Here is a 57,671-nt window from a genome sequence, read left to right as displayed (position 1 = left end):
TAAACCTGTTCAAGCGCTTATCTTTATTGCGATGTTGGCTTGTGGTTTCTACTTCTTTACCACTGGCAATATGACTGCATTTTGGGCAATGACAGCACTTGCACTTGCATTTGGCTGGGTATGGATTGCACCAGTTGGTGGTGGTGATATGCCTGTAGTGGTATCGCTTCTTAACTCATTCTCGGGTTGGGCTGCGGCAGGTATTGGTTTTACACTTGAAAACAACATGTTGATCGTTGCGGGTTCTCTCGTAGGTTCATCTGGTGCGATTCTCTCGTATATCATGTGTAAAGCAATGAATCGTTCAATCATCAATGTATTGTTTGGTGGTGCAATGGGTGGCGCGGCAGTTGCTACAGCTGCCAAGGGTGAGCAAGTTCAGCGTAACCATCGTTCTGGTTCTGCTGATGATGCTGGTTTCTTGATGTCAAATGCAGACAGCGTTGTGATTGTACCGGGTTATGGTATGGCGCAAGGTCGTGCACAAAATGCTGTAAAAGAATTGTGTGAAATTCTAAAAGAGCAAGGTGTTCGCGTTCGTTTTGCGATCCATCCAGTTGCTGGTCGTATGCCTGGTCATATGAACGTATTGCTTGCTGAAGCAGACGTAGCATATGAAGACATCTTGGAAATGGATGAGATTAACTCAGACTTCCCTGCAACTGATGTGGTGCTTGTAATTGGTGCAAACGACGTAGTAAACCCTGCTGCGAAAGATGATCCAACTTCACCAATTTATGGTATGCCGATCCTTGAAGCACATAAAGCGCGTACAATCATGGTGATTAAGCGTTCTATGGCAACAGGTTATGCTGGTCTAGACAACGATTTGTTCTATAACGAAAAAACAATGATGATCTTTGGTGATGCCAAGAAAGTTGTTGAAGATATGACAAAAGCAATCAATGGTGGCGGTCACTAATCTGCCCTCAATCAGGATTGTAAAAGCCACCCTCGGGTGGCTTTTTTATTTGGTCTATTTGTTTAAAGAAATTTTTCTACAAGGTCCATTGACTGTTGATAGAGGTCGCGTGCCAGTTGCTGGTTTTTTGCGTGTGAAGATTTCCAGTCTGGCATATGTGCGCTGACATACTCTCCATTACGATTCTGCCATGCATCTCCAGTTGCCATTTCTGTAATGAGATTTGCTGGAACTGAGGTTGGAACTAAGCCTAATTTCATCGCTGCATAAACTGGTTTTGGTAAGTCACGATAAATATCAGAAGCGACACCACCCGGATGCAATGCATTATTGGTAATGGAACTACCTGCTAGTTGTTCTGCTAAAGCATTGCTGAATAGTAAATTCGCAAGCTTTGATTGCCCATAATAGAACAGGGGGTTGTAAAAACCTTCGGCACGAAACTTGTTGGGTTTAATGGATCCCACCCAATGAGCAATAGATGCGAGATGAATAATCCGTGCTTGCGGAGATTGTTGTAAAACTGGAAGTAATTTTTGAGTTAGTAAAAAATGGCCTAAATAATTAACACCAAATTGCTGCTCGAAACCATCGACAGTTAGTTGTTTGGTTTTGGCAAATAACCCTGCATTGTTAATGAGTACATCAAGGCTACCATAGCGATCTGCAATCTCATCGGCTGCCTTTCTAGTTAATTCAAGACTGTTTAGATCGAGAGAAACAAAATCGACTTGTCCTTGGTTAAGGGCGCGTAATTTGTTTTTCGCATCTTGTGCTTTTTCTGGATTTCGACACGCTAAAATAACATGTTGCCCTTGTTTAACGAGTTGTTCTGCTGTGGCAAAGCCAATCCCTGTGTTGGCGCCCGTAATTAATATTCTCACTTTCTGTGCTCCGGTTATGCTATTTATTGGTGGGGACTTCAAGAGTTTGTATATTGCTGTAAATTTGACAATTTGTCATGTCAAATTTAAAAGTGCGCGATGATTGGCTTTTAATGGCTAATAAAGCATTCGATGAAATTTAAAGATTTTGTTATTTAAAAAATATAAATATCACTTTATGAAGGGGCATACTTTTTATAAAAAATTAAAAAAGCGGCTCAAAAGAGCCGCTTTTTTTAAAAGCAAAATTTTAAGCAACCGACTCTGGAGCGGTACGCCATAAGCTTTCTAAATCGTAGAATTTACGAGCTGTTGGTAGCATCACATGTACTACAACAAAGCCGAGATCAATCAAGATCCATTCTGCATCTCGTTCACCTTCAACGCCAATCGGGCGGAAACCGGCTTTTCGAGCTTCTTCTGCAACATTGTCAGCGAGTGCTTTGACATGGCGAGTAGAAGTACCACTTGCAATTACAATAGCATCAGAGACATTGCTAATTGAGCTAACATCTAACTGGAGAATATCTTTTGCTTTTACATCAACTAAAGCGTCATGAACAACTTTGAGACAAGTCTGTACGTCTTTATTTGAGGTGTTCATTGCGAAATCGTGAGAATTAGACACGCTGGGCGATGGTTCTAAATTCATATAGGGTATATTTTCCTGACAATTACTCACTATCTAATATAGTGGTTTTCGCGCTAAATTTCAATCAGAAGTCGTAACAGTTTATATATTTACATCATCCGAAAAATACTTTTTCTTCCAAGTAAATGACTGATTTGAAGTATTTTCAGGCTTATATTCTGCTGCAATATAGTTTTGATAAGAGCTTTGCTTTAACCAAGAAAATATTTGTTCATAAGGGATTTGGGCTGTATCTGGTTCATGACGGCCCGGACAGTCAGCAAATTGAATATGTCCAATTAAGTTAATATTTTCTTGCAAACCCTCAAGTACGTCTTCACCCATCATCGCCATGTGATAGCAGTCATATTGCATTTTTAGGGCAGGGTGATTGACCGCTTCTAGCATTTCTTGTCCCTGCGCAATGTTCTGCACCAAAAAGCGTGGCATATCTGTACCGTTAATCATTTCAAAAACGGGTTCTATACCGTGTTCACTAAGTAAGTTACAGGCAAGTTTTAAATTAGCTGCTAATGTTTTCAAACAAGGGAGTAGGTCGGCATCTAGAGGCTGTTTCCCTGCCAAAATGTTAACACGGGGAACTTTTAAAGCAGTGGCATAGCTAATTGCTAATTCTAATGCTTCACGAAAAGCTGTTTCTTGACCGGGTACACCAGCTAAACCATTTCCGCCTTGCATCAGATCACCCGCAGGCACATTGATTAGACAGAGGCTAAGGTTGTAGCGTTCGAGTTGAGTTTGAATATCGGAAATAGCCAATTCATAAGGAAATTGAATTTCTACATATTCAAAGCCCTGTGCATGCGCCAGAGCAAAGCGTTCAATTAAAGGAACTTCGGTAAAAATCATGGATAAATTGACTGCAAGACGACCCATACTCAAACTCCGTTTATTTTTGCTCTATTAATTGAATCATAGTAGCTAAATCTTTCTCAGCAAAGCCATTTTTTTGGTGAGTTTGTAGCTGTAGTAGAGCTTTTTGTGCAACTGGGATGTCTAAATTAACATTGTTAGCCAATGTTACTGCGTTGTTAAGATCTTTAGATAATGTTTGAACTTTCCACTGAACTGGTTCAAAGGTATGAGTTGCCATGCGTGGAGTTAGAATTTGAAAGGGTTTGGAGTCAGCAAATCCACCAGCTAAGGCTGGGGCAAGCAAAGTTGTATCTACACCAGCTCGATCTGCAAGTGCGACAGCCTCTGCAATAAGAGCGCTGTTGGCTGCAACAATAAGTTGATTACAAATTTTGGTGGCTTGGCCGGTTCCTGTATCTCCCATGCGAGTCACGCGTTGAGACAAAACATTATAAATAGGAGTTAATTCTGTAATGGTTTGAGCATCACCGCCTGCAAAAATGACAAGTGTGCCTTGCTCTGCACCTGCTGTTCCACCTGATACAGGTGAGTCAATCCATGTGACGTCATGGGTGGTAGCTGCTTGAGCAAGCGTTTTCGTTGCGGCAACAGATAAACTCGAGAAATCAACAATAACCTGTTTGGCTTTTAAGTTAGGCTGAATTTGCTCAAATACAGCTTGTACTGCTTTGTCATCTGCCAGACAGATTAAAATAACTGGATATTCACCAATATCTGAAAGTTCTAAAGCTTGTGCACCGATATCAATAAGTTCGTCACATGCAGAGGTGGTTCGATTCCAAACAGCAACTTGAAAGCCAGCTTGAATAAGGCGGGTTGCCATCCGACTTCCCATAAGCCCTATGCCTAAAAAAGCAATAGGGGTGTTGCGATCAAAATTCATAATCTAAGCTCTTATTTATATTGGCGTGGTAAAAAATTAACTTCCGGATGTTTGTCTTTTTTACGAGCAAGTTTGCTATTTTTACCAAGTAATAATTTAAGTTGCCAGATTTTTTCTAGACGTAATGATTTTTCTGGTTGATGTTCCATTGCGTCAAGTACACGTTTTGCCGCAGTGAGGGCATCAGGTGAGCGCTGCAACATTTCAGATGCAATCTCATTTGCTCTCTCTAAAGGAGAATCACTTAAATGAGTTACAAGACCAATTTCTTTTGCATAATTCCCATCAAAAACACGAGCAGTTAAGGTGAGTTCTTTTGCAAGGTCAACGCTAATTAAACCTTTTAATGAGCGAGTAAGTCCCATATCAGGAACTAAACCCCAGCGGCTTTCCATAATCGACATTTTTGTTTCTGGATGAGAAATTCGGATGTCAGCAGCCAAGGCGAGTTGCATACCCGCGCCGAAACAATATCCTTCTAATGCCGCAATAACAGGTACAGGTAAATTCTGCCAAGTTAGAAATGCTTTTTGAAAAAGGCTTTGTCCTGGTTTTACAAGTTCCCAAATGGCAAAAGCAGAGTTTTTGGGATTGTTGAGGTCAGATAAGTCAATGCCAGCACTAAACACATTTCCTTCGCCTGTCAAAATAACACAGCGAATATCTCTATCCTTTTTAATTGCTTTTGCAGTTGAAACTAACTCTTTTAATAAGGCAAAACTCATCGCATTGCGTTTGTCTGGACGGTTTAAATATACCGTTGCAATGCCATTATTTTTTTCAATACGTAAGAGTGCCATGAGATTCCCGCTTCTTTTTTTATAGATGAACGGAGCATAACATGGCTGTAATCTGGAAACATGACAGCTCAGTCATGCCTATTTGGTAGATATGTTAGTCAGGTATCACCAAGATCTGGTGAGCAGCACTTTCTACCTCTTTAACCACAAGACCTAATTCATCAAAGCGCTGTATAACTTCTTCAATGAAGCCTTCATCTGCTATACGGCGTTCTTTACGTAGCGTTGAAATAAATTGTTCAAAGTCACCTGTAACTTGCTGTAGTTTCGGTGCGCCTACATAGCGAGTAGCACCATACAGGCGATGTAAAACATGCTCAAGTTGAGGGAAGTCTTCAAGCTCAATGAGCTGCTGCATTTCGTCTAGCTCAGTTGGAAAACTATCAACTAACATTTTGAGTAGATCTTGTGCTAAGTCTTCTTTATTTGCTGCAAGTTGCAAACTTTGTTGCCAGTTTAAAATTTGTGGGTCTAAAGCTTCTGCAACTACATGGTGATCTTTATCTATGGCTTTTGCTGTAAAGTTGTTTTTAGTCCATTGCGTTAAGATCTGGATGATTTGCTCCATTTGAATTGGCTTGGTGACATAGTCATTCATGCCTACTTTAAGAAGCTTTTGCTTTTCATCGGCAAGGGCATGGGCCGTTAACGCAATAATTGGAAGCTGCATTTCTCCATCGAGCGTTGACTCTAAAGAACGGATAGCACGTGTGGTATCAATGCCCGACATAACCGGCATTTGAATATCCATAAATACCAAATCAAATGGTTTAAGTTTTTGGTCAATTCGTTCTTGAATAAGGTTAAGCGCTTCTTGACCACTTAACGCTTTAGTTGTTTTAACGTTTAATTCACCCAACAAAGCTTCTAAAACAATTAAGTTTGGTAAATGGTCATCTACTGCCAGAATGTGTAAACCCTGACCATTAAAATCTTGCTGTTCTTCTTCAAAAATAGGTTGGTTACTTAATAGTTGAATGAGTCCACTACGGCTTAATGGTTGATATAGAGGACGAGCGCGATATTCACTGAGCATGTTTGGCTCAAGCGTCATTTGATAGCCATAGACGGCTAAATTGCCTTGATAACGGCTACGGATTTCTTTTAATAACGCTTCGGTATCACCGCTATGATCAACGATAAGCCATGTATTATCTTTCTGATCAAGATGTTTTAAGCGACTAAACAAGTCCAGAATCGATTGTGTTTCGATATGAGGAACATGGTAGTTTTCAAGGTAATAACGTAAAACACTTGCTGTAGCAGGGTGAGCAAGATAAGACACCACTTGTAAATGCTCAAAGTGCGGATGTTCGATTTCGTAATCTTCATCTACCACAAATTGTGCGGTAAACCAGAACGTAGAGCCTTTTTCTGTCGGTGCACGTTCTTGATTGTCCTCAAAGCCAATTTGACCATGCATGAGATGAACAAGCTGTTTAGAGATAGCAAGGCCTAAACCAGTACCTCCAAATTGACGTGTAACCGATGCATCACCTTGCGAGAATGATTCAAATAATTTTTTACGGTCTGTACCGCTTAAGCCAATACCACTATCTTGAACACTAAAATGAAGCAGACATTGTCCAATATCATCATGTTCCATACGAACACGAACAATAATCTCACCATCTGGAGTGAACTTGATTGCATTAGAAATCAAGTTGGTCAGAATTTGCTTGAAGCGTAAAGCATCACCAATAACTTGTTGTGGAATGTTGTCCGCATAGTAAAAAGCCATGGCGATATGTTTTTGAGCGGCCAAAGGAGACAGCATATCCATAACATCAAAAATGGCTTCTTCTAAGTCAAATGGCGCTGTTTCAAGCTCTAACTTACCCGCATCAATTTTTGAGAAATCTAATACATCGTTAATTAATGCCAATAAATGGGCAGATGACTTGCGAATGGTTTGTAAATAAAGATTTTGTTCGTTATTTAAGTTTTGCTGACGAAGCAATAAATGAATAAAGCCATCAATACTGTTAAGAGGCGTTCGAAGCTCATGGCTAATATTGGCAAGGAAAACTGACTTTGCCTGGTTTGATGAAATCGCTTGGTCACGTGCTTGACGATAGGTAATGTTTTGGACTTCTAAGGTATCTAATGTTCTGCGTAAGTCTTCTTCTGTTTGTTCAGTGTGTTCTTTTAATTCCAAAAAGCTAAAGTGCAATCGCTTGACAACGTTTGCGATGTCTCTCTGTAGTAAGCGTAGCTCCCCAGTACTATTAATGACTAGGTGCTGGTCTAGAGTATCTGCATTTAGACGTTGTAACTGCATGCGAATTTCATACATCGGCGCAATCCAGCGACGAGAATAAAAATTCAAGCATAGTAAAAGTAGCAGTAAGGTCATTAATCCAGTAATGACGAGAGCAATCATAATGCGATAACGTGCCAACTCTAGAGGCTGGTTATCCATTTCAATCACTAACCAGACTGGCGCTTTTCCAGCTTTATTACTAATCTGTAGTCCATAAATATTGTTGTGGTTATAAGAGATTGGACCAAAAAAATTATTACTACTGGGAAAGCTAGGCCAATAACGATTATCACGATAACCAATACTTAAATAAGTCTGTCCGTTGTTATCGATGAGTACCGCGCGTTTAAGATTTTTTTCGCTAAACATGCTTTGCATGATGTGCTGAGCATGATCGTATTCATCGGGCTGTAGTTCGACCAACGTATACAAATCTTTCGCAATTTGATTATAGCGAGCTAAAATTGCTGAGGCGTGATGTAGCTGTTGTTTTTTTACCGAATGTGACGTTTCAGTTAAAACCAGAAAAGCACCGACCCCTGTTAAAATCATAATCGGCACAAAAATTAGAGCAATCAATTGCCCATATGCATGATTCAGACGTAAGCGTTTCGATATGGTTTTATTGAAATTAGACATGGCTACATCAGATTTATCTCTCTGTACGGCATCTTATCACGCTTTATTTTAAAACAGACGGCATTTTATAAATGACCGAGCTTTAATCGCTTTCATGAAAAAGCATATTGAAATGGGTGCAGTACCGAGCATTTTTTCATACAATAGGCCCACCTCGATATAGGTGTTGATCATGAGTAATACACAACCTGACTTTTTAGCCGACGAATTTTTGTTAGATCACTATGTAGGTAAGACACCTCTAGTTCGTTTGCAGCGATTGGCTTCTCATACGCAAGCGACGGTTTTAGCAAAATTGGAAGGTAATAATCCGGCAGGTTCTGTAAAAGACCGTCCTGCATATAACATGATTATGCAGGCAGAAAAACGTGGTCAAATTAAGCCAGGTGACACTTTGATTGAGGCAACCAGTGGGAACACGGGTATTGCTTTGGCAATGGTTGCTGCAATGCGCGGCTATAAAATGAAACTTATTATGCCGAATAATATGAGCCAGGAGCGTAAAGATGCAATGCTGGCTTATGGTGCAGAGCTAATTGAAGTAACGCCACAGCAAGGCATGGAAGGTGCACGTGATTTAGCCTTGCAAATGGAAAAAGAAGGTAAAGGTCACGTTTTAAATCAGTTTGGTAATCCTGATAATGTTGAAGCTCATTACTTAACGACAGGTCCTGAAATTTGGAAACAAACAGGTGGGAAAATTACCCATTTTGTAAGCTCAATGGGTACAACTGGTACCATCATGGGTGTTTCTAAATATTTAAAAGAACAAAACCCTGATATTCAGATTGTCGGTTTACAACCAGCAGATGGATCAAGTATTGCTGGTATTCGCCGTTGGCCAAAAGAATATTTACCTACTATTTTTGATAGTAGCCGTGTGGATCGTACTATTGATATCCCACAAATTGATGCTGAAAAAACTATGCGTAAATTAGCACGTATGGAAGGCATCAGTGCGGGTACATCTTCAGGTGGTGCAGTATGGGCATCCATCAAGATTGCAGAAGAAAATCCAGATGCTGTTATTGTTTGCATTATCTGTGACCGTGGCGATCGCTACTTGTCTACAGGACTGTTTTCAGTACAGGACGATAACTCATAGTTGAGAGAAATAATGCGTTTCCCAACCTTAGTTTTTGATATTGAAACTTTAACTGATTTAAAAGCGGGAGCGCATTTATATCATCTTGATTTGCCAGAGGCTGATGTAGAGCAAGCGTTGACTAAACTGCGCCGTCAAGAATCAGGCATGGATTTTCAGCGCTTACCTTTGCACGAAATTGTTTGTATTTCTGGTCTGTGGATTGATGAGTCTGGTTTTAGATTGTTTTCTTTTAGTCGGGAAAACTATTCTGAAGCCGAAATTTTACAGAAATTCTTGTCAATTTTTGATAAACGTCATCCGACTTTAGTGAGTTGGAACGGCTCGCAATTTGATTTACCAGTCATTCTATTCCGTGCCATGTATCATGGGCTTTCTGCACCGGGCTTGTTTGATCAAGGTGAGATTGATAGCCAAAAGCGTTTTAATAATTACCAAAACCGTTATCACCACCGTCATATTGATTTAATGGATGTGATGGCAATGTTTAACGGGCGTAATTTTCAAAAGCTTGATGATATTGCCTGCATTTTAGGTTTGCCGGGTAAGCGCGGCGAGTCGGGTTATCATGTGCCGGAATATGTCCGTACGCAGCAGTGGTTAAAACTGACCAGCTATTGTGAAGGAGATGTACTTAATACATGGTTCGTCTATGTACGTTGGTTGTTATTAAAAGGACAATTAACTGTAGATGAGCATAATGATTGGGTAAACTCTAGTATTGATTATTTAAAAAATATTCCTCAGCAAGCAGATTTTCTTGAAGTATGGGAACGTACCTCAAAACATACTGAATTTACTTCACACTATTTTAATCCTTTAGATTTTTAGGTTCATCCTTTGAAACAACAAGCCAAATCTCGCAAGCCCCAACAACCTGAATATATTTTTCAGGTTGAAACACTTTCTCATGAGGGGCGGGGAATTGCGCATTATGGTTCTCATCCTGATCATCCCGCAGATAAGCATGGCAAGAAAGTTTTTATTCGTTATGCATTGCCCGGAGAAACTGTAAAGGCCAAGATTACCCATCAAGCAAAGCGTCTTGAAGAAGCTGAGATGGTGCAGTTGTTAGGAGAACCGTCAACTCATCGTATAGATGCAGTTTGTCCTCATTATGGTATTTGCGGCGGCTGTAGCATGCAGCATATCCATCCTGATGAACAAATCCGTTTAAAGCAAAGTGTGCTCCAATCACATTTACAGCATTTTGCAGGTATTCAACCTGAACAGTGGCTAGAGCCGATTCGATCTTTACAAAGTGATTATCGCCGTCGAGCACGAATTGGTGTGCGCTATTTGCCGAAGCCAGATCGCTTAATTATGGGGTTTCGTGAACATCATAGTAATCGCTTAACTTCTATCCATAGCTGTAGCGTTTTGGATAAAAATTTATCAAATAGTTTGCCTGAGTTGCGTATTTTACTCCAAAGTCTAAAAGGCAAAGCGCATATTGGTCATGTAGAATTAGCAAAAGGTGATCATGAAATTTCTTTATTGGTTCGTCATGTAGAAAAATTAAACAATTCTGATGTCAACCAATTAAAGCAATTTGCGTTAGACAAAGGGTGGCAGTTGTATTTGCAACCTAAGGGTCCTGAAAGTATTCATCGTATTGATGATGAAAAAGGTGCTTTACGTTTACATTATGCTTTAGAGAGGTTTAATGTAAATTTTGCTTTTTCGCCATTGGATTTTACGCAGGTCAATGCCACAGTAAATGAACAAATGGTTCAATTGGCATGTGAATTGCTTCAATTGCAACAAGGTGAAAAAGTACTTGATCTATTTTGTGGTTTAGGCAATTTCTCGCTTCCGTTAGCACGATGTGTTGGTGAGAGTGGACAGGTTGTTGGTGTGGAAGGGAGCGAAGAAATGGTGAAGCGAGCAACAGCTAATGCAAAATGCAATAGTTTGGTGCAGGCAACCTTCTTTTCACAAGATTTAACAAAAGATTTTTCGCATCATTCTTGGGCAAATCAAGGATTTGATGCATTATTGATTGATCCTCCTCGTGCTGGTGCATATGAAATTATGCAGTATGTATCAAATTTTGGAGCAAAAAGAATCGTTTATGTATCATGTAATCCAGCTACACTGGCAAGGGATGCAGGTGTTTTGGTCCAATATGGTTACCAGTTAAAAAAAGCAGCGGTGATGGACATGTTTACGCACACAGAACATGTTGAATCCATTGCACTATTTGAAAAAATTCAAGAGATAAACGATTAAAAACATGAGTTACATATTGAGGAGAATGGTATGGTCACAGTACGTGAACAGTTACCTGAACAACTAACTGAGTTGTCCGAGGAAACGACTGTAGAGCATGCCGCCGAAACGCAAATCGGTTTAGCCTCATGGTTGGATCGAGTGCGTGAAATATTAGATGGGGCGAAGCTTGAACAGCTTGAAAAGGTTGCGAATGAAACCCTGCAAAAAGAGTTAGAATCAACGGTTAATCATCGGTCCAATACTTTCGCTACTGGCGTTGGAATGGCCGACATTTTGGCACATCTCCATGTAGATGAAGATACTCTATCGGCAGCTATGCTCTATCGTAGTGTGCGTGAAGACATTACTGATATAGAAGAAGTAAAAAAGAAATTTGGAGATCAGGTCTATAACCTTGTCAAAGGCGCTTTGGCAATGGGTAAACTATCTGAACTCATTGAAAAAAATAAGCGGTTAGAAGATCACTTCAATAACAATCAACGAGAACATTTAAGTGGCATTTATAAAATGCTGATTTCGGTCACCGAAGATGTTCGTGTTGTTTTGATTAAACTTGCTGAACGTACCTATTCTTTACGAGAGCTGGCAAATTCCTCTCGTGAACGTCAAGAACGTGTAGCACGTGAAATTCTTACTATTTATTCGCCATTGGCACATCGACTCGGTATTGCTCAGCTTAAATGGGAACTCGAAGATCTCGCTTTTCGTTATTTAGCTCCAGATCGTTATAAAGAAATTGCGTCATTACTGAATGAAAAACGTTTAGAGCGTGAACATTATATTCAGTTCGTGATTGATCGTTTAAAAAATGAGTTGGCGTCTTACGGAATCGAGTCAGAAATCACAGGTCGGGCAAAGCACATTTATTCGATTTATCGAAAAATGAAAAGCAAAAACCTGAGTTTTGATCAGCTCTATGATATTCGTGCTCTACGTGTATTAGTCAATAGTGTCCCTGAGTGTTACCACTCATTGGGTATTGTTCATCAAATCTGGCGTCATATTCCGCATCAGTTTGATGACTATATTACCAATCCGAAAGCAAATGGTTATCGCTCTTTGCATACTGCTGTAATTGCTGAAAATAAATCGCTTGAAGTGCAAATTCGTACTCATGAGATGCACGACGAAGCAGAGTTAGGCGTATGTTCGCACTTTAACTATAAAGAAGGTTCAAAGAATACAGACCATTCCTTTAACCATCGTTTGCATTCATTGCGTGCCGTTCTAGAACACTACCAAGAACGCAATGAAACGACAGTACATCAAAACGAAGATGAAACAGAAGGCTTTGATCAACTACAAGATTTTGAAGGTTTTGAGAAGATTTATGTTTTCAGTCGTGATGGTGACATTAAGGAATTGCCACGTGGCTCGACAGTTTTAGATTTTGCTTATCATGTGCATACAGAAGTAGGGAACAAGTGTTACGCAGCGCGAGTTAACCAGCGTTATGTGCCATTAACCTATACTTTAAAAACTGGCGAACAGGTTGAGATTTTAACTAAAAAAGATCGTGATCCAAACCGAGATTGGTTGGTGAATTCTTTAGGTTATATTAAAACCTCTCGTGCTCGTGACAAGCTGCGTCATTGGTTTAGACAGCAAGATCGTAGTAAAAATCTTGAAGTAGGCCGTGAACTTCTCAATAAAGAACTAGCTCGTCTAGCGATTCATCCAAAAAGTATCGACTTAAATGATTATTCATCACATTTTAACGTGAAAACGGGTGATGACATTTTGGTGAGTCTAGTAAGCGGTGATATTAGCTTACATGCCTTGATTAATCAGGTGAACCGTCAAATGCATCTAGATCAGGATGAACCTGAACTAGTGCTTAAACCAGCATTAAATCCACGCGCTAGCCATACATTGTCGGCTCATGGAATTTTAATTGATGGTTTAGACAATGTAGAGCTGCACATCGCGCAGTGCTGTCAGCCCGTGCATGGTGAATCAATCGCTGGATATATTACTTTGAACCGCGGGGTCAGTATCCACAAAGTCATTTGTTCAGATTATCAGCGTATGATTAAGCAGGAACCAGAGCGTGCTGTTGAAGCCGATTGGGAAATGCAGCCAACGCGTGGTCAAAGTGTTCAAATTGTAGTTGAAGCTTATGATCGTCGTGGTCTGCTTAAAGACTTAACTCAAGTGATTTTCTCTGACCAAATAAATATTCGTCAGGTCAATACAATTTCTGAAGCAGATGGTATTGCCAATATGAAATTGTTAATTGAGGTTAAGGGTTTAGCACAGCTTTCTCGTTTGTTGGCTCGCTTAGAGCAGCAACCTGGAATCATTAGTGCGCGACGTATGATTCAAGGTGTTTAACTAAATTGAGTAAAAAAGGGCTGTCAAATGACAGCCCTTTTTATTATGGATTACTTTCTTGATAAGTAAATGTTAGTGAGTCGATTTAGAAATTGGGGACTTAAGGTTGAGAGTTGATAAAGCAGCTTGGTTTTTATGCCAACTGGTGTATGAGTCGGAGTCCAGAAATGAGCCTTTTTCTCTACGAGCGTAAGAACCTTTTGAGCAATATCATTCGGTGTTAGGTCAATTCCCATATTGTGAATAGTACCAGCATCCATATTGTTGACCATTGCTGTTTGTACAAATAGTGGCATCACATCTAAAACACGAATACCGTATTTCTTCCATTCCACATCTAAGCCTTCAGTAATCCCTCGAACAGCAAATTTACTGGCTGAATAAGAAATCAAATCTGCTTGCCCATAAATTGCAGAAGCTGACGAAAGATTGATGACACGTGCAAAAGAAGCTTGCTTTAAATAGGGGAGTGCAGCATGACAGCCATTGATGACACCGTTTACATTAATATTTATTGTTCTTTGGTGGGATTTAATATCAGTCGTTTCAAATGCACCAGAATATAAAATACCGGCGTTATTTACCAAGATGTTAAGTTCGCCAGCCCAGTCGGTAAATTCTTTTAATATGTGTTGCCATTGGTTGTAATCACTTACATCTAGATAGCCAGCACATGCATTTGGCCCTAAGTCACTTGCCAGTTTTTGAGCAAGCGACTCATTAATATCATAAATGCCTACTTTATATCCCTGTTGGTAAAATACACGTGCAATTTCTGCTCCAATACCTTGAGCGGCACCACTAATCAGAATACTGTGTCTCATCTTTTTTCTCTTTGTCAGTACAATAGTGCGACTGATTTAATCGCTTTGATTTTGATCATAACAAATTAAGATCTTAGTTTTACTGACCGACTTTTTGAACTTGAGGGTTACCATGGATAAGTTGCTTAAAATTATGCAAGAGTTACGTGAAAAATGTCCGTGGGATCAAGCACAAACACCCATGACTCTTACGAAATATGCCATTGAAGAAGCCTATGAAGTCGAGGCTGCCATTCGTCAGGGCGATATTAATGAAATTCGAAATGAGCTGGGTGATTTGTTATTACAAGTCGTGTTTCAATCACAAATGTTTAGTGAGCAAGGCGCTTTTAACTTTCAAGATGTGGTTGAGGCAATAAGTGAAAAGTTAATTCGTCGTCATCCACATGTTTTTCAGGCAGATCAATTTAATAACTTAACGCCAGAGCAAGTAAGTGAGCTTTGGAAACAAATTAAACGGCAAGAAAAACAAGGCAAGCCGCAATCAAGATTAGATGAAATAAAGCATGGACCAGCCCTATTGCAGGCACAAGAAATTCAAGAAAATGTAGCAAAAGTTGGGTTCGACTTTGAAACCGTAGAAGATGCTTATGGAAAACTAGAAGAAGAGCTAGACGAGTTCAAACAGGCACTAAGAAATCAAAATATTGATGAAATTCAAGATGAATTTGGAGATTGCCTGTTTTCATTAGTCAATGTAGGACGTAAACTTGCGATTTCAAGTGAAACATCACTTTTATCAACAATACATAAATTTAGAAGCCGTTTTGCTTTTATTGAAGATCAAGCGAAAAAACAGCAAAGAACATTAGAAGACATGACCTTGTCTGAAATGGATGAATTGTGGAATCAGGCAAAGCGGCAGTTAAAGTTAGGGGAAAAAACACATGCAGCTCAGCATGAATCTTTGGAAGAGTAAGTATTATATTTTTATTGTTTTATTTTGGAGCCTGATTTCTTCAAGCTTTGTTCAGGCTCAATCTTTTGATCAAAATTTTAAGGAGTGGAAAGCTAAACAGCAGATGTATGATCAGAAGTTAAGCACACAGCATTCCTCTCACTCTAATGCCCCAAAAAGTTCAACAATGACTGATTCTTCAGGACAAGTTCACTTGAATCAAGCCAATATTGATGAGCTTCAAAAGCTAAAAGGGATTGGTGAGAAAAAGGCTCAGGCGATTGTAGAATACCGTCAAAAGAATGGTGGTTTTAAAAATATTGATGAATTTAAAAACGTAAAGGGCATTGGTCCAGCCATTTTTGAAAAGAATAAAACGCGGTTGAGTTTATAAATCATGTGTTTGTCAATTGTCATTTCATGCGCAAACTACAGAGAATCAAATTGCCCTTTGTGTGCGTTAGAGCTATGATTAGCGACAACTTGTTATTTACGTCCTGACGTAGGAGACAGCGTCTTTTGCAAACCTTGCGAGCGTCAAAATGTGGTTTGTCCACAGCCCAACTTCCTTCTTCGATTTTAGATGTGATCGATAGCCTGACTAAAGCTGGCTATGAAGCTTATATTGTTGGGGGTGGTGTCCGTGATTTAATGCTAGGGTTTAATCCTAAAGATTTCGATGCAGTCACCAATGCGACACCTTCTCAAATTAAAGAAGTTTTTGGCCGACGTTGCCGAATCATTGGTCGTCGATTTGAATTGGCACATGTCTATTCAGGACGTGAGCTGATTGAAGTTGCAACATTCCGTGCCCCTCCTAAAAAAGCAGTTACGAGTGCCTCAGGCATGATTTTACGTGACAATAACTGGGGTACCATCGAACAAGACTTTGCTCGACGTGACTTTTCTATCAATACCTTATATTACCAACCGCGTAAGGCTATTGTGCTCGATTTTTGCAAAGCAATTGACGATGTTAAAAACAAAACTTTGCGTCTATTGGGTGATCCAACACAGCGTTTTGAAGAAGACCCTGTGCGTATGCTGCGAACTCTACGCTTTGCAGCCAAGTTAAATTTCAAAATTGATTCAAATATTCTCGATATATTTGATGCTGAAATGACGCAATTATTGCGTGATGTCTCGCCGCATCGTTTATATGATGAATCTCAGAAGCTCTTCACAATGGGACATTTGGCGCGTGTTTTGCCAATGTTGATTGAGTTTGGTGTCTGGAAGCAACTTTTTGCCGATATTCAGCCTAATCTCACTGCATTTATTTTAAGAGCAGCAAAGAATACAGATCAACGTATACAAGTGGGTAAGACAATTAATCCTGCGTTTTTCTATGCAGTTTTATTGTGGCAGCCGTTTTTAGAGCGTTGTGAATTTTATTTATCTAAAGGTATTGTACCGGCCGAAGCGCGTGCACAGGCCGGTTTAGACGTCTTAAAACGCCAAGCGACACGTACAGTGATTCCACGTTTTGCAGAAACTTTTATTCGTGAAGTTTGGGAAATGCAGACTCGTTTGCTCAACCCAAAACCACAGCAAATAGAAGCATTGGCAGGGCATGCTCGCTTCCGCGCTGGTTTTGACTTCTTATTACTCCGTGAAAAGTCAGGTGATGACACAACACAAGGAATGGGAAGCTGGTGGGAATCCTACCAAGAAATGTCAAATGACGAAAAAGAAGCTGCTATTAGCCAATATAATCGTCAGAAAGCTAGAAACCGTCGTAAAGCTGCTGCTGAGCCTATTGAAAATAATAAAGTTGAGACGGAAATTGAACCTTTGGTTGATATTCCGGAACCACGCACTCGCCGTGGGAAAAAAGAACGTACTAGACAAGATCAGGCAGTAAGCCGATTTGTTGAAAAAGCGACTGCTTTGGACGCAGGCGTAATGGGCGATCATCCAATTTTAAAACGTAAGCGGGTACAACGCGATTTAAGCCAAGTTGTTTTTGGGCCAACGCAATGACAATAACCACTTATATTGGTTTAGGAAGTAATTTAGGCGATTCACGTCAAATTTTATCTGAAGCCATTGCCAAGCTTAAAACCTTAGGAATGGTTAAAGTTTCTAGACTTTATCAAAGTCCACCTATGGGGCCTCAAGACCAGCCAAATTATTTAAATGCAGTTGCAGAACTAAATACGGATCTTGCGCCTTTAGATTTGCTCGATCATTTACAACGTTTTGAGCAAGAAGCTGGTCGTGTACGACTTCGTCGTTGGGGTGAGCGAACCTTAGATCTAGATTTGCTTATATATGGCAATGAAAAAATTCAAAATGAGCGCTTAACTGTGCCGCACATAGGAATTCTACAACGAGATTTTGTTGTAATTCCTTTATTAGATTTAGATGCTGATTTACAGATTAATGATCAGCCACTTAAAAATTTAGAACTGATACAGCAGCCAACGCTGACTGTACTTGCGGATGAGTCTTGGGCTTAAGCTCTCGATTCATTATGTTCTGCAAACTCCTGTAGAGGATATCATCATGATTAGTCTAAGTGACTTAAGAAAATTTAAAGCCGAAGGACGTAAGTTCTCTTGTCTAACTTGTTACGATGCAAGCATGGCAAAAGCAATGGAACTTGCTGAAATTGATACAATCTTAATTGGTGATTCTCTTGGAATGGCAATTCAAGGGCGAGATTCAACTTTGCCAGTAACCGTTGAAGATATGGCTTATCATACGGCAGCGGTGCGCCGTGGTAATCAACATGCCTTGATTATGACAGACTTGCCATTTATGAGTTATGCAACCTTGAATGATGCTTTGCAAAATGCAAGAACAGTCATGCAAGCTGGCGCTCAAATGGTGAAAATCGAAGGCGGCGCATGGTTAAGTGAAATCGTGCAGGTTTTAACCCGTAATGGTGTACCTGTTTGTGTACATTTAGGCTTAACGCCTCAATCTGTACATGTATTCGGTGGCTATAAATTACAAGCGAGAACACGTGAAGCAGCAGATCAGCTTATTGCTGATTGTACAGCAGTGGTTGAGGCGGGCGCAGCGGTATTATTACTTGAATGTGTTCCTGCTCAGTTGGGTCAAGAAATTGCTGAATTATTCCCAAATACACCTGTAATTGGTATTGGTGCAGGTAGTGCAACCGATGGTCAAGTATTAGTTGTACAAGATATGTTGGGTTTAACTTTTGGTCGAGTTGCGCGTTTTGTGCGTAACTTTATGAAAGAGCAATCAGGTGAAACTGCCATTTTAGATGCTTTTAAAGCTTTTCATGCTGCTGTGCAGGATCAGTCATTCCCTGCCAAAGAACATACTTTTCACGTTGAGCTGTAATTCATGAAAACAGAAACCACCATACAAGGTCTTGCAGCTTCTTTAAATCCTGCTAGAGCTGCACGTAAAATTATTGGTTTTGTCCCAACAATGGGAAATCTACATGAAGGACATCTCACACTTGTTCGTGAAGCGAAAAAGTTATGTGATGTTGTGGTTGTAAGCATTTTCGTAAATCCGACTCAATTTGGGCCGGGTGAAGATTTTGATAACTATCCTCGTACTTTAGAGCAAGATAGTCGTCTATTGGCTGATGTAGGCTGTGATATTATTTTTGCGCCATCAGTTGAGCAAATGTACGGTACACAACCGCGTTTAACGAACATCAGTGTAAACCAGATTACAGATGCTTTATGTGGTAGTTCACGTCCAGGACACTTTGATGGTGTGGCTTTGGTGGTAACTAAGCTCTTTAATATTGTGCAACCTAACTACGCTTTCTTTGGACAAAAAGATTACCAGCAGTTAGCAGTTATTCGCCAGTTTGTACAAGATTTAAATATTCCTTTAGAAGTGATTGGTGTGCCAATTGTTCGTGCAGCAGATGGCTTGGCACTTAGCTCAAGAAATGGTTATTTAAGCGATGAGCACCGTCAGGTGGCTCCGGTTATTTATCAAAGTTTGAAGCAGGCTGAGCAACAGTTACATCAAGGCAAAGATTTGCAACAAGTTGTAGAAGATATCAAAACTCAGTTGACAGATAATGGTTTTGTTGTTGATTATGTCGAAGCTCGTCAGACAAATCTGTTACCTGCTACTCAATTTGATCGTGATATTGTGTTATTTGTCGCGGCAAAACTGGGTGCAACCCGTTTGATTGACAATTTAGAAGTTGCCTTTACACCCCAATAAATAGATCAAAGGACAGCCATGCCATGAAGCGTATACTTATCGTGACAGGACAGTCTGGTTCAGGAAAATCTTCAGCCCTTCAAGTATTAGAAGATTTGGGCTATTACTGTATTGATAATTTGCCTTTGGCATTGCTGCCTGAAATTGTGGCAAAGCTAGATCATGAAAATAACCTAGAGCAATTAGCTTTAGGTGTGGATGTAAGAAGTACTCGGGCAGATATGCAAGAGTTCGATCATGTTTTTGAGCAATTACAAAAACATGGGACGGTTGATGTTATTTACCTTACTACGCAAGATCAGGATCTGATTGCACGTTTTAGTGCATCGCGTCGCCCACATCCATTAGCCAACCGTTTTAAAAGTCTGTTGCAATGTATTCATGAAGAAAAGCAGTTGCTGCTTCCAATTCAGTTCCGCGCTACGGTTCATATTGATACAACAGATAAAAGCGTTCATGATTTAAAGCATATTTTACTGTCTAAATTGGGGCAGTCAGATAAGCTTATTGTCATATTGCAGTCCTTTGGATATAAACATGGCATTCCTTTAGATGCCGATTATGTTTTTGATGTACGGCATTTACCAAATCCGCATTGGGATTTAGAATTAAGACGTTTTTCTGGTTTGGATGAGCCAGTAAGACAATTTTTAGAAGCAAGTCCACAAGCAAACGAAATGTTTGATGATATTCTTCACTTCTTAAAAAAATGGCTTCCAGCATTTGCTGAAGGACATCGTCACTATATGACGATTTCTATTGGTTGCACTGGAGGTCAACATCGTTCGGTTTATATCGTAGATAGACTAAAACAAGCACTTGAGGCAGAATGGTCTGTTCAGGTCTTACACAGAGAAATGAAGCACTGGTCATGATAGACACAACTGTTGATGTAATTAATAAACTCGGTTTACATGCTCGTGCATCAGGAAAACTGATAGAGGTCACTACAAAGTTTCGTTCGTCGATCCAGATTGGGAAAGGCGACCATTTGGTAGATGCAAAAAATATTATGTCTTTGCTGATGTTAGGTGCAGGTAAAGGGACCACTTTGCGATTGGTCATTGATGGTACCGACGAAGAACAGGCATTAAATGAAGTACTGGCGTTATTCGCAGCAAAATTTTATGAGGCAGATTAATCGTGGCACGTGGTTCCCAACGTTATACTGAAGAAGATTTCGGTTCTTTAGAAGGACGTGCAAGCAAAACCGAACAGAAAAAAGCAGTGCAACGCATGGCTGCTTTAGGTGAGCAACTCGCACAACTTTCTATTAAACAAATTCAGAAACTTCCAGTTGATGAGCGTTTAATTGATGCTTTAATGGAAGTGCAGAACATTAGTTCTTTTGAAGCACGTCGTCGCCAATTTCAACGTATTGGTAAGTTATTGCGCAATGAAGATGAGACCGTTATTTTGTCTTATTTAACCCCGCAGCAAGGCGCAAAAAGACAGGCTCAATTAATGCGTTGGGTTGACCGCATGATTGAACAGGGTGATCCTGCAATTACTGAATTTAGTAAAATTTATAATGCATCGGAACGTCACACCTTGCGTCAGCATGTGTTGAGAATCAACCGTGATAAAACTCAACAGGCGAGTGAAGCAGATATTGAGGCATCAAAAGTTAAATTTGTTAACTATGTGCAGCAAATTGCATTATTGTCTGATCAAGGCTAAATGCACTTAAATAAAAAAAGCGACGCTCAAGGCGTCGCTTTTTTTATTTATATATTTTCAGCACGTTCTTTTGCCCATTCACGCAAAATGAATTTCTGTAATTTGCCGGTCGATGTTTTTGGAATTTCAGTAATAATCACATCTTTAGGAACTTTAAAACGTGCTAATTCTTTTTGGCAATGTGCAATAATTTCTTCAGGTGTTGCTGTAGCACCCATTTTTAATTCAATAAATGCGCAGGGTACTTCTTGCCAACGAGCATCGGGTTTAGCAACCACCGCAGCAGTTAAAACAGCTGGATGTCTGTACAACACATCCTCTATTTCTAGAGAGGAAATATTTTCTCCACCTGAAATAATAATGTCTTTCGAGCGATCAGTAATTTTTGCATAACCATCGGGATGGCAAACTGCTAAGTCTCCCGTATGGAACCATCCACCAGCAAAAGCTTCTTGAGTCGCTTTGGGATTCTTTAAATAACCTTTCATGACAATATTGCCACGGAACATGATTTCTCCCATGGTTTGTCCATCGTTTGGTACGGGTTGCATGGTTTCTGGGTCTAATACACGCATACTATCTTGTAATGGATAGGGCACGCCTTGACGCGAATGAAGTTGGGCTTGTTCGGCAATTGAAAGCTCATTCCATCCTGATTGCGAAGCGCACAAGGCAGAAGGCCCGTAAGTTTCAGTTAAACCATAAACATGATTTACATTAATTCCCATATTGCGCATACCTTCAATAATAGCAACTGGAGGAGCGGCTCCGGCAACCATTACTTCCACATGGTGATCAAAGTCAGTTTGTTTTTCTTTAGGTAAGTTAATAATCATTGAAAGAACAATAGGTGCACCACAGAAATAATCAACTTTATGTTCTGCAATGAGTTGCATGACTAATTCTGGGTCGACCTTGCGCAAACAAATATTGGTTCCACCACTAGCTGCAATACTCCATGCAAAACACCAGCCATTACAATGGAAAAGCGGTAATGTCCATAAATACACAGCGCGAGGTTTCATTCCGCAGGCCAATATGTTGCTTGCAGCGTTTAAATAAGCTCCCCGATGATGGTAAACGACGCCTTTAGGATTACCTGTTGTGCCTGAAGTGTAGCTTAAGCTAATTGCATCCCACTCATCATCTGGTAAATGCCATACAAAATTAATGTCGCCTTGAGCTATCCATTCTTCATATTCAAAAGAGCCAATAAACTGATTCTCGCCCTCATATTCAACATCAGCTACATCAATCACAATAATGTGTTGGTCGGGAATAAGAGAGAGGGCTTCTCTTGCCAGATTAACAAATTCAGGGTCAACCAAAAGCACTTTGCTTTCAGCATGTTCTAACATGAAAGCTATTGTTTTTGCATCTAAGCGTGTATTGAGCGTATTGAGCACAGCTCCGGTCATCGGTACTGCAAAATGTGCTTCGATCATGGCTGGCACATTAGGCAATAAAACTGATACCGTATCATTTTTACCCATTCCCAGTTGTTTGAGCTGAGAAGCAAACTGGCAACAACGTTGGTAAGTTTCTTTCCATGAAATTTGGCGTTTACCATGAATAATCGAGGCTTGATTTGGATAAATATAAGCTGCACGCTCTAGGTAGCGTAGAGGCGATAACGCAACAAAGTTTGCGGGTGTGCGTGGCAATTCATCATAAGCACTAACCATGTGAAACAACTCCGTGTTCTATTTTTAATTCATTCTTTGAAAATATGACTTAATACTCATCAAAGCATCTATGCTTTAGTCTTAAAGGGAAATACCCTCCAGTCAGAAAATGAGCAGAAATGCTATTTTCTTCATCTTAAACCACTTGTGTTGAACATGTTTAAAAAATCATCTCAATATGTTTTTTAAGTCATTTAATGCTGTTTACCTGATAAGCAAAATGTATTTATGATTTTATGGGCTCAAAGGTTTTCACTTTGCTTGAACAAGTGTAAAATCTTTCAGGTTTTTAAACTTTGATTTACACCGTTTTTATATTTTGAGGTTCGCCTCGATCATAATCTCGCGGTGAAATGCTCCTTCGTATAGGGCATCACTCCTTAAGGATTTTTTTATGCCAATTATCACATTGCCAAATGGCGATCAAAAGAATTTTGATCACGCTGTATCTGTTATGGAAGTTGCCCAAAGTATCGGGCCTGGTCTAGCAAAGAATACTGTTGCTGGACGTGTGAATGATCGCTTAGTTGATGCATGTGACTTAATTACCGAAGATTCGACCTTACAAATTATCACTCCAAAAGATGAAGAAGGTCTTGAAATTATTCGCCATTCTTGTGCACACCTTGTCGGACATGCTGTTAAACAGCTATTCCCTGAAGCCAAGATGGTGATTGGTCCAGTCATTGAAGAAGGTTTTTACTACGACATCTGGATGCCTCGTCCTTTTACATTAGACGATATGGCAGCTGTCGAAGAGCGCATGAAAAAGCTCATCGATCAAGATTACGATGTTGTTAAAAAGATGACACCACGTGATGAAGTCATTGCTGAATTTACTGCACGTGGTGAAGAATACAAATTACGCTTGATTGCAGACATGCCTGAAGAAACACAAATGGGCTTGTACTACCATCAAGATTATTTAGATATGTGTCGTGGTCCACACGTACCGAACACTAAATTTTTAAAATCGTTTAAGCTGACAAAAATCTCTGGCGCTTACTGGCGTGGTGATGCGAAGAACGAACAGCTTCAACGTATTTATGGTACTGCATGGGCTGATAAGAAACAGCTTGCTGCATACATCAAACGTATTGAAGAAGCTGAAAAGCGCGACCACCGTAAAATTGGTAAAGCTCTAGACTTGTTCCATATGCAAGAAGAAGCACCAGGTATGGTGTTCTGGCATCCAAACGGTTGGACGATTTACCAAGTTCTTGAACAATACATGCGTAAAGTTCAGCAAGACAATGGTTACCTTGAGATTAAAACACCACAAATCGTAGACTTTACGCTTTGGGAAAAATCAGGCCATGCAGCGAACTATGCAGACAACATGTTTACGACTCATTCAGAAAGTCGTAACTATGCTGTAAAACCAATGAACTGCCCATGTCACGTGCAAGTTTTCAACCAAGGTTTGAAGTCTTACCGTGATTTGCCAATTCGTTTAGCAGAGTTCGGTTCTTGTCATCGTAATGAACCATCTGGTTCTTTACACGGCATTATGCGTGTACGTGGATTCACACAAGATGACGCACATATCTTCTGTACTAAAGAACAAATCGGTCAAGAAGTTGCAGATTTTATTAAACTGACGCTTGATGTTTATAAAGATTTTGGCTTTGAAGAAGTGCAAATGAAACTTTCTACACGTCCAGAAAAACGTGTGGGTGATGATGCACTTTGGGATATGGCTGAGAAATCTTTAGCAGATGCTTTAGATGCAGCAGGGTTAGAATGGGAATTACAACCTGGTGAAGGTGCGTTCTACGGTCCAAAAATTGAATTCTCATTGAAAGACTGTCTCGGACGTGTATGGCAATGTGGTACTATTCAGTGTGACTTCAACTTACCAGAGCGTTTAGATGCGTCTTATGTGACTGAAGACAATGATCGTGATCAGCCTGTTATGTTGCATCGTGCAATTCTTGGCAGTTTTGAGCGTTTTATTGGTATACTAATTGAACACTACGCTGGTTTCATGCCACCTTGGTTGTCACCGTTACAAGCATGTGTCATGAATATCACGGACTCTCAAGCTGAAGCTTGTGAGAAAGTCGTAGCAAAACTCAAAGAAAATGGTCTTCGTGCCATTTCCGACTTGAGAAATGAAAAAATCGGATTTAAGATTCGTGAGCGTACTCTAGAGCGTATTCCTTACTTGTTAGTTCTTGGTGATCGAGAAGTTGAAGAAGGTACAGTGAATGTACGTACCCGCTCAGGAAAAAATTTAGGTACTATGTCAGTAGATGCATTCATTGACTTAGTGAAGTCTGCCGTCGCCGAACGTGGCCGGTATATTGTGGAGTAAGAAAGATTAAACAGCCTGACCGTAACCAACAACAAGGTGCAAAAAGCAACCGTCCAGCAATTAATGATGAGATCCGTGCAAAAGAAGTACGCCTCGTCGGTGCTGAAGGTGAGCAAAAAGGAATTGTTTCATTAAGTGAAGCACTGCGTGCTGCTGAAGAGGTTGAACTTGATCTTGTTGAGATCGTTGCAAACGCCGAGCCGCCTGTTTGTAAAATTATGGATTACAACAAGCACTTGTTTGACCTGAAGCAGAAGCAAAAAGATGCGAAGAAAAAACAGCATCAAGTGCAAGTGAAGGAAATCAAACTGCGCCCTGCAACTGATGTTGGTGATTATCAAGTTAAGCTTCGTGCTATTTTGAAATTCCTTGAAGAAGGAAACAAAGTAAAGATTACTTTACGTTTCCGTGGTCGTGAAATGGCTCACCAACAGCTTGGCTTAGCTCAATTGCAAAAAATTGAAGTAGATGTAGCTGAGTTTGGGGTTGTGGAACAAGCACCAAAAATGGAAGGCCGTCAAATGGGTATGTTACTTGGACCGAAAAAGAAAAAGTAATACTCAAAAAAAGCACTGCAAAAGCAGTGCTTTTTTATAACTAAATCCAAATAAAAAAGATGATTTAATTTTTCTCTATTCAGTTTCATTTAAGACAATTAATATATTTTTCTATGAAATTCAATTCTCGAATTTTATGTGTTTTTTGGTGTTGGAAATCTCATAGTCTTTCTTAAAACATGATATAAACCAAGACGCAGTCATGATAATGATGAATAGGAAAATAGAATGATTGATCTATATTATTGGGGAACTCCCAATGGACATAAAATCACAATTGCCTTAGAAGAAATGGGATTGGATTACACTCTTTACCCAATCAATATTTTAGAAAATGATCAATTTCAACCAGACTTCTTGAGAATTTCTCCGAATAATAAAATTCCTGCGATTGTTGATCAAGATGGACCCCGTGGTGAGCCAATTTCTATATTTGAGTCAGGCGCTATCTTGCAATATTTAGGTAGAAAAACTGGATTGTTTTATCCAACAGATGAGCAAGAGCGAGTTGAGGTTGAGCAATGGCTCATGTGGCAAATGGGTGGTTTAGGGCCTATGCTTGGGCAAAATCATCATTTCAATCGTTTCGCCCCAGAAAAAATCCCCTATGCGATAGACCGCTATATTAATGAAACTAAACGTTTATATAGTGTACTTAACAAACAACTCATTGGTCAGAAGTTTGTCGCTGGTGAATACTCTATTGCTGACATGGCAATTTTGCCTTGGATTTTACGTTATGAATGGCAAGGTATTCAGATTGAAGACTATCCATACGTACAAGAATATATTGTACGTTTAACAGCACGCCCCGCAGTTCAGAAAGCACTATCAATTAAAGTGGCCTAATTTCTTGCTTGGATTTAGTGAATACTTAAAGCAAAAAGTCGTTTGGTGTGATTGATTATGCTGAGCTACTTTTTACTTTTTATGAGTGCTTTTGGCGCGGCGACATTATTACCTCTACAGTCTGAAGCGGTATTGGCGACCTTGTTATTAAAGGGGCAATATTCAGCTTTGCTTTTAATTGGTATTGCTACTTTTGGGAATGTATTAGGTTCTTGCGTTAATTGGTGGCTAGGCCTAAAGATAGAACAATTTAAACATCGTAAATGGTTTCCAGTTTCTGAAAAGCGTTTACAACAAGCGCAGAGCTTTTACCATAAATATGGGTTTTACTCCTTACTTTTGAGTTGGGCGCCTATTATTGGCGATCCTATTACTTTGGTTGCTGGGCTATTCAAAGAAAATTTTTGGCGCTTCCTTGGTATAGTCATTATTGCTAAAGCCGGGCGTTATTTGTTTATTTACTGGGTAGTAATGGGTTTTATTTAAAATAAAAAGCATCCGAAGATGCTCTAATTTATACCTATTTAAATTAATCTTCTGAGCTTTTGGTAATGTCCACTTTAAATAGATCATTAGTTTTGAGCCAACAGAAGGTGACGACAACAAGCGTCATACAACCACCAAAAATTGTAGCGGTAATTGTGCCTAAATATTTAGCCGCTAAACCAGATTCAAAGGCACCGAGTTCATTACTCGAAGACACAAACATGCCATTTACAGCGGCTACGCGTCCCCGCATATTTTCTGGTGGGAAAATTTGCAAAATAGTTTGTCTTACAACAACAGAAATACTGTCACATGCACCTGTCATAGCAAGAGCGAAGAGAGATAACCACATATTGTTTGAGAAGGCGAATAGAATAGTGAATATTCCAAAACCTGCTACAGCAAGTAACATGTTACGCCATGCATGTTGAGTTGGCGGAAAGCGAGTCAAAGCAATCATAGTGATAAGTGCGCCAATAGATGGAGCCGCACGTAAATATCCAAGCCCTTCAGGACCGACTTTTAATATATCTTCTGCAAAAATGGGTAATAACGCGATGACACCCCCAAATAAAACAGAAGCTAGATCAAGAGAAATGGCCCAAAGAACAATTTTGGTTTTCCAAATAAAACGGAAACCATCTCCTAGACTTTCTAAAATATTGTCAGTTTCAATTTTAGGGAAACTACGTTTGTGCAATAAGTTAATTAAAATAAAGCAAATGCTGAGTAAAGCAGCCACACTAAATAGGCTAGTTTCCCGTCCTAAATAAGCAAGCATAAAACCACCAAGCATTGGGCCGATAATTACGCCACTTTGCCAGCCTATCGTTGTCCATGTCGCACCATTTGCATAGAGTTCGCGTGGAATTAAAAATGGTTTTAATGATGTTGCAGAAGGATTGTAGAAACCGCGGATTGTTCCTAAGCCAAAAATGACTGTATAAATGCCCCAAGAAAGGAAGTTAACACTGATGTGGCCTAAACCATGTAAATGGAAAAGTAACCATAAAACCAAGGGCAGAGGAACCGAGAAAAATAAACAGATTTTCATAATAAGCTGTTTATTAAACCTATCTGCGAAATAACCTCCCCAAAGAGAAAGGGCAATAAATGGAATTGCTTCTGCAAGTCCGATTAAACCTAAGGTCAGTGGATCTTTGGTGATTTGATATAAAGAGTAGGCAACAATAATTTCTTGAATCAAAATTGCGAGCGTTAAGCAAAATTGATTGATCGTAACGATAGAGAAATCTCGATACCGTAATGCAGCGAAAGCATCATTTTGTATATTCATATTCTTTTGAATTTAAGCGATTGTACTTATTATAGGGGATGATTTTATGGATTTTCTCGTAATTTGATAATTGATTATAGAAAATAACGTTTATATAAAATAGACAATTTAATATCAAAAAATGAGCATTTTACTTTTGTTTTAAGTTGGGATGCTTTAGAATATCGGCTCCCTTACCTGCAGGTCGTTTTTGCAATGGTGCAAACGTTCCGAACAGGTGTTCAAAAGAGGTTGTTATGCCTAAGATGAAAACTCGCCGTGGTGCTGCTAAACGCTTTAAAGCGACTGCACACGGCTTTAAGCGCAAACAAGCATTTAAGCGCCACATTTTGACCAAAAAATCTGCTAAACGTATCCGTCAATTACGCGGCTGTGTAATGGTTCATGTTTCTGACGTGAACTCAGTTCGTCGTATGTGCCCATACATCTAAGGAGATTATAAATGGCTCGTGTAAAACGTGGTGTAGTGGCTCATCGTCGTCACAAAAAAATTCTTGCTCGCGCTAAAGGTTACTATGGTGCTCGTTCACGCGTTTACCGCGTAGCGTTCCAAGCGGTAATCAAAGCTGGTCAATACGCTTATCGTGACCGCCGTCAAAAGAAACGTCAATTCCGTGCTCTATGGATTGCGCGTATCAATGCTGGTGCTCGTCAAAACGGTTTGTCTTACAGCCGTATGATCGATGGCTTGAAAAAAGCTCAAGTAATCATCGACCGTCGCGTATTAGCTGACATCGCTATGCATGATGCAGTAGCATTTGCTGCTTTAGCTGAAAAAGCTAAAGGCGCATTAGCTGCATAAGCTTAGAGATTCAAAAAAGGCCGCTTTTTAGCGGTCTTTTTTATTTTTAGTGGTTCTGTTTTAAAAAAGATAATAACCAGAGATAAATTATGAAAGATGAAAAATTTTTAGATGACTTAATTCAAAAAGTGCAAAAAGGTGATCAGTTTAAATATTTATATTTTTGGGGACATACTCCTAAGCAAGTTGATCTTGTTGATAAGAGTTGTTTTAGTCAGTGGCATCCAGTGCAATTTAAAGATGAAGGTATTGAATACTTTACTGCTGAGCACTATATGATGGCGCAAAAAGCAAAATTATTTAATGATGAAGAAATCTTTGCACAGATCTTGCAAGTTAAACATCCGAATGAAGCAAAACAACTAGGTCGTAAAGTGCGCAATTATGATGAAAAGATATGGCAAGAAAAACGTTTTGATATCGTGGTGCAGGCGAACTTTGCTAAATTCTCTCAGCATCCTGAACTGAAAGAATTCTTATTAGCTACGAAAGATCGTATTTTGGTTGAAGCATCTCCAGTAGATAAAATTTGGGGAATTGGTATGGCGCAAGATCATTTACATATTCAAGACCCATCTCAATGGCAAGGTTTAAATTTATTGGGCTTTGCTTTAATGCATGTTCGGGAGCAGCTTTTAGCTCAATAAATTTGTATTAAAAAATGATACTTAACTTTAAAAAGTAATGATGTGCGGGGAACGAATTGAAATCATTAAATGAAAGAGAAATTCGTATAGCCACTTTTAAGGATGCATTATCTATTGCAGAAGTGCATGTACAGTGCTGGAAAGAAACTTACACCGGTATGCTTAAGCAAGAAATATTGGATGAGCTTAAAGTACTAGATAAGGAGCTACTGTGGAAAGAAATAACCCAAAGCCCTGATCATAAGTTATTTATCTATACTGAAAATGGAATGGTAAAAGGCTTTCTCGATGGTTATCTGAGCCCTGAGAATAATACTGCTGAAATTCTTGCCTTTTATCTTTTGAAAGAAATTCAAAGGCAAGGTATAGGCCGTGAGTTATTTCAAAAGTTCTATCAATGTGCATTAAATCAAGGTTACGCTTTTATTCGTTTAGATGTTTTTAATAAAAATCCAAGCCGTTTCTTCTATGAAAAAATGGGAGCCAAAATAATTGGCGAAACCGAGCTGCCTGAGTTCGGTTTCGAAATAACAGAATTACTTTATCAATGGGAACTGTAATCTTGATTAAAGGCCAAAATAATAAGCCAAAGCACAAATAATAATCGTTAAAACAATCAGCTTAATAACGCCTGAACCAGTGCCTTTATGGTGGTGAGATTTCAAATGTTGTGGATTTTCATTTGATTGCTCGAATGGAGAAGCCTTAATGACTGGAATTATTTGAGCTGTTTGGTAGTGATTAGCAGTCTTAACAATAAGCTTGGCAAACAAATCATCAGTTTTTTGCATGAAATTTCTTAAATTAATGAGTTGTTCTTGGTCTAGCTCTTCTCCTAACGGATCATTTGCAAGTCGCTTCTTTTGTTCTAAATAGTTGGTTAATGCTTGAGTACGAGATAAAAGCTGGTGAGCATAATCTGCAGGATAATTCTCTGGAATTAAAGCAAGTCTTGGTTCTTGGCTTGTAATGTTTGTACCATCAAAATGAGCTTTTTGAAATTCTGGTTCCTCAAAACCTGCTGCATATTTACTACGAAATAATTCACTATCCATAAAGTCCGCTATTTCTTGCCATGGCGGATTTTTTAAATCTGCTTCAATTTTTTTTGATAATTTTTCAGTTAGTTCAAAACGCCAGAAAGTTTCTAAACGAAGTTCGCAGGTTTGTGAAGGAGGGGCTTCAAACTCATTATCATTGTTATACCATTCAGCAAGTTCATGGCCGAAAATCCATGCAAATTTCTTATTATTTTCATGGCTCACAATAAAATGAGTATAAGGTAAAAGCTCAACATTGCTGTTTGGATTTTGCTCTTCATTTAGAAGGCTTGATAAATGTAAGCTAAGCTGAGTGGTACCTTGTTTTTTTAAAGCTTCTAACCAAACTTGAAAGTGTTGAGCAAGTAAATGCTGAGAAGTTAAGTCACGAAACTGAAAACTATGGTGGTCAAAAATATGATGTTGTCGCCATTGGGTAAAGCTTAAATTTTGGCGGAGGTATTCATTACCATACGTCACAAGCGTAAGTTGTTGTTTCCAAATCTGATTGAGCGCCATAATAGTTGATCTCATTGACGATGCTATTATCTTATACGTTTTATCTTTTTGTTGCCTAATACATTTTTCATGATGGATAAACTTCATCAATTCGATGAAAAACTGTTAGAATGCAGTGTTTTATTATATTTTTTTAATTTGTTGCTTTGAGAGTTAATATGTCACTGGAAGCCCTGACCACAGAAGCGCTTGCTGCCATTGCAGCAGCTCAAGACCTTGTTGCACTTGATCAGGTACGTGTGCAATTTACAGGGAAAAAAAGCCAGCTTGCAGAACAATCGAAAGCATTAGGGAAAATGGACCCTGAAGAACGCAAAGTACAAGGTGCTGCGATTCATGCTGTTCGAGAAACAATTAATACTGCTTTAACAGAACGTCAAGCAGCATTACAGCAGGCAGCACTTGAGCAAAAGCTAGCAAGTGAAACGATTGATATTACTTTGCCGGGCCGCGGTCAGCGTGTTGGTACAGTCCATCCTGTTACCCAAGTACAAGAAAGAATTTGTCAGTTCTTCACTAAAGCTGGTTTTACAGTCGCGACTGGTCCAGAAGTTGAAGATGACTATCACAATTTTGAAGCATTAAATATTCCTGGTCACCATCCAGCGCGTGCTATGCACGATACTTTCTATTTTGATGCCACTCATTTACTGCGTACGCATACTTCTGGTGTACAGATTCGTACAATGGAAACAAGTGAGCCACCAATTCGTATTGTATGTCCTGGGCGTGTTTATCGTTGTGACTCAGACCAAACGCATTCACCTATGTTCCATCAGATCGAAGGTCTATACGTTGCAGAGAACACCAGCTTTGCTGAGTTAAAAGGTTTATTGATTAATCTGCTTAATGAATTTTTTGAAAAAGATTTAAAGGTACGTTTCCGTCCATCATATTTCCCGTTTACTGAACCAAGTGCGGAAGTAGATATTATGGATGAACGTGGCCGTTGGTTAGAAGTTTTAGGCTGTGGCATGGTACATCCAAATGTATTACGTGCTGCTGGTATTGATCCTGATAAATACAAAGGCTTTGCTTTTGGTTTAGGGGTAGAGCGTTTTGCAATGTTGCGTTATGGCATTAATGACTTGCGTATGTTCTATCAAAATGATGTGCGTTTCTTACGCCAATTTGCCTAACAGTTTTTCAGGATTAAAAAAGGTTTATAAAGATGAAGATTAGCGAAAATTGGCTACGCACATGGGTTAACCCAGCAATTGATAGCGATACATTGTCTGATCAGTTGACGATGCTTGGTCTTGAAGTTGATGAATTAGCACCTGTGGCTAAACCATTTACAGGCGTTGTAATCGGTGAAGTATTAACTGTTGAGCAGCATCCCGATGCAGACCGCCTGCGTGTAACAACTATTAATATTGGTTCAGGTGAGCCCCTGCAAATTGTATGTGGTGCACCTAATGTTCGCGTTGGAATGAAAGCTCCAGTTGCAACCATTGGGGCTGTATTACCTGGCGATTTTAAAATCAAAAAAGGTAAGCTTCGTGGAGTTGAGTCACAAGGGATGCTTTGTGGTGCTTCTGAGATTGATCTTGAAGATAAAATCGATGGTTTGCTCGAGCTGCCAGCGGATGCTCCAGTAGGAGTAAATATCCGTGAATACCTCAAACTTGATGACAATGTCATTGATATCAGTATTACGCCAAACCGTGGTGACTGTTTTAGTATTCGTGGTATTGCCCGTGAAATCTCAGTTATTAATAAGCTACAAATGAATGAACCCGTAATTAATACGATTGCCGCCACCATTTCTGATGAGAAAAAAGTAGTTATCAGTACTGAAGGCGCTCCGCGTTATTTAGGGCGTGTAGTTAAAAACGTTAATGTAAAAGCTGCTACTCCTGAGTGGATGCAACAGGCTTTATCACGTTCAGGAATCCGTACTCATAGTATTTTGGTTGATGTGACCAACTATGTCTTAATGGAATTGGGTCAACCAATGCATGCATTCGATTTGTCTAAAATCGAAGGGACTGTACATGTTCGTCAAGCAACACAACAAGAAAAGTTACAACTTCTGAATGATCAAGAAGTTGAGTTGCAAGAAGATATTATGGTGATTGCTGATGACCAAAAAGCTTTAGCAGTTGCTGGAATTATGGGCGGTTTAGCATCAAGTGTAACCGATGACACTACCGATATCTTCCTAGAAAGTGCATTCTTCGCGCCACTCGCGATTGCTGGTCGTGCTCGTCGTTTTGGTTTACATACAGACTCTTCACAGCGTTATGAACGTGGTGTAGATTTTGAATTGCCGTTAATAGCGATGAACCGTGCTTCGCAGCTTATTCAAGAGTTAGCGGGCGGTGAATTTGGCCCAATTACTGTAGCTGAAAAAACTGACTTACTCCCAAAACGTGAAGCCATTGAACTGAAACAAGCTCAGGTAGATCAATTATTGGGATATCAAGTGGCGGGTGAGTTCATTGCAGATGCTTTAACCCGACTAGGGTGTAAGGTAACAGTTAAAGCTGAAGGTGAATGGAGTGTAGTTCCACCATCACATCGCTATGATATGGCAATTTATCAAGACTTAATTGAAGAAGTTGCACGTATTGATGGCTATGACAATATCCAGATTAGCTTACCAAGCATGGATGTTAAATTTGCTAAATACCAAGATCGCTTTGAGCTCGCTGAGCTGCGTCAAACGATCGTGACATTAGGTTATCAAGAAGCAATTAGCTTTAGCTTTGCTGATGCCAAACTTGAAAAGCAATTAAATCCGGAAGTTAAACCGTTGATGCTCGCAAATCCAATTTCAAGTGATTTGGCCGCAATGCGTAGTACTTTACTTTCTAGTTTAATTCCTTGCGTACAATATAATCTCAACCGTCAGCAAAGCCGTGTTCGCTTCTTCGAATTCGGACTGCGTTTTGATTATCAAAATGCTAAGAGTATTGAAGACTTGCAACAGACTCCTACCTTGGCTCTTGTTGCAGTCGGCTCGCAAGCACCAGAATCATGGCATGCTAAGCCTCAACCAATGGATTTCTTTGATTTCAAAGGTGAAGTAGAAGAAATTTTAGCTGCTGGGCGTGTAAGTGTTGAATACGTTCGTTCAGAACGTGCGTGGTTGCACCCAGGGCAATCGGCTGACATTTTAGTAGATGGTAAGTCAATTGGTTATTTGGGCCGTTTGCATCCATCTCTAGAAAATGAGCTTGATTTAAGCACTACTTGGGTTGCTGAACTCGATCAAACAGCTGTTTTGCAATCTTATGTATCTAATTTTACAGAATTATCACGTTTTCCTTCGGTTAGACGTGATATTGCGCTTTTAATCTCTGATAATATAAATGTTAGAGATATTCAGCAGTTAATCGAACAAACTGGTGGAGAGCTTTTAGACTCTACATGGTTATTCGATGTGTATACGGGGCAGGGTGTCGAAGATGGTAAGCGCTCATTAGCGTTCGCACTATTGTGGCAACATCCTTCACGTACGCTTGAAGATGCTGAAATTAAATCTGGTATGGACAATATTATCCAAGTGTTAGAAAACACTTATCAAGCGACATTGAGGGCCTCATGACAGCATTAACTAAAGCAGACATGGCTGATCATTTAAGTGAGTTAACCAGCTTAAATCGCCGTGAAGCAAAACAAATGGTCGAGTTGTTCTTCGACGAAATTAGCCAAGCACTTATTGCAGGGGAGCAGGTTAAGCTCTCTGGTTTCGGTAATTTTGAATTAAGAGATAAACGCGAACGTCCAGGACGTAATCCGAAGACAGGCGAAGAAATTCCAATTTCTGCTCGCCGTGTAGTTACCTTCAGAGCGGGTCAGAAATTTAGACAACGCGTTGGAAATGAGCAGATCGATTGATCTGCTTTTTTTTATTTATATTTTAAATGGCTTTATATAATCTTATTTAACTTTAAGGATGTCCCGCTTTAGGTTGGTATTGTAAGCGAAGGGATTGTTAGAACTTAAAATTTAGGCATAAAAAAAGAGGACAAAATGTCCTCTTTTTATCTAATCTTATAGATTAGTGTGCAGCAGAAGCAGCAACGTCAGAAGCAGCAGCAGCAACGTCAGAAGCAGCAGCAACGTCAGAAGCAGCAGCGTCAACAGCTACAGCAGCTTCAGAAGCAGCAGCAGTAGCTTCAGAAGCAGCAGCTACAGCTTCAGAAGCAGCAGCAGGAGCTTCTTCTTTCTTAGAACAACCAACGAAAGCTAAAGTAGCAGCAACAGCAGCAGCAACAGCAAATTTTTTGAATAACATGGCATCACTCTCACAAAAAAGATTTGAGATTAAAAAAACCTAAGTTGGACTGTTTTGCTTTTATTATTCCTAAAACGTAGCTAGGTAACAACGCATGGAGCAGTCTAACTGGTCTGCCGCTATGCTATCACTGCAAATGCTGAAATACTACTGCCGTCTGTCAAAAAAACGTATGAAAAAGAGAAAAATAGTCTGTTTTTTAACAGAAAAAAACAATCAATCAGCCCGAGTACATTGGAAAAGGTAGAGGTAAGCCACTAAAAAACTTAATTTTTTTAATTCAAAAATATTTATTATCAAAATCTTATAAATAATTTTACATAAAAAACTGCAAAATGTATTTTTGTGTAAAGCTTGTCAACCAAATAAAAAGCCACTCAAAAGAGTGGCTTTTTATTGAAGATTAATTGATTAAGTTGAAGCTTTACGTTTCATTTGATCGAAGAAATCATCATTTGTTTTAGTTTCTTTCATGCGATCAAGTAAGAATTCCATTGCCGCCAACTCATCCATAGGATGAAGAAGCTTACGGAGGATCCATACTTTACGTAAGTTATCGTCATCCATTAAGCGTTCTTCACGACGGGTACCAGATTTCTTAATATTCATAGCAGGGAAGACGCGTTTTTCAGCAATACGGCGATCAAGAGTAATCTCTTGGTTACCTGTACCTTTGAATTCTTCATAAATTACGTCATCCATTTTACTGCCTGTTTCAATCAAAGCAGTTGAGATGATCGTAAGAGATCCACCTTCTTCAATATTACGTGCAGCACCGAAGAAGCGTTTAGGGCGCTCTAATGCGTGAGCATCTACACCACCAGTTAATACTTTACCTGATGAAGGAATGACAGTGTTATATGCACGCGCTAAACGGGTAATAGAGTCAAGCAAAATCACAACGTCTTTTTTATGTTCAACAAGACGTTTTGCTTTTTCAATCACCATTTCTGCAACTTGTACGTGGCGAGCAGGAGCTTCATCGAAGGTTGAAGCAATGACTTCACCGCGAACAGTACGTTCCATTTCGGTTACTTCTTCTGGACGCTCGTCAATTAATAGAACAATCAGGAATACTTCAGGATTGTTTCTAACAATAGATTGAGCAATATTTTGAAGTAACATTGTTTTACCCGCTTTTGGCGGTGCAACAATAATAGAACGTTGACCTTTACCAATTGGCGCAACTAAGTCAACCACACGAGAAGTTAAGTCTTCTGTCGTACCATTACCTAGTTCCATAACCAATTGTTCGGTTGGGAAAAGGGGGGTTAAGTTTTCAAATAGAATTTTATTTCGAGAATTTTCTGGCGTGTCATAGTTAATCTGGTTAACTTTGAGCAACGCAAAATAACGCTCACCTTCTTTTGGAGGGCGAATAGTACCTGTGATGGTATCGCCTGTACGCAAGTTAAAGCGTCGGATTTGTGAGGGACTCACATAAATATCATCCGGACCTGCTAAATACGAACCTGCGGCAGAGCGCAAAAAACCAAAACCATCAGAGAGAATTTCAAGAACGCCATCACCAAAAATTTCTTCGCCATTCATTGCATGGCGTTTCAAAATGGCAAAGATAATATCTTGCTTTCGGTTACGAGCCATACCTTCCAGGCCCATAAATTCAGCAATTTTAATTAATTCACCAATTGGTTTTTTCTTGAGTTCAGTTAAATTCATAAGGGTCAGAATTAGGAAAGAGTAGAGTGTGGTTTAAAAAGAAGAAAAATCGCTCGCATACAAAAAAGATTATCGCAATTGTATTTACACAATAACAATTCAGAAGTCTGATTGATTGTTTCGAAGAAAAATGTGAAAAAACAATTTCTGTTGCCGAGTGGCGATCTTTATGTTTGTGTCTTGTAAGAAGCCGGACGAAGATGATTCCCTTCAGTGCCTCTTGAGCATGTAATATAAGCCAGCTTAGTTAATTTGTCAATTTATAGCCGAAAAAAAATACGCTATAAAAAAGTATAGCGTATTTTCATTCTTAGCATTTTGACTTAAACATTTTCATCAATAAAGCTAATAAGTTTAGAGCGAGGTACAGCGCCAATTTGTTGAGCTACGACTTCACCATTTTTGAAAAGTAATAAAGCAGGAATATTACGGATATTGTATTTCACCGCAATATCTTCGCAAGAAGTCACATCAACTTTAACAATTTTTACTTTACCAGCATATTCACTTGATAAGTCTTCAAGAACAGGTGCAATTGCTTTACAAGGTGCACACCAACCTGCCCAGAAGTCAACAAGTACAGGTGTTTCAGCGTCTAGAACATCTGCTTGGAAGTTATCATCAGTTGTATTTACAATAGTCGCAGACATGGTACGGCTCCAATTTTTAGAAAAAAGTGCTATTACTACAGGAGAAAATTATCTCTATCAGTATTACATAGCTACTTAGTTCAATGTAAGGGTTTGATGCTATTATTCAAGGCTTAACTAAATTTGTCTAATGGATGCTCACGATATTCATCATCGACTTGTACAATCAACTCATAAATAGAAAAATATAAATGACAGTTAATTGTTGATGAAAATGGCTTTTCAATTGCATTCTTGTGAATTACTCTAGGCGTGAATTGTTATGGGTTTAGTTCAATAATGTCTGACTTTCTGATTGATGAAGAATTACTTGCCGCCATAGATATGGGGTCGAACAGCTTTCACCTTGCAATTGCACGGGTAGATCACGGTGAAGTTAAAAAAGTTGCTTCGATGTCAGAAAAAGTACAGCTTGCAGCTGGTTTAGATGAGAATAAAAATTTAACAGAAGCAGCTCAGCAACGTGGTTTGGCATGTCTAGCGCGTTTTGTTGGAAGATTGAGTTCTGTTCAACCTAATCGTTTAAGAATTGTGGCTACTAATGCCTTGCGCCAGGCAAAAAATGGTCATGAATTTATCCAAAAAGCTGCAGAAATTTTACCTAAACCTATTGAAATTATTGCAGGGCGAGAAGAAGCTCGTCTGATCTATTTGGGCGTATCGCATACCATGGCCAATGGCGGACGTCGCTTAGTTGTTGATATTGGTGGGGGTTCTACTGAATTCATTATTGGTGAAGAGTTTGAACCGATTTACACCGAGTCATTACAAATGGGTTGTGTGGCCTATACAACAGCCTACTTTGCAGATGGGGAAATTACTCAGAAATCATTTGATAAGGCCGTAGTTGCTGCCCGTAAAGAACTTTCTGCTATAGCAACGACTTATAAAATGGAAGGGTGGGATACTGTCGTTGGTTCGAGTGGAACGATTAAAGCCTGTCGCCAAATTATGGTTAATATGGGCTTAAGTGATGAACAAGAAAATGTCACTCGAGAAGGGTTATACAAACTCAAAGATAAATTACTTAAGTTTAAAAATGTTTCTGAAATTGATTTTGAAGGATTAAGAGAGGATCGACGAGCAGTTTTGCCAGCCGGATTGGCAATTTTGTACGCAGTTTTTGAAGTTCTAGAAATTGATCGTTTGGCATATTCTGATGGTGCATTACGCGAAGGTGTTATGTATGACCTATTAGGTCGATTTAAACATGAAGATATCCGCGACCGCAGTGTACAAGCTCTAATGGGCCGTTATAATGCTGACCCTAAACAAGCAGAACGTGTTGTCAAGACAGCACAACAATTATTTGATGGTGTTGCTAAATCTCTTAATTTAACGAGTGAAGACAGTGACTTACTGCGTCGGTCAGCTTATTTACATGAAATTGGTTTAGCAATTAGTCATGGTGGTTATCATCGCCATGGTGCTTATTTATTACAGCATTCTGATATTCCGGGTTTCTCGCAAATTGATCAAAATCATCTTTCACATTTAGTTGCTCATCATCGTCGTAAATTACGAAATGATGTAAAAAACGAAATTTTGAAGGCTGGTGGTCATAAATTACTTTACTTAAGTTTATTGCTTCGCCTAGCAGTTTTACTCAACCATAGTCGAAGTGATCAGATGCTTCCTGCCATTGAACTGACCATCATAAATGATCAACAATGGCAGCTTAGTGTTTCTGGTGATGCCAAACAATGGCCATTGTTAGTTGCCGACTTGCATGATGAGCAAGAGCAGTTTAAGCATTGGGACATTGAATTGAATATTCAGTCGGAAAAATTTATCGATTAAAGGGATAATATTCGACCTATGAAAAAATCTACTCAGTCCAAAGCTTGGACAACGGTTCAAATTGCACGTCATCCTGAACGTCCGCAGTTTCTAGATTATGTCGGTGAAATCTTTACAGAGTTTGACGCCTTGCATGGTGATCGTTTGTTTGGTGACGATGGTGCGATGGTAGGTGGTCTTGCTCGTTTTGACGGTCAACCTGTGATGGTCATTGGACAACACCGTGGTCGTAGTACCCGTGAAAAATTAAAGCATAACTTCGGTATGGCTAACCCTGAGGGTTACCGTAAATCTCAACGCCTATTAGATATGGCTGAGCGTTTTAATCTTCCGGTTTTCACGTTTATTGATACTATGGGTGCTTACCCAGGTGTTGGTGCTGAAGAGCGTGGACAAGCCGAAGCAATTGCAACTAGCCTTGCTCAACTTTCACGTTTGAAAGTTCCTGTTGTTGCAACAGTATTGGGTGAAGGTGGTTCTGGTGGTGCTTTAGGTATTGGTGTGGCTGACAGAGTAATTATGTTGTCGCACAGTATCTATTCTGTGATTTCACCAGAAGGCTGCGCATCTATTTTATGGAAAACTGCTGAAAAAGCGGCTCAAGCGAGTGAAGCTTTAGGTTTGACAGCAGACAAATTACAATCTCTAGGTATTGTTGAATATGTAGTAGATGAAGGCGAAGGGGCACATTTAGACCCTGAGCAAGTCATGCAAAACCTAAAAGTAGTTTTGAAGCAAGCTTTGGATGAATTGCTACCACTGGATGCAAATGAACGATGCGAAGCACGTTATCAACGTTTAATGAAGTTTGGCAGCGCAAATTTAGGCATAATGCCTTAAAGCAGGCTCAACTGTTTTCAGAAAATAGTTCTTTTCTTATTGGATGTAGTGGCGGCATGGATTCAATGCTGCTACTACATTTGATGTCTCAAATTTTCCCTCAAAAGATTCGAGCGATTTATATTGATCATCAACTGCAATCACAAAGTGCAGAATGGGGGAAACTCGTTGCTAAACAAGCTACTCGCTTAGATATTCCTTATATTGTTCAAAAAGTTCAAGTTACCGACGGTAATTTGGAAGCTCAAGCACGTCAGGCACGTTATCAAGCTTATCGACAGCATTTACAAGCCAACGAAATTTTAGTGCTTGCTCATCATCAGCAAGATCAGGCTGAAACAGTAATGTTGAGGTTGTTATCGGGTGCAGGTGTTGATGGATTAGCTGCAATGCAATCCATTGATTACCGTGCAGACATGACAATTTGGCGTCCTTTTTTAGATTTAACTCGTGAGCAAATTGCCGATTGGACTACTCAACTTGAAATTGAGTATGTAAATGACCCTACAAATTACGATATTCATTATGATAGGGCGTGGTCACGTGAGGAACTTTGGCCTTTTTTACAAAACCGCTTTCCTAAAATGCAGCAAGCCCTTAGTCGAACCAGTTATTTGATGCAAGATGCTTCTGAAATTTTAGAAGAAGTTTTGATACTCGATTTAAAGCATTGTGGTACCGCTGAGTGTTTGGACTTAACTAAATTGTTAGATTTATCAGCTGCCCGTCAGCGCCAGTTGCTTTCGGTTTGGATGAAAGGTGATGGGCAATATCGACCTGCATTTGAAATGGTCGAGCGCTTAAAAAATGAAGTGATTGATTCAAAGTCTGACGCACAGGCAGCATTACACTGGAATCAGTTTTATTATGTCCGTTATCAAAATCATCTTTATAGATTGAGTAAGCAGGCTTTTCTTGCTGAAACATTAAGTCCAGTTGAAGCTGAATCGGAGCATCATTTCCAAATGGGAGAAATAGTGCATTACGCTTCAGGAAATTTTCAGATTAAACAAAAAAAAATCGGTTTGGCTTCATCTTTATTAAATGAAAAATTGACAATAATTCGACGTCAAGGTGGGGAAAAAGTCCATTTATATGGTCGTATTGGCCAATGGCCATTAAAAAAAGCAATTCAAGAAGCACATATTTTGCCTTGGCTTCGTCATACAATTCAAATATTAGTCATAGATAATGTTATGCTTGGGGTTTTTACACCGAAAGGATTTTGGTTGGCTCAGTCTCCGTATTGTGAGCAAGGAGGATGGCAACCAGATTTAATTTCTCATTCTTGTAATCTGGTAAATGGCGAATATGGTTATGGCAAGTGCAGTAAATTGTAATATCTGTTTTATTGGTGGCGGTAATATGGCCCAAGCTTTAATTGGCGGGCTGGTTTCAAGAGGTTTACCACCGACACGTATTACAGTTTCAGATCCTGTTGAACAGATCCGTCAATTATTACAAGAGAAAGAAGTCCACGTAACACAAGATAACGTGGCTGCAATTCAAAATGCTGATGTTGTCGTACTGGCGGTAAAACCCCAAGTTCTGGCGACTGTTTTACGTCCCTTAAAAGGTCTGTTATCAGATAAGTTAGTCATTTCAATTATTGCTGGTGCTGAAATTCAAACAATATCAAATTTAATTGATAGCGATCGAATTGTGCGAGTTATGCCAAATACACCAGCTCTGGTTCAAACAGGCGCGCATGGTATCTATGCAAATGATGTAGTGGGTACTTCGGATCGTGAATTAACAAGTCAGATTTTAGCAGCCACAGGCTTAACAATTTGGGTAAACTCCGAAGCTCAAATTGATGCGGTAACAGCAGTTTCTGGCTCAGGTCCTGCATATTTTTTCTATCTCATGGAAAGTATGATCCGTGCGGGTAAAAATTTAGGACTAGATGAAAAAGTTGCAACCGCTTTGACTCTTCAAACGGCGTTAGGTGCAGCTCAAATGGCAATTACCAGTTCAAATACTCCATCTGAACTTCGTAAGAATGTGACATCGCCAAATGGTACAACACAAGCTGCACTTGAAGTTTTTGACCGTGCACAAATCTCCCAAAATATTCAATCTGCATTGGCTGCTGCACAGAAGCGTAGCCAAGAATTGGCTCAAGAATTGAGTGACAGTGCGAAATAGCTTAAATAGGATAAGACAACTATGGGTGCAAATTCTGCGCTAATTTTTGGAATTTTAATTAATGTCGCGATTTTATTGGTCTTTTTCCGTTTTTTAATGCAATTAGCGGCAGTAAGTCCTTATAATCCTGTGGTTTTATCGACCGTAAAAGCGACTAAGATTGTTGATATTTTTGGCCGAATTTTTCCGACGGTCGCAAAAGGCCGATTTAATTTGGCTGCGTTGGTTCTTTTAATTACTTTGTATTTGCTGAAAATTTTCGGTGTGATGTATCTTTCTGGCTCTATGCCAAATAGTCCGATTCATTTACTGATTCTGACATTTGTGACCATGATTCAGGATTTGATTCGTTTCTGCCGTTATTTAATTTTCGCAACAATCATTTTGAGTTGGGTTGTTATGTTCACTCAATCGCGTTCACCTTATATTGAGGTGATTCAAGATTTGGCTGAACCATTACTCGCACCATTCCGTCGTTTATTGCCTAATATGGGAATGATTGATTTATCTCCAATTTTGGCATTTTTAGCACTCTATATTGCCGAGATCCTAATGAATGAAGTAGCGAAAGTTCTATTAACAGGCCTTTAAGCTGACTCAATAAAAAAGGGCTGTATTTCACAGCCCTTTTTTTATTTCTGTTAATTAATGAGCATCATCCCAGTTTAGACCTTGTCCTACCTCAACCACTAAAGGCACAGAAATTTCTACAACTGATTCCATGACTTTTGCGATTTGTTTGGAAAGTTCTTCAGCAATGTTTTGATCGGCTTCAAAAACTAATTCATCGTGTACTTGAAGTAGTAACTTGGCTTGATCTTTTGGCAAGATTTTATCAACTTCAATCATCGCAATTTTAATAATATCAGCAGCACTACCTTGTAAAGGTGCATTGATCGCAGCACGTTCGGCAGCCTTACGCACCATCACATTTCGTGCATCAATATCAGGTGTATAAAGACGACGACCTAAAATGGTTTCAACAAATCCTTGCTCTGATGCAACTTGACGCGTGCGTTGCATATATTCATAGATACCAGGATAACGTTGGAAATATTGCTTAATATAATTTTGTGATTCTTGACGTGTGAAACCTAACTGACGAATTAAGCCAAACTCAGACATACCATAAAGTAGGCCAAAGTTTACTGCTTTGGCTTGACGACGCTGGTCATTGGTCACATCTTCAATTGCAATACCCAATACTTCGGCAGCAGTACGGCGATGAACATCTTGCCCGTGCTGGAACGCATGTACTAAAGCATCATCTTGAGAAAAATGTGCCATTAAACGTAGTTCAATTTGCGAGTAATCGGCAGCCAATAGAACTCGGCCTTCTGGTGCAATGAATGCTTTACGAATCTGACGACCAATTTGTCTACGAATTGGAATATTTTGTAAGTTAGGATCAGAAGAGGATAGACGACCTGTCGCTGTTAAGGCTTGATGATAACTCGTATGTACACGATGCGTATCATTATGAGACTGCTCAACCAAACGGTCCGTATAAGTACTCTTTAGTTTTGCCAATCCGCGATGTTCTAAAATAATTTCCGCTAAAGGATGTTCAATTTTTTCTAAAACACTTTCGCTTGTACTGTATTGCCCAGTTGCGGTTTTTTTACCACCTTTGATTCCTAATTTATCAAATAGTATTTCGCCTACTTGCTTAGGTGAAGCAATATTAAAAGTTTCATCTGCAATTTCCATGGCCTGATTTTCAAGACCTTCCATAGTTTTTGCAAATTCAACACTTAAGTTATCTAGGAATGCATGATCTAAACGAATGCCATCTTCTTCCATGCCTGACAAAATGCGAGCAACTGGCATTTCGATGTTATATAAAATATTTTCTAGCTCAGGGAATGGCTTAAGTTTATTTGAAAGTACTTCATATAAACGATAGGTGACATGTGCATCTTCTGCTGCATAGTGAGCAGCGACTTCAATCTCAATTTGATTAAATGTTTTCTGCTTTGCACCTTTACCAGCAATTTGCTCAAAAGTCGTTGTTAAGTGACTTAAGTAGACACGAGCAACATCATCCATTCCATGACGAGTCGCTGCCGCATTCAATACGTAAGATGCCAACATGGTATCGAAATACCAGCCTTTTAGCTCAATGCCGTGGTTTGCAAAAATGTGTGCATCATATTTAAGATGATGGCCAATTTTTTTAACCGCTTCATTTTCTAATACAGGCTTAATTTGAGCCAGAATTTGCTCACGGTTCAGTTGCTGTGGAGCATTTTCATAGTTATGCGCCAAAGGAACATAATAGGCATCTTGCGCATCAAATGCGATTGAAAAACCGACCATCTCCGCAATACGATAGTCAAGACTTGTAGTTTCTGTATCAATGGCAAAATGATCGGCATTTTGCATGCGTTGCCAGAGTTGATCCCATGCTTCTTGAGTTAAAACAGTGTGGTAATTGGCGGTTCCAAGTTGGTCATCTTGACTGGTTAAGCTTGCCTGATCTTCAGTTTCTATAGAATCAGCCGGTTTAACTTCATCTTGAACTACGACCTGTGAAACTTGTTGTTTATAGCTAGAGCTGTTCGGATTATTTGGATGATCAAGCGACTGTAACTGATTTCTAAATTCAAGCTCAGTATATAGATTGCGTAAAGCATCAACATTTGGGTCGATAAGCTTTAATTCATGCCAATCGAGTTCTAAAGGAAGATCACACACAATGCTTGCTAACTGATGATCAAGCTTAATATTGTCTAAATTATCTTTGATATTCTGGCTAATCTTGCCTTTAAGTTGGTCTGCATTGGCAATGATATTGTCTAAAGTGCCATATTCAGTCAATAACTTGGCTGCTGTCTTTGCGCCTACACCCGGTACACCCATAATACCGTCAGATGCATCACCCATCAGAGTCAAGTAGTCGATAATCTGATTTGGCCAAACGCCAAATTTTTCAAATACACCGTCGGTGTCCATTACGCGATCTTTAAAGCTATCTTCTAACTTTACATGATCATTAACTAATTGAGCCATGTCTTTATCTCCAGTCGAGATAAGAACATGGTGTCCTTCGAGTACGGCACGTTTAGCAAGTGTACCGATAATGTCATCTGCTTCTGCGCCAGGGAGACTATATAAAGGAATACCTTGAGCTTTAATCAATGCATGTAAATATGGAATTTGTTGAGACAACTCTTCGGGCATGCTCGGGCGGTCACCTTTATAGATCGGTGAAAGCTTATGACGGAAGGTTGGTTCGGGGGTATCAAAAATTACGGCCATATGCGTTGGTTGCATACGACGCATCAATTTTTGAATCGCAGAAATTGCTCCACGTATTGCATTGGTATGTAACCCTGTAGAGGTCGTCAATGGTGGTAATGCATGATATGCACGAAATAAAAAATAGGACCCATCAACCAAGACAAATGGTGGCATTGAACAATTCCTTAATCTGAATTACGGGTATTTTACGTGAAAACGGATATGAATGCAGATTTATGATTTTTGCAGTATTTTGTATGTATAAATATACGCTTGTATTTGCTTAAAGTAAGATGACATGTAATGAAGGTGTCATATTGCTAAGCCCATGTATAAAAAAGACAAACAGGGAATGATCATTGTTTTGATCGCTTTGACTTTGTTTTTAGCCATGTCAATTGGTTTTAAATTTCATAGTGCAGTTGTTGTTTTATCTATTGCATTTATCGTAATACTAGTTCAGTTATTGTCAAATCTGCATCAGCGTCTGACTCATTTAGAACAACAGTTTTCTCATCAAGCAACTCCGCTTTATTCTATTCATATGCAAACAACAGTGATTTATGCGGCTACTTTGGTTGCATTAGTTGCTTATATGAATCACTGGATGTGGATTGCTAGCGGTGCATTACTGGTTTTATTGTTATGTTTGGTCCAAACGATTAGCGCATTTCATACTCGACTGTTGTATCTCGAGTCAGCAAAACAAACCGTTCATGTAAATGAAGTTGTAAATACAGATGCTGTAACACCCGTACTAGAGCCAATTGATCCAAGCAATATGATCAAGCCAGCTCTACCTGAAACGAACACTTTAGATCAAAAAGAAAATCTAGCTCCTGTACAAACTGCATGGTGGCAACCTGCAATAGATTGGATGGTACATGGCAATCCAATTTTAAGAGTTGCTGTTGCTGTGCTCATGGTTGGGGTGGTGTTATTACTGCGTTTTGCAAGTGAACATTGGCAGCTGAGTTTAGGTGTGAAACTTGGATTTATCGCTATTGCTGGAGGCGTATTAACCGGATTTGGATATACCTTGCAAAAGAAAAATCAACTTTTTGCTGTGGCATTACAAGGTGTTGGACTGGCAGTTGTATTCCTAACACTTGTGTTCTCACATCATTTTGGTGTAATTGCCAGCCTAACTACAGCTAGCATCTTATTTACTATTTTATTAGCAATCACTGTATTTTTAAGTTTAAAGCAACAGGCGATTTATTTAGCGATTTTAGCACTCGGCATGGCTTATGCTGCCCCATTGGTGATTCCGCAATATCGCCCTGATGTGGTTTTCTTATTCAGCTACTATTTGGTTATTAATCTTGCGGTTGCCGCCGTTAATTTTATTCAGCCTTGGAAAATCTTAAATCAAATCGCTTTCTTTGCCACGATGTTTATTGGTGGTACTGCAATCGCATTTTATGCAGAACCAGCAAAATTTGACACATTGGACTGGATTTTATGGCTGCATATAGGATTATTTATTTGGTTAAGTGTGCGTTATAGCCAAAATATAGCGCGGGTTTCAGAGCATGAAAAACAAGAAGGTATTCGTTTACCACCACTGTTAGATGTTGGTCTTATTTTTAGTGTGCCTGTACTAGGTTTCACACTACATGCCTATTTAGTACATGAGTCTACACAAGCGTTGACGATTGGTGCTGCAGTATTAGCGGGTACCTATGCAGTATTAACTTTCTGGATCAAAAAGAGTCATCCTCAACTTTCAGTACTAGCAAAAAGTTTTTTCATTCTTGCCGTTGCATTCTTTGCTTTAATCTTTCCACTTGCGAAAGGGGCACATTGGACTGCAATTGGTTGGGTTGCTCAAGGTACGGCCCTCATTGTATGGGGAGTAACTGAGCGCTACCGTTTAAGCCGATATATTGGTGTCATTTTAGTTTTACTCAGTTCAGTTGCATTGTTTTATCAATTTTGGGCGAATGCAGAGTTCCCGACTCTAAGCACAAGCATTTATGCAATTGCCCAATTTATTTCAGCCTTCTATTTGTTGCAGTACAACAGCAAAGAGCAACACTATTTTAGTGCCAGCATGTTTAGCGGTATTTTCTTATGTTTAGGGATGTATGCGGGTGCTGTAGCAGGTGTAGAAATAATGGCATGGCACCATCATGGCTTAAGCCCATATTTGATGATTGCGATACTATTATTATTAATATTTAGTTTAGTTGTGCACTATAAATTGCATGTGCAATGGCAAAGTTTGCAGTTAATTTTAGTTAGCCTGTTATTGTTGTTAATTTTTGGTGAGGTCTTTACCAGCCAAGTATTCAGCATGTTTAAATGGCCGAGTATATTGCAACAGGGTATTTTCCTTGTTGCTGCAATTGCTCTTAGTGTCTTATTTATTATGGCTCAACCGCAGTCAGGTCAGTCTGGATATCTAAAGGTCTGGTCTGGTTTAAGTTGGCTTGCATTAGCGATGATTGGTTTGGCGATCTTTCCACAAATGCCAATAGTTGCTTTGGCTTTTGTACCCGTAGTTTATTCACTCTGGGCGTATAAGTCCCATAAAACTGCTTTGTTACATCAAATTCCGGTGTGGTGTTTAAGTTTACTTTGGTTGCTTGTGGTGAGTGTCGATATCCATTCTGCCGAGTACCTTTATTTTGTTCCTTTGTTCAACTTAACTGATTTTCTTTCAATTGCAGTATTTGCAGGTCTTCTCTTTATTATCTATCAACATGCTTTTGATCAAGATAAATCGCTTGAGTGGACTTTTAAAATTACAACAATTCTAGTGGGATTATTAGTATTCAGTAGTGTGGTGGTCAGAGGTTTGCACCATTACTGGGCGACACCACTATGGAGCGCTGCAATTTGGACAAATGGCGTAGTACAGTTAAGTTTGACATTACTTTGGGTCGTATTAGCGTTCATTTTAACCACATTCTCAAGTCGAAAAATGATTCGTCAATTGTGGTTTGTGGGTGCTGCGCTTTTAGGAATTGTCGTATTAAAACTAATTTTGCTTGATCTATCGCAAAGTGCGACTTTAACTCGGGTCATTTCATTTATTGGAGCAGGTGGGGTAATGCTAATTATTGCTTATATTGCACCATTACCACCGTCATCCGCTGTACAGAAAAATGAAGAGCCTAAGCTTTAGGCTCTCGTTTTAACTCATTTTGATTAGTGTATTGATCGATATCATCTTCAGCAAAAACAGTAGATGGTCGATCAATCAAACCCATTTTAGGAACAGGAATTTCAATCTGATTATCTAAAAATCCATTTCGAATTCTTTCTTGCATCTCATCTCGGACTTTTAAAGAATTTTCTTGTCGACACCACATTGCAAATAAAAGTTCAATCGATGATTCACGAAAGGCCGTAACTGTAACAGCAGGCTTTGGGTCATCTAACACAAGCGGATAATGAGCTGCTACATTAAGTAGAACCTCACGAACTTTAATGATGTCTTCATGGAAGTTAATTGCAAGTGTAATTGGAATACGCCGTATTGGGTATTTAGATAAGTTGTGTACGGGGGCACGAATAAGCTGTTCGTTTGGCAGACGAATATAAACATTGTCGAGTGTAAGTAATTTTACAGAGAGCAAATCAATTGAAATGACTTCACCTTCAATCGTATTTCCACGAATGAGGGTAATCTGGATCGTATCACCGACTTCAAACGAACCTTCACCAATTAAAAATAAACCACTGATTAAGTTACTGGCAGACGTTTGCGAGGCGAAACCAAGTGCTACGGTTAGAATCCCTGCCGCGCCAAGGAATACACTGAGTTTAAAACCAGCTTCTTTTAAACTCGTCATAATGAAGAGTAAGAAAATAAAATAAAAAATACCGCGCCGCCACACCAAACGTTGATGAGCATTAAAGCGTGAGCCAATGGTTCTAATAAATGTATTTGAAATAATACGGGCAAGAACAAAACCAATAAAACACAGTACAACACCGACTAAAATTTCACTAATACGCTCGGTATTGATATTGGTAAATATACTGGTGAGGCTATCAGCGATATCCTTAGGAATATTTGAATCAGCCATATAAACCTCTTAAAAGAATGAATCAAACATATTGAATAATGCTCCACCAGGTGAACGTGGTGGATGAACATAGGTCACTTCACCTGCAAGTGGTGGAGTGCGGTTTTCAATACGAATGCGTGCAGGACGATCAGAGCCTTCATAGAAAACTTTAATTTGAGAAGTCCATAAGCGCCCAGTACTTTCACTATAAAAAAGAGGCAGAGCGGTAACAGGTACATTCATGCGGTCAAAACGCAATTGATGATTACTGGTATTGTGAAAATCAATTGGTGTAACAGCACGAAACGCACGGGGGGTTAACAGGTTCAAATCGGTACGCCCATCTACGGAAGTGGCATAACAGATTTCGCCTTGCTGGGCATTTGGACCAAACCATGTATCTTTAGGTTGAATCACAGGAATTTCAAACAAAGGCTCATGCTGACTTTCAACTAAACCGGCAATCCATAGCGGTGTACTAATATAAAGAGTTCCGCGTTGCCCCGCTGGAATGTAGATAGGATCAACGGGTTTAATTACTACGGAACGGTCTGCCAGACGTGGCATCAGTAGAAATTCTGGATTAGTTTTCCGGAACATGTAGCGTTCTACTTGAACAGTATGCGGAAAGGCAAAATTCGGATCTGCGATTGGGTGCCAATCTTGCTCATTATCGTCTTGAAGAGATGGGCGATAATATTCGATACGCCATTCTTTTATGCCGCGCGTTAGACGAAAAAGCATTGAACCGAATTGCCATGCTTTAGCCTGATTAATTTCAAAGTGCTGTTCGCCCCACCATTTTAAAGAATTCTGGGGACGAGGCTGATATTCATTATTTTCAAACAAGACGTAAAATTCCTCTACCGAGTTGTTAAACAGACTTCACGCTGTAATCTGCTTAGAGTACACTCAAAATCATCTTACTCATCATTATAAATTGTGATGCAAATATTGAAACAAATACAAGTTCCATATAGTTTTGCCAAGCGTCATGGTGTTTTATTTCGTTATGACGGTGATCAGGTATTTATTATTAGACGTCAAAATACTGAAAAAATTGCATTGCAGGAAGCAAGACGAATTCTAGGTAAGCCAGCTCACTACCAATTATGTACTGAACAAGAATTTAATGCACTGCTTAGTACAAGTTATGCGCGAGATACAGGGGAGTCACAAGAAGTTGCAGCAGGTTTAGAAGATCATCCTGATTTATTAAGCTTGGCCGATCAGGTTCCAGAAACAGAAGATCTGATGGACCAAGAAGATGATGCCCCAATTGTTCGTCTTATTAATGCGCTACTTTCAGAAGCAATACGGGTAGGAGCTTCTGATATTCATATTGAAGCTTTTGAAAAGAAACTATCTGTACGATTACGTGTAGATGGTCAATTACGTGAAATTGTACAACCACGCCGTGAGTTGGCGCCTTTGCTGGTTTCACGTATTAAAGTCATGGCAAAACTCGATATTGCGGAAAAACGGGTGCCGCAAGATGGCCGTATTTCTTTACGTCTTGCTGGACGTGAAGTAGATGTACGTGTTTCGACTTTACCTTCATCGCATGGTGAAAGGGTTGTAATGCGTTTGCTTGATAAACAAGCTGGTCGTCTTAATATGATCCATCTGGGTCTGATGGCAAATGACTATGAGCGTTTAACTCAGTTAGTACATCGTCCGCACGGGATTATTTTGGTAACAGGTCCTACAGGCTCGGGGAAAACGACGACCTTATATGCGGCCTTATCGGATCTAAATGACAATACGCGTAACATTTTGACAGCTGAAGATCCGATTGAATATCAACTTGAAGGTATTGGGCAGACACAGGTCAATACTAAAGTGGATATGACTTTTGCTCGTGCTCTAAAGGCAATGTTGCGTCAAGATCCAGATGTGGTCATGGTTGGTGAGATTCGTGATCTGGAAACTGCTGAAATTGCAGTACAGGCATCATTAACAGGTCATTTGGTTTTATCTACACTGCATACCAATACCGCTATTGGCGCGGTCACTCGACTTAAAGATATGGGGATTGAACCATTCTTATTATCGAGCTCTTTAATAGGAGTGATTGCTCAACGTTTGGTTCGTACTTTATGTCAACATTGTATGACATGGCGTGAAGCAGATACTTTCGAAAGACAGGTATTTCAGCATATTCATAGTGAGTCTATGTTGAAGTTACCACAGGCTCAAGGATGTGATCATTGTTCACATTTAGGTTTTAATGGGCGTACAGCTATTTATGAAATTGTGCCTGTTGATGATTCTATGCGCCGTCAGATTCACGGAAATGCGGCTGAATATGAATTAGAAAATCATGCTCGTCAGTACTCTGGCTCTATTCGTGATGATGGTTTACGCAAAGTGCTTACAGGTAAAACTACACTCGAAGAAGTGCTTCGAGTAACCAATGAAGCAAGTGAAGCATAATTTGTAACGTGCAATAAAAATGCCCGATAAGATTCGGGCATTTTTGAAACTTGAAAAATTACTCAGTCACAATATTAAAGTTCACATCAATATTATTGCGAGTTGCATTTGAATATGGGCAAACGATATGAGCTGCTGCAACTAACTTTTCAGCTTCTTCACGGTCCATGCCAACCAAGTAAACATTTAAAGTTACTTCAATACTAAAACCTGTAGGAATTGGACCAATACCTACTTCGCCTTCTACATACGCATCTTTGCTAATATTAAATTTATCGCGGTTTGCAACAAATTTTAAAGCGCCTAAAAAGCATGCTGAATAACCAGCTGCAAATAATTGCTCAGGATTTGTTACAGCACCACCAGCACCACCCATTTCTTTAGGTACGCCAAGTTGTACATCTAATACACCGTCTGATGAGGTTGCGCGGCCATCACGACCACCGGTTGCTTTAGCTTTTGCGCGATAAACAACTTTTTCTAATGACATCGTTTTTATTCCTAAAATAAATTGAATACAAATATATCGTACACGACTTAATTGTTTTGACAAGTATATTTTTTGAAAAAATTGCTGTTTATTTGACTAGGTTTGTACGGAGTTTAGTAAGTTGATCTTTTAGGTCCAGTAGCGTTGTCATATCACATGAACTTGCATCTAATACTTCTGATGGAATATTCATTGCCTGATCTTTTAATTTTTTTCCTTCCTCGCTTAACGTAATAATAACTTGGCGTTCATCTTGTGTTGAGCGAGTGCGGTGAAGAAAATGTAGGGCTTCTAATTTTTTCAGAATAGGGGTGAGAGTTGATGATTCTAAAAAAAGCTTGGCACCAATTTCTGAAACAGTAACTTCATCCTGTTCCCATAAAACTAACATCACCAAATATTGAGGATAAGTAATACCCAAAGGCGTTAGGAGTTTTCTGTAGAGCTGATTAAGAGCTAAATTTGTTGAATAGACGAGGAAACATAGTTGATTCTCAAGCTTTAAATTTTTACAGTCTTGGTCCATATATTCCTCAAAGAAACTAATATTGCTTTTGTAGTATATCGCGTTCTATTCAGTTTCTTAAATGTTCATAAGAATAGGTTATGAATAAAGTAAATTAAGGGGCATAAAAAATGGAATAATTAAATCAATTATTCCATAAGATAAAAATCTTTTAGATAAAATTGTCTACCATAGATCTGCAATTTTTTTCATTAAACGTGCACGATATTTAGCAGTAGGATTATTTACACTACGTTGTTGCTCTTGTTCATAAAAATCTTTCCAAGCAGTAATCATTTCAAGTGTTGTTCCTTGTTTTTTAATCATAGAAACATCTGCTGGTTGAATATTTTCTAAACGTTGTCTTGCGCCTTCTGCGCCAGTTCCCCATCCAATTATTCTTTGGCCAAATGCAGGCAAAGGAATATCTTTAGGAGTAGAGGGAAGAATATCTGATTTGAGTTGTGCAGTTGGTGAAACGAAATGATTCGTTGTGCCAAACTCTGCATAACAATGAATATTTGCCCCCAAGCAAAAAAAGCTAAATAAGTATTTCCACATGAATAATTAAACTTTTAATAGTGAATCAATTTACGGTGTGTCATTAGAGGCATTGAAGAGCGGACAAGATCTTGTGCTGTTAAATCAAAAGGTACAGTGATTAAACCATTCCCTTCATATTCAATCATACTTAAAATTTGACCACGACTATCTGTTGCCCCCGAGTGTCCCCAGGTTTGACGTTTTTCACCATGCCAGCCTTGTTGTGCTGCACCTAAAACATAACATTGGCTATCCATTGCCCGAGCCTGTAGCAGAAGTTGCCAATGCATTTGCCCAGTTGTGTAGGTAAATGCAGCAGGAGCAGTAAGAAGATGAGCGCCTTGTTGTCTTAGCGTTAGAGCAAGCTCTGGAAAACGTAAGTCATAACATACCATTAAGCCAATATTGCCAAAAGGGGTAGATGTGACTACTACGTCTGTTCCTGGTTCAAAGAAACGAGACTCTTGATAACCACCGACCGCATCACCAACTTGTACATTAAATAAATGGATCTTGTCATAACGTGCTTCTGTACGCTCAGGGCTGATACAGAGGCTAACGGTTCGGACGCGACCATCTTGAATCGTAGATCCATCTGGACGGAATGGACATGGTAAGGTTCCAGCTACAATCCAGATTTGATATTGATGCGCTAGTTGCTCCAGCCTTTGTTGAATAGATTCAAATTGCTCAGCAGTTTCACGTTGTTTTCCAGCAGCAAAACATACAAAGTTTTCAGGGAAAACAATCAGGCTAGCATTTTGCGCCTTGCTTTGTTGAATCAAAGACTCAATGACTTGAAAATTATTTTCAATATCATCTTGAGAGTTCATTTGAGCAACAGAAACAAGAGTCATATTCTAATCCGGCTTAATCGTGAAAATCAGGCATTTTGCTTATCCGATACCTGTTCAAGCGTATCTTGTTCTTTCTGTAACTGCTTCACAAGTGGCTCAAACATATTCTGATTGTTTGCATTGAGTTTCATCAATGTCTTATGTGCATCCAGAACAGTTCTTAGCATTGCATTATGAGTGATTTGTTCATCTGTTAACGTTAACGTACAAACATTAGGATCACCACAATAATTCAAAATGACAAAAACCTGCCCTAGCCCCATACTGTTGGCTAAGGTTGTGATATCTGGATTGGTAGATAGCATCACAGCTTGAATATGATGAGTCTGTTTCAGCTTTAAACCTAGCTTAGCTAAGATACCTAATACAGTACTATCAATAAATGTTGTTTGGGTTAAATCAACGATTGCACCAACAACATTCTCTTGCTGTTCAATTCTGTTTAAAAGTTTGTCTAGACTTATACAAGAATGGGCTCGCACTTCACCAATAAGTTTGAAAATATGCGTTCCATTTAAGCTTGCATATTCAACATGACCTGTTGACATATAAATGCCATTTTCAGAGAAGGATAGAAAAATTATCACATAGTGCCATCTCAGACTCAAGAGTCCTTAGGTCGTATATTATGTAATTAATTGATTCGTAAATTAATTCATTCGACAAAGGCTAAAGATGGCAATATCATCGGCCACATGATCGGGTGCTTGAAATGATTGATTTTGCAAATGATGAACTAATTGTTGGAACTGATCGTTTAAACCACCATCAAAGGGCTCAAGGGCTCCATCAGAACAAATAATGAAGCGTGATTGGTGGTTTAATGTACAAATATGCTCTTCAACTTCCAACTCATCCGTTAAACCTAGCGGAAAACTGCTCGTTGTTAAAATTTTGGGTGGTTGGTTAGGTTCGAAAATAATAGGAGGAGGGTAGTGCCCAGCACTTGACCAACGAAGGGTATGCGTCTCAAGATTTAAAATACCCACAACAATCGTAATGTGCTTTTCAATATTTTCTTGAACCAACATCCCGTTTAATTTTTTAATTAATTGTCTTGGGGTTTTAGATCGGCCATGGAAAGCTGCCATCCATGATGTTAGCAAACTACTCGTTACACCATGACCTGAAACATCTGCAAGATAAAATAAAACTTCTTTATCGTTTAATTTCCAATAGTCATACCAATCACCGGAAAGATAAGCTGAAGGCTGAAAGAAAGTTTCGACTTCATAATTTAATAAATCGATTGGGTTTGGTAATAATCGCTTTTGCAATTCAGCAGCCGAAGGTAAGTCACGGCTATCTTGATTACGCTTATATTGAGCATCAATTCTTGATAATGCTTTGTTTAAATCGTTAGGTAGTTGATTCCATACCCAACCTGCAAGAGCGCCTGCTTCCCATGCATGAGCTAAAGCGCCACCTTCATTTTCAAAAGCAATTACAATAGTTGGTAAATTCCACTTAAAAGTTAGGAAATCTTGTACATCTGCGATTGCAATGATGGTTGGATCATATAAGTCTAAATCATCTATGTTAATGACTTGTAAGCCTGGTAGTTTATCCAAAGCTTGCTCTAAATAAGGGATAGAGCGTGTCGGTTTAATAAAATACATAGAAGATATGGTAGTCCTTTTATATGATCACTTTATTCATCATAGAGTATGTATGATCAAAATCAAGGTATTGCCGAACTCTCAATCCAAGCAATACCTTTATTTTATCTTTTAAGGGTTTTGATTCTCATCTGGTGTATCTTCTGAATCATCATCAATGAAAGACACATCAGCTGAATCACCTTTTTTCTCAGCAATTTGGAATGCTTTACGTTGGAGATACAAGTCTCGAATCATGGCATATTGATCACCCTGTAAGGTCTGATCTAAGTCTAGATATTGAGCACGTGTATCAACAGCTTGTAATAAGTTACTCGACCAATAAACACCATCTTGATCATCAAGAATATATTTCTGTGGACGAGCTTGAGCATCTACTGCCAAACCAAAACCATCACGTAAAGTACTTGGCCCAAAGAAAGGTAGCATAAGGAATGGACCAGAGGGCACACCATAGTAACCAAGAGTTACACCAAAATTCTCTTCCTCAGTTGGTAAACCTAAGCGGCTGGCTGGGTCTGCCAAACCAAGAGTGGTTAAGGTATTAATCGTAAATCGACCTAAAGTTTTTGCTGCACGAGCTGGGCGACCTTGAATAAGCTGATTAACAGCATTCCATGGTTCTCCTAGGTTTTTACGGAACTGGCGATAAGAACCGCGTACGTCTTCTGGTGTTTTTTCTTTATATTGAACTGCAACAGGACGCAAAAAGTTTCGGTCCAACATGTCATTAAAAGAATAAATTGGGCGGTTCAGGGATTGCAAAGGATCTTTTACAGGATCTGGTTGTGCTGCATTTGCATTTATTTTTAAATCTTTAACCTTAATATTTTTTAAATCATTAATAATTTGTGATCGAACATGATGAGGTCCAACTTCTGCTGATGAGTTAGCATTAGGAGATTCACTTATAGTGCTTTCTTGAGCATATATAGAGGTGCAAACACCTACAGATAACACGCTTAATAAAATTAAATTAGAATAATTCATATAATTCCTTAACCGCCAGCCAGGCTAATACTTAATGTGCAGTTGGGTGGAGATATGTTTTAATACAAAATCGATAACCTATTATCAATGTAAAATTGATCAAATAATATAGATAATATGCTAAAAAGGTTAAAAAATAGCCATACGGTGTGATTAATTTTAAAAAGGTATTGCAAAGGGTTGTTAATCCTCTATAATGCACATCCATCGGCGGTGATGCAGATAGAAACTTGTTGAA

At 39.3% G+C, this 57,671-nt stretch carries 56 protein-coding genes (1 of these 56 running past the window's edge); 33 read left to right on the top strand and 23 right to left on the bottom strand.

Annotation, left to right across the window (positions count from 1 at the left end):
- Positions 1-922, top strand: the 3' portion of a protein-coding gene (locus RMB03_RS00885) for an NAD(P)(+) transhydrogenase (Re/Si-specific) subunit beta (protein WP_017391250.1). 533 nt of this gene lie to the left of the window's left edge; 922 of the gene's 1,455 nt are visible here — the last part of the coding sequence; its start codon lies off the left edge, out of view; the stop codon is at positions 920-922.
- A 62-nt stretch (positions 923-984) separates the two neighbouring features.
- Here RMB03_RS00885 and RMB03_RS00880 read toward each other — a convergent pair whose 3' ends face one another.
- The 6 genes from RMB03_RS00880 to RMB03_RS00855 form a co-directional block, all read right to left on the bottom strand.
- Positions 985-1,806, bottom strand: coding sequence for an SDR family NAD(P)-dependent oxidoreductase (locus RMB03_RS00880; protein WP_311073199.1), 822 nt, complete (start codon positions 1,804-1,806; stop codon positions 985-987).
- A gap of 250 nt (positions 1,807-2,056) precedes the next feature.
- Complete coding sequence (rsfS, locus tag RMB03_RS00875; protein ID WP_003654998.1) at positions 2,057-2,458, bottom strand: ribosome silencing factor; 402 nt, start codon at positions 2,456-2,458, stop codon at positions 2,057-2,059.
- Positions 2,459-2,539: 81 nt separating this feature from the next.
- Positions 2,540-3,334, bottom strand: a complete 795-nt coding sequence (locus RMB03_RS00870; protein WP_045126305.1) for a hydroxypyruvate isomerase family protein — start codon at positions 3,332-3,334, stop codon at positions 2,540-2,542.
- A 13-nt stretch (positions 3,335-3,347) separates the two neighbouring features.
- The gene (locus tag RMB03_RS00865) at positions 3,348-4,217 is read right to left on the bottom strand and encodes an NAD(P)-dependent oxidoreductase (RefSeq protein WP_311073196.1); all 870 of its coding nucleotides are present in this window, start codon (positions 4,215-4,217) and stop codon (positions 3,348-3,350) included.
- Between the two features lie 11 nt (positions 4,218-4,228).
- On the bottom strand, positions 4,229-5,017 hold the full coding sequence (locus RMB03_RS00860; RefSeq protein ID WP_005036819.1) for a crotonase/enoyl-CoA hydratase family protein: 789 nt from the start codon (positions 5,015-5,017) through the stop codon (positions 4,229-4,231).
- Positions 5,018-5,111: 94 nt separating this feature from the next.
- A complete protein-coding gene (locus tag RMB03_RS00855; protein WP_017391246.1) occupies positions 5,112-7,919 on the bottom strand; it encodes an ATP-binding protein in 2,808 nt (935 codons plus the stop codon).
- Positions 7,920-8,091: 172 nt separating this feature from the next.
- Between RMB03_RS00855 and cysM the strand changes: the two genes are divergently transcribed.
- Genes cysM through RMB03_RS00835 form a run of 4 tightly spaced genes read left to right on the top strand, consistent with a single transcriptional unit; the run spans position 8,092 to position 13,593 of the window.
- Positions 8,092-9,024 carry a cysteine synthase CysM gene (gene cysM / locus RMB03_RS00850; RefSeq protein ID WP_005036815.1) on the top strand — a complete coding sequence of 311 codons (933 nt, stop codon included), beginning with the start codon at positions 8,092-8,094 and terminating at the stop codon, positions 9,022-9,024.
- Between the two features lie 12 nt (positions 9,025-9,036).
- Positions 9,037-9,855 (top strand): 3'-5' exonuclease, encoded by an 819-nt coding sequence (locus RMB03_RS00845; protein WP_005036811.1) that lies wholly within the window; start codon positions 9,037-9,039, stop codon positions 9,853-9,855.
- A 9-nt stretch (positions 9,856-9,864) separates the two neighbouring features.
- Positions 9,865-11,256, top strand: a complete 1,392-nt coding sequence (gene rlmD, locus RMB03_RS00840) for a 23S rRNA (uracil(1939)-C(5))-methyltransferase RlmD (protein ID WP_311073192.1) — start codon at positions 9,865-9,867, stop codon at positions 11,254-11,256.
- Positions 11,257-11,286: 30 nt separating this feature from the next.
- Positions 11,287-13,593, top strand: a complete 2,307-nt coding sequence (locus RMB03_RS00835) for a bifunctional (p)ppGpp synthetase/guanosine-3',5'-bis(diphosphate) 3'-pyrophosphohydrolase (protein ID WP_003655013.1) — start codon at positions 11,287-11,289, stop codon at positions 13,591-13,593.
- A gap of 50 nt (positions 13,594-13,643) precedes the next feature.
- Here the strand turns inward: RMB03_RS00835 and RMB03_RS00830 are convergent, their stop codons facing one another.
- Positions 13,644-14,417 carry an SDR family oxidoreductase gene (locus RMB03_RS00830; protein WP_311073190.1) on the bottom strand — a complete coding sequence of 258 codons (774 nt, stop codon included), beginning with the start codon at positions 14,415-14,417 and terminating at the stop codon, positions 13,644-13,646.
- A 112-nt stretch (positions 14,418-14,529) separates the two neighbouring features.
- On the opposite strand from RMB03_RS00830, the gene mazG reads away from it, so the two are divergent.
- The 9 genes from mazG to yjgA all read left to right on the top strand — a co-directional run bounded on the left by mazG (position 14,530) and on the right by yjgA (position 21,165).
- Complete coding sequence (gene mazG, locus RMB03_RS00825; RefSeq protein WP_311073189.1) at positions 14,530-15,336, top strand: nucleoside triphosphate pyrophosphohydrolase; 807 nt, start codon at positions 14,530-14,532, stop codon at positions 15,334-15,336.
- Positions 15,305-15,709 carry a ComEA family DNA-binding protein gene (locus tag RMB03_RS00820; RefSeq protein ID WP_198078978.1) on the top strand — a complete coding sequence of 135 codons (405 nt, stop codon included), beginning with the start codon at positions 15,305-15,307 and terminating at the stop codon, positions 15,707-15,709. The genes mazG and RMB03_RS00820 overlap by 32 nt, the downstream gene beginning before the upstream one ends.
- A 125-nt stretch (positions 15,710-15,834) precedes the next feature.
- Positions 15,835-17,298 (top strand): polynucleotide adenylyltransferase PcnB, encoded by a 1,464-nt coding sequence (pcnB, locus tag RMB03_RS00815; RefSeq protein ID WP_311073187.1) that lies wholly within the window; start codon positions 15,835-15,837, stop codon positions 17,296-17,298.
- A complete protein-coding gene (gene folK, locus RMB03_RS00810) occupies positions 17,295-17,777 on the top strand; it encodes a 2-amino-4-hydroxy-6-hydroxymethyldihydropteridine diphosphokinase (RefSeq protein ID WP_231761909.1) in 483 nt (160 codons plus the stop codon). The genes pcnB and folK overlap by 4 nt, the downstream gene beginning before the upstream one ends.
- A 46-nt stretch (positions 17,778-17,823) precedes the next feature.
- On the top strand, positions 17,824-18,633 hold the full coding sequence (gene panB, locus RMB03_RS00805) for a 3-methyl-2-oxobutanoate hydroxymethyltransferase (RefSeq protein WP_311073183.1): 810 nt from the start codon (positions 17,824-17,826) through the stop codon (positions 18,631-18,633).
- 3 nt (positions 18,634-18,636) lie between these two features.
- The gene (panC, locus tag RMB03_RS00800; RefSeq protein ID WP_005036795.1) at positions 18,637-19,485 is read left to right on the top strand and encodes a pantoate--beta-alanine ligase; all 849 of its coding nucleotides are present in this window, start codon (positions 18,637-18,639) and stop codon (positions 19,483-19,485) included.
- A 23-nt stretch (positions 19,486-19,508) separates the two neighbouring features.
- Entirely contained in the window at positions 19,509-20,360 is an 852-nt protein-coding gene (gene rapZ / locus RMB03_RS00795; RefSeq protein ID WP_005066272.1) for an RNase adapter RapZ, read from the top strand.
- A complete protein-coding gene (locus tag RMB03_RS00790; RefSeq protein WP_013198928.1) occupies positions 20,357-20,626 on the top strand; it encodes an HPr family phosphocarrier protein in 270 nt (89 codons plus the stop codon). The genes rapZ and RMB03_RS00790 overlap by 4 nt, the downstream gene beginning before the upstream one ends.
- Before the next feature lie 2 nt (positions 20,627-20,628).
- Positions 20,629-21,165: a ribosome biogenesis factor YjgA gene (yjgA, locus tag RMB03_RS00785; RefSeq protein ID WP_005036793.1), complete on the top strand. Its 537-nt coding sequence runs from the start codon at positions 20,629-20,631 to the stop codon at positions 21,163-21,165.
- 47 nt (positions 21,166-21,212) lie between these two features.
- On the opposite strand, the gene RMB03_RS00780 is transcribed toward yjgA, so the two are convergent.
- A complete protein-coding gene (locus tag RMB03_RS00780; RefSeq protein WP_311073177.1) occupies positions 21,213-22,850 on the bottom strand; it encodes an acyl-CoA synthetase in 1,638 nt (545 codons plus the stop codon).
- A 394-nt stretch (positions 22,851-23,244) separates the two neighbouring features.
- Between RMB03_RS00780 and thrS the strand changes: the two genes are divergently transcribed.
- The 4 genes from thrS to RMB03_RS00760 all read left to right on the top strand — a co-directional run bounded on the left by thrS (position 23,245) and on the right by RMB03_RS00760 (position 27,059).
- Entirely contained in the window at positions 23,245-25,167 is a 1,923-nt protein-coding gene (gene thrS, locus RMB03_RS00775; protein WP_003655037.1) for a threonine--tRNA ligase, read from the top strand.
- A 5-nt stretch (positions 25,168-25,172) separates the two neighbouring features.
- Positions 25,173-25,724 (top strand): translation initiation factor IF-3, encoded by a 552-nt coding sequence (gene infC, locus RMB03_RS00770; RefSeq protein ID WP_080026316.1) that lies wholly within the window; start codon positions 25,173-25,175, stop codon positions 25,722-25,724.
- 228 nt (positions 25,725-25,952) lie between these two features.
- Positions 25,953-26,573 (top strand): glutathione S-transferase N-terminal domain-containing protein, encoded by a 621-nt coding sequence (locus RMB03_RS00765; RefSeq protein WP_017391235.1) that lies wholly within the window; start codon positions 25,953-25,955, stop codon positions 26,571-26,573.
- A 57-nt stretch (positions 26,574-26,630) separates the two neighbouring features.
- Complete coding sequence (locus RMB03_RS00760) at positions 26,631-27,059, top strand: YqaA family protein (protein ID WP_311073172.1); 429 nt, start codon at positions 26,631-26,633, stop codon at positions 27,057-27,059.
- 43 nt (positions 27,060-27,102) lie between these two features.
- On the opposite strand, the gene nreB is transcribed toward RMB03_RS00760, so the two are convergent.
- Positions 27,103-28,356: a nickel resistance MFS transporter NreB gene (nreB, locus tag RMB03_RS00755; protein ID WP_311073171.1), complete on the bottom strand. Its 1,254-nt coding sequence runs from the start codon at positions 28,354-28,356 to the stop codon at positions 27,103-27,105.
- A 236-nt stretch (positions 28,357-28,592) separates the two neighbouring features.
- Here nreB and rpmI point away from each other — a divergent pair, with 236 nt between their 5' ends.
- From rpmI to RMB03_RS00735, 4 genes are all read left to right on the top strand, one after another.
- On the top strand, positions 28,593-28,787 hold the full coding sequence (gene rpmI / locus RMB03_RS00750) for a 50S ribosomal protein L35 (protein ID WP_003655048.1): 195 nt from the start codon (positions 28,593-28,595) through the stop codon (positions 28,785-28,787).
- Positions 28,788-28,798: 11 nt separating this feature from the next.
- Positions 28,799-29,158, top strand: a complete 360-nt coding sequence (gene rplT, locus RMB03_RS00745; protein WP_000124858.1) for a 50S ribosomal protein L20 — start codon at positions 28,799-28,801, stop codon at positions 29,156-29,158.
- Between the two features lie 89 nt (positions 29,159-29,247).
- Complete coding sequence (locus RMB03_RS00740; RefSeq protein ID WP_311073169.1) at positions 29,248-29,805, top strand: NADAR family protein; 558 nt, start codon at positions 29,248-29,250, stop codon at positions 29,803-29,805.
- 56 nt (positions 29,806-29,861) lie between these two features.
- Positions 29,862-30,365, top strand: a complete 504-nt coding sequence (locus tag RMB03_RS00735; protein ID WP_311073168.1) for a GNAT family N-acetyltransferase — start codon at positions 29,862-29,864, stop codon at positions 30,363-30,365.
- A 6-nt stretch (positions 30,366-30,371) separates the two neighbouring features.
- Here the strand turns inward: RMB03_RS00735 and RMB03_RS00730 are convergent, their stop codons facing one another.
- Positions 30,372-31,364: a hypothetical protein gene (locus RMB03_RS00730; protein WP_311073592.1), complete on the bottom strand. Its 993-nt coding sequence runs from the start codon at positions 31,362-31,364 to the stop codon at positions 30,372-30,374.
- Positions 31,365-31,522: 158 nt separating this feature from the next.
- Between RMB03_RS00730 and pheS the strand changes: the two genes are divergently transcribed.
- From pheS to RMB03_RS00715, 3 genes are read left to right on the top strand one after another with little or no spacing between them, the layout of a single operon-like run.
- Positions 31,523-32,503: a phenylalanine--tRNA ligase subunit alpha gene (gene pheS, locus RMB03_RS00725; protein WP_003655056.1), complete on the top strand. Its 981-nt coding sequence runs from the start codon at positions 31,523-31,525 to the stop codon at positions 32,501-32,503.
- 32 nt (positions 32,504-32,535) lie between these two features.
- The gene (gene pheT / locus RMB03_RS00720; protein WP_311073166.1) at positions 32,536-34,917 is read left to right on the top strand and encodes a phenylalanine--tRNA ligase subunit beta; all 2,382 of its coding nucleotides are present in this window, start codon (positions 32,536-32,538) and stop codon (positions 34,915-34,917) included.
- Positions 34,914-35,210: an integration host factor subunit alpha gene (locus tag RMB03_RS00715; protein ID WP_000126166.1), complete on the top strand. Its 297-nt coding sequence runs from the start codon at positions 34,914-34,916 to the stop codon at positions 35,208-35,210. Before pheT ends, RMB03_RS00715 begins: the two co-directional genes overlap by 4 nt.
- A 163-nt stretch (positions 35,211-35,373) precedes the next feature.
- Here the strand turns inward: RMB03_RS00715 and RMB03_RS00710 are convergent, their stop codons facing one another.
- Positions 35,374-35,610, bottom strand: coding sequence for a hypothetical protein (locus RMB03_RS00710; RefSeq protein ID WP_311073164.1), 237 nt, complete (start codon positions 35,608-35,610; stop codon positions 35,374-35,376).
- Positions 35,611-35,704: 94 nt separating this feature from the next.
- Here RMB03_RS00710 and RMB03_RS00705 point away from each other — a divergent pair, with 94 nt between their 5' ends.
- Positions 35,705-35,857: a hypothetical protein gene (locus RMB03_RS00705; RefSeq protein WP_311073162.1), complete on the top strand. Its 153-nt coding sequence runs from the start codon at positions 35,705-35,707 to the stop codon at positions 35,855-35,857.
- Positions 35,858-36,021: 164 nt separating this feature from the next.
- Here RMB03_RS00705 and rho read toward each other — a convergent pair whose 3' ends face one another.
- Both rho and trxA read right to left on the bottom strand, forming a co-directional pair.
- The gene (gene rho, locus RMB03_RS00700) at positions 36,022-37,290 is read right to left on the bottom strand and encodes a transcription termination factor Rho (RefSeq protein ID WP_003655059.1); all 1,269 of its coding nucleotides are present in this window, start codon (positions 37,288-37,290) and stop codon (positions 36,022-36,024) included.
- Positions 37,291-37,613: 323 nt separating this feature from the next.
- Positions 37,614-37,940: a thioredoxin gene (trxA, locus tag RMB03_RS00695; protein ID WP_311073159.1), complete on the bottom strand. Its 327-nt coding sequence runs from the start codon at positions 37,938-37,940 to the stop codon at positions 37,614-37,616.
- 279 nt (positions 37,941-38,219) lie between these two features.
- On the opposite strand from trxA, the gene ppx reads away from it, so the two are divergent.
- From ppx to RMB03_RS00670, 5 genes are read left to right on the top strand one after another with little or no spacing between them, the layout of a single operon-like run.
- A complete protein-coding gene (gene ppx, locus RMB03_RS00690) occupies positions 38,220-39,740 on the top strand; it encodes an exopolyphosphatase (protein WP_017388337.1) in 1,521 nt (506 codons plus the stop codon).
- A gap of 18 nt (positions 39,741-39,758) precedes the next feature.
- Positions 39,759-40,580 (top strand): acetyl-CoA carboxylase carboxyltransferase subunit alpha, encoded by an 822-nt coding sequence (locus RMB03_RS00685; RefSeq protein ID WP_311073156.1) that lies wholly within the window; start codon positions 39,759-39,761, stop codon positions 40,578-40,580.
- Entirely contained in the window at positions 40,517-41,920 is a 1,404-nt protein-coding gene (tilS, locus tag RMB03_RS00680) for a tRNA lysidine(34) synthetase TilS (RefSeq protein WP_311073154.1), read from the top strand. The genes RMB03_RS00685 and tilS overlap by 64 nt, the downstream gene beginning before the upstream one ends.
- Positions 41,892-42,728: a pyrroline-5-carboxylate reductase gene (gene proC, locus RMB03_RS00675; protein ID WP_080026326.1), complete on the top strand. Its 837-nt coding sequence runs from the start codon at positions 41,892-41,894 to the stop codon at positions 42,726-42,728. The genes tilS and proC overlap by 29 nt, the downstream gene beginning before the upstream one ends.
- 21 nt (positions 42,729-42,749) lie before the next feature.
- The gene (locus RMB03_RS00670; protein ID WP_003655065.1) at positions 42,750-43,319 is read left to right on the top strand and encodes a YggT family protein; all 570 of its coding nucleotides are present in this window, start codon (positions 42,750-42,752) and stop codon (positions 43,317-43,319) included.
- A gap of 54 nt (positions 43,320-43,373) precedes the next feature.
- Here RMB03_RS00670 and polA read toward each other — a convergent pair whose 3' ends face one another.
- A complete protein-coding gene (gene polA, locus RMB03_RS00665) occupies positions 43,374-46,145 on the bottom strand; it encodes a DNA polymerase I (RefSeq protein WP_198078966.1) in 2,772 nt (923 codons plus the stop codon).
- Between the two features lie 154 nt (positions 46,146-46,299).
- Between polA and RMB03_RS00660 the strand changes: the two genes are divergently transcribed.
- Positions 46,300-49,104, top strand: coding sequence for a DUF2339 domain-containing protein (locus RMB03_RS00660; protein ID WP_311073149.1), 2,805 nt, complete (start codon positions 46,300-46,302; stop codon positions 49,102-49,104).
- Here the strand turns inward: RMB03_RS00660 and RMB03_RS00655 are convergent.
- Positions 49,094-50,011: a mechanosensitive ion channel family protein gene (locus RMB03_RS00655; RefSeq protein ID WP_311073148.1), complete on the bottom strand. Its 918-nt coding sequence runs from the start codon at positions 50,009-50,011 to the stop codon at positions 49,094-49,096. The genes RMB03_RS00660 and RMB03_RS00655 overlap by 11 nt on opposite strands.
- 9 nt (positions 50,012-50,020) lie before the next feature.
- On the bottom strand, positions 50,021-50,842 hold the full coding sequence (locus tag RMB03_RS00650; protein WP_209831625.1) for a hypothetical protein: 822 nt from the start codon (positions 50,840-50,842) through the stop codon (positions 50,021-50,023).
- Positions 50,843-50,938: 96 nt separating this feature from the next.
- Between RMB03_RS00650 and gspE the strand changes: the two genes are divergently transcribed.
- On the top strand, positions 50,939-52,429 hold the full coding sequence (gene gspE / locus RMB03_RS00645) for a type II secretion system ATPase GspE (protein WP_004641278.1): 1,491 nt from the start codon (positions 50,939-50,941) through the stop codon (positions 52,427-52,429).
- Positions 52,430-52,487: 58 nt separating this feature from the next.
- On the opposite strand, the gene RMB03_RS00640 is transcribed toward gspE, so the two are convergent.
- The 7 genes from RMB03_RS00640 to RMB03_RS00610 form a co-directional block, all read right to left on the bottom strand.
- Positions 52,488-52,919: an organic hydroperoxide resistance protein gene (locus tag RMB03_RS00640; RefSeq protein ID WP_003655074.1), complete on the bottom strand. Its 432-nt coding sequence runs from the start codon at positions 52,917-52,919 to the stop codon at positions 52,488-52,490.
- A gap of 88 nt (positions 52,920-53,007) precedes the next feature.
- Positions 53,008-53,445: a MarR family transcriptional regulator gene (locus RMB03_RS00635; RefSeq protein ID WP_311073146.1), complete on the bottom strand. Its 438-nt coding sequence runs from the start codon at positions 53,443-53,445 to the stop codon at positions 53,008-53,010.
- Positions 53,446-53,610: 165 nt separating this feature from the next.
- Positions 53,611-53,985, bottom strand: a complete 375-nt coding sequence (locus RMB03_RS00630; protein ID WP_017391223.1) for a DUF4951 domain-containing protein — start codon at positions 53,983-53,985, stop codon at positions 53,611-53,613.
- A 14-nt stretch (positions 53,986-53,999) separates the two neighbouring features.
- On the bottom strand, positions 54,000-54,824 hold the full coding sequence (locus tag RMB03_RS00625) for a carbon-nitrogen hydrolase family protein (protein WP_311073143.1): 825 nt from the start codon (positions 54,822-54,824) through the stop codon (positions 54,000-54,002).
- Between the two features lie 26 nt (positions 54,825-54,850).
- Positions 54,851-55,372 (bottom strand): anti-anti-sigma factor GigB, encoded by a 522-nt coding sequence (gigB, locus tag RMB03_RS00620; RefSeq protein WP_002117273.1) that lies wholly within the window; start codon positions 55,370-55,372, stop codon positions 54,851-54,853.
- Between the two features lie 102 nt (positions 55,373-55,474).
- The gene (gene gigA, locus RMB03_RS00615) at positions 55,475-56,443 is read right to left on the bottom strand and encodes an RsbU family protein phosphatase GigA (protein WP_311073140.1); all 969 of its coding nucleotides are present in this window, start codon (positions 56,441-56,443) and stop codon (positions 55,475-55,477) included.
- A 111-nt stretch (positions 56,444-56,554) separates the two neighbouring features.
- Positions 56,555-57,433 carry a VacJ family lipoprotein gene (locus RMB03_RS00610; RefSeq protein WP_311073138.1) on the bottom strand — a complete coding sequence of 293 codons (879 nt, stop codon included), beginning with the start codon at positions 57,431-57,433 and terminating at the stop codon, positions 56,555-56,557.
- Between the last annotated feature and the right edge of the window lie 238 nt (positions 57,434-57,671).

The organism is Acinetobacter sp. V91_7, from assembly GCF_031799075.1.
Classification (GTDB): Bacteria; Pseudomonadota; Gammaproteobacteria; order Pseudomonadales; family Moraxellaceae; genus Acinetobacter; species Acinetobacter calcoaceticus.
Note: the sequence above shows the minus strand (reverse complement) of the source record. Positions and strands in the feature narration are given on the sequence as shown.

What these genes read in the sequence shown, in the direction of transcription:
- rsfS (WP_003654998.1), bottom strand. Translation starts at nt 2,458, where the DNA reads ATGAATTTAGAACCATCGCCCAGCGTGTCTAATTCTCACGATTTCGCA.
- RMB03_RS00870 (WP_045126305.1), bottom strand. Translation starts at nt 3,334, where the DNA reads ATGGGTCGTCTTGCAGTCAATTTATCCATGATTTTTACCGAAGTTCCT.
- RMB03_RS00865 (WP_311073196.1), bottom strand. Translation starts at nt 4,217, where the DNA reads ATGAATTTTGATCGCAACACCCCTATTGCTTTTTTAGGCATAGGGCTT.
- RMB03_RS00860 (WP_005036819.1), bottom strand. Translation starts at nt 5,017, where the DNA reads ATGGCACTCTTACGTATTGAAAAAAATAATGGCATTGCAACGGTATAT.
- RMB03_RS00855 (WP_017391246.1), bottom strand. Translation starts at nt 7,919, where the DNA reads ATGTCTAATTTCAATAAAACCATATCGAAACGCTTACGTCTGAATCAT.
- cysM (WP_005036815.1), top strand. Translation starts at nt 8,092, where the DNA reads ATGAGTAATACACAACCTGACTTTTTAGCCGACGAATTTTTGTTAGAT.
- RMB03_RS00845 (WP_005036811.1), top strand. Translation starts at nt 9,037, where the DNA reads ATGCGTTTCCCAACCTTAGTTTTTGATATTGAAACTTTAACTGATTTA.
- RMB03_RS00835 (WP_003655013.1), top strand. Translation starts at nt 11,287, where the DNA reads ATGGTCACAGTACGTGAACAGTTACCTGAACAACTAACTGAGTTGTCC.
- RMB03_RS00830 (WP_311073190.1), bottom strand. Translation starts at nt 14,417, where the DNA reads ATGAGACACAGTATTCTGATTAGTGGTGCCGCTCAAGGTATTGGAGCA.
- mazG (WP_311073189.1), top strand. Translation starts at nt 14,530, where the DNA reads ATGGATAAGTTGCTTAAAATTATGCAAGAGTTACGTGAAAAATGTCCG.
- RMB03_RS00820 (WP_198078978.1), top strand. Translation starts at nt 15,305, where the DNA reads ATGCAGCTCAGCATGAATCTTTGGAAGAGTAAGTATTATATTTTTATT.
- folK (WP_231761909.1), top strand. Translation starts at nt 17,295, where the DNA reads ATGACAATAACCACTTATATTGGTTTAGGAAGTAATTTAGGCGATTCA.
- panB (WP_311073183.1), top strand. Translation starts at nt 17,824, where the DNA reads ATGATTAGTCTAAGTGACTTAAGAAAATTTAAAGCCGAAGGACGTAAG.
- panC (WP_005036795.1), top strand. Translation starts at nt 18,637, where the DNA reads ATGAAAACAGAAACCACCATACAAGGTCTTGCAGCTTCTTTAAATCCT.
- rapZ (WP_005066272.1), top strand. Translation starts at nt 19,509, where the DNA reads ATGAAGCGTATACTTATCGTGACAGGACAGTCTGGTTCAGGAAAATCT.
- RMB03_RS00790 (WP_013198928.1), top strand. Translation starts at nt 20,357, where the DNA reads ATGATAGACACAACTGTTGATGTAATTAATAAACTCGGTTTACATGCT.
- RMB03_RS00780 (WP_311073177.1), bottom strand. Translation starts at nt 22,850, where the DNA reads ATGGTTAGTGCTTATGATGAATTGCCACGCACACCCGCAAACTTTGTT.
- thrS (WP_003655037.1), top strand. Translation starts at nt 23,245, where the DNA reads ATGCCAATTATCACATTGCCAAATGGCGATCAAAAGAATTTTGATCAC.
- RMB03_RS00765 (WP_017391235.1), top strand. Translation starts at nt 25,953, where the DNA reads ATGATTGATCTATATTATTGGGGAACTCCCAATGGACATAAAATCACA.
- RMB03_RS00760 (WP_311073172.1), top strand. Translation starts at nt 26,631, where the DNA reads ATGCTGAGCTACTTTTTACTTTTTATGAGTGCTTTTGGCGCGGCGACA.
- nreB (WP_311073171.1), bottom strand. Translation starts at nt 28,356, where the DNA reads ATGAATATACAAAATGATGCTTTCGCTGCATTACGGTATCGAGATTTC.
- rpmI (WP_003655048.1), top strand. Translation starts at nt 28,593, where the DNA reads ATGCCTAAGATGAAAACTCGCCGTGGTGCTGCTAAACGCTTTAAAGCG.
- rplT (WP_000124858.1), top strand. Translation starts at nt 28,799, where the DNA reads ATGGCTCGTGTAAAACGTGGTGTAGTGGCTCATCGTCGTCACAAAAAA.
- RMB03_RS00740 (WP_311073169.1), top strand. Translation starts at nt 29,248, where the DNA reads ATGAAAGATGAAAAATTTTTAGATGACTTAATTCAAAAAGTGCAAAAA.
- RMB03_RS00730 (WP_311073592.1), bottom strand. Translation starts at nt 31,364, where the DNA reads ATGGCGCTCAATCAGATTTGGAAACAACAACTTACGCTTGTGACGTAT.
- pheS (WP_003655056.1), top strand. Translation starts at nt 31,523, where the DNA reads ATGTCACTGGAAGCCCTGACCACAGAAGCGCTTGCTGCCATTGCAGCA.
- pheT (WP_311073166.1), top strand. Translation starts at nt 32,536, where the DNA reads ATGAAGATTAGCGAAAATTGGCTACGCACATGGGTTAACCCAGCAATT.
- RMB03_RS00715 (WP_000126166.1), top strand. Translation starts at nt 34,914, where the DNA reads ATGACAGCATTAACTAAAGCAGACATGGCTGATCATTTAAGTGAGTTA.
- RMB03_RS00710 (WP_311073164.1), bottom strand. Translation starts at nt 35,610, where the DNA reads ATGTTATTCAAAAAATTTGCTGTTGCTGCTGCTGTTGCTGCTACTTTA.
- RMB03_RS00705 (WP_311073162.1), top strand. Translation starts at nt 35,705, where the DNA reads ATGGAGCAGTCTAACTGGTCTGCCGCTATGCTATCACTGCAAATGCTG.
- rho (WP_003655059.1), bottom strand. Translation starts at nt 37,290, where the DNA reads ATGAATTTAACTGAACTCAAGAAAAAACCAATTGGTGAATTAATTAAA.
- trxA (WP_311073159.1), bottom strand. Translation starts at nt 37,940, where the DNA reads ATGTCTGCGACTATTGTAAATACAACTGATGATAACTTCCAAGCAGAT.
- ppx (WP_017388337.1), top strand. Translation starts at nt 38,220, where the DNA reads ATGTCTGACTTTCTGATTGATGAAGAATTACTTGCCGCCATAGATATG.
- RMB03_RS00685 (WP_311073156.1), top strand. Translation starts at nt 39,759, where the DNA reads ATGAAAAAATCTACTCAGTCCAAAGCTTGGACAACGGTTCAAATTGCA.
- tilS (WP_311073154.1), top strand. Translation starts at nt 40,517, where the DNA reads ATGCGAAGCACGTTATCAACGTTTAATGAAGTTTGGCAGCGCAAATTT.
- proC (WP_080026326.1), top strand. Translation starts at nt 41,892, where the DNA reads ATGGTTATGGCAAGTGCAGTAAATTGTAATATCTGTTTTATTGGTGGC.
- RMB03_RS00670 (WP_003655065.1), top strand. Translation starts at nt 42,750, where the DNA reads ATGGGTGCAAATTCTGCGCTAATTTTTGGAATTTTAATTAATGTCGCG.
- polA (WP_198078966.1), bottom strand. Translation starts at nt 46,145, where the DNA reads ATGCCACCATTTGTCTTGGTTGATGGGTCCTATTTTTTATTTCGTGCA.
- RMB03_RS00660 (WP_311073149.1), top strand. Translation starts at nt 46,300, where the DNA reads ATGTATAAAAAAGACAAACAGGGAATGATCATTGTTTTGATCGCTTTG.
- RMB03_RS00655 (WP_311073148.1), bottom strand. Translation starts at nt 50,011, where the DNA reads ATGGCTGATTCAAATATTCCTAAGGATATCGCTGATAGCCTCACCAGT.
- gspE (WP_004641278.1), top strand. Translation starts at nt 50,939, where the DNA reads ATGCAAATATTGAAACAAATACAAGTTCCATATAGTTTTGCCAAGCGT.
- RMB03_RS00640 (WP_003655074.1), bottom strand. Translation starts at nt 52,919, where the DNA reads ATGTCATTAGAAAAAGTTGTTTATCGCGCAAAAGCTAAAGCAACCGGT.
- RMB03_RS00635 (WP_311073146.1), bottom strand. Translation starts at nt 53,445, where the DNA reads ATGGACCAAGACTGTAAAAATTTAAAGCTTGAGAATCAACTATGTTTC.
- RMB03_RS00630 (WP_017391223.1), bottom strand. Translation starts at nt 53,985, where the DNA reads ATGTGGAAATACTTATTTAGCTTTTTTTGCTTGGGGGCAAATATTCAT.
- RMB03_RS00625 (WP_311073143.1), bottom strand. Translation starts at nt 54,824, where the DNA reads ATGACTCTTGTTTCTGTTGCTCAAATGAACTCTCAAGATGATATTGAA.
- gigB (WP_002117273.1), bottom strand. Translation starts at nt 55,372, where the DNA reads ATGTCAACAGGTCATGTTGAATATGCAAGCTTAAATGGAACGCATATT.
- gigA (WP_311073140.1), bottom strand. Translation starts at nt 56,443, where the DNA reads ATGTATTTTATTAAACCGACACGCTCTATCCCTTATTTAGAGCAAGCT.
- RMB03_RS00610 (WP_311073138.1), bottom strand. Translation starts at nt 57,433, where the DNA reads ATGAATTATTCTAATTTAATTTTATTAAGCGTGTTATCTGTAGGTGTT.